Source organism: Nitrosomonas sp. Is37 (genome assembly GCF_033063275.1).
GTDB lineage: Bacteria > Pseudomonadota > Gammaproteobacteria > Burkholderiales > Nitrosomonadaceae > Nitrosomonas.
Genome location: NZ_JAWJYP010000006.1, coordinates 1 through 57,671 on the forward strand (window position 1 = coordinate 1; position 57,671 = coordinate 57,671).

Annotated in this window: 47 protein-coding genes, 2 tRNA genes, 3 rRNA genes and 1 pseudogene (1 of these 53 running past the window's edge); 30 read left to right on the forward strand and 23 right to left on the reverse strand. The window is 44.8% G+C overall.

All coding sequences use genetic code 11. The annotated features are described in order from the left end of the window. Positions 1 to 273 (forward strand): transposase (locus tag R2Q26_RS04075; protein WP_317535095.1); only part of this gene is annotated, 273 nt, incomplete at its 5' end. A 535-nt stretch (positions 274 to 808) separates the two neighbouring features. On the opposite strand, the gene rrf is transcribed toward R2Q26_RS04075, so the two are convergent. The 8 genes from rrf to glgC form a co-directional block, all read right to left on the reverse strand. Further along, a 5S ribosomal RNA gene (gene rrf, locus R2Q26_RS04080) occupies positions 809 to 921 on the reverse strand. Positions 922 to 1,025: 104 nt separating this feature from the next. Next, a 23S ribosomal RNA gene (locus R2Q26_RS04085) occupies positions 1,026 to 3,914 on the reverse strand. A gap of 285 nt (positions 3,915 to 4,199) precedes the next feature. After that, positions 4,200 to 4,275 (reverse strand) — tRNA-Ala (locus tag R2Q26_RS04090). Positions 4,276 to 4,279: 4 nt separating this feature from the next. Continuing rightward, positions 4,280 to 4,356: transfer RNA gene (locus R2Q26_RS04095), tRNA-Ile, on the reverse strand. A gap of 104 nt (positions 4,357 to 4,460) precedes the next feature. Then, positions 4,461 to 5,998 (reverse strand): 16S ribosomal RNA (locus R2Q26_RS04100). The 16S, 23S and 5S rRNA genes sit together here with 2 tRNA genes alongside, the layout of an rRNA operon. Positions 5,999 to 6,494: 496 nt before the next feature. Then, complete coding sequence (locus tag R2Q26_RS04105; protein ID WP_317535096.1) at positions 6,495 to 8,504, reverse strand: alpha-amylase/4-alpha-glucanotransferase domain-containing protein; 2,010 nt, start codon at positions 8,502 to 8,504, stop codon at positions 6,495 to 6,497. Positions 8,505 to 8,621: 117 nt separating this feature from the next. Next, complete coding sequence (locus tag R2Q26_RS04110) at positions 8,622 to 10,328, reverse strand: glycoside hydrolase family 57 protein (protein WP_317535097.1); 1,707 nt, start codon at positions 10,326 to 10,328, stop codon at positions 8,622 to 8,624. 159 nt (positions 10,329 to 10,487) lie between these two features. After that, positions 10,488 to 11,732 carry a glucose-1-phosphate adenylyltransferase gene (gene glgC / locus R2Q26_RS04115; RefSeq protein ID WP_317535098.1) on the reverse strand — a complete coding sequence of 415 codons (1,245 nt, stop codon included), beginning with the start codon at positions 11,730 to 11,732 and terminating at the stop codon, positions 10,488 to 10,490. 270 nt (positions 11,733 to 12,002) lie between these two features. Here glgC and glgB point away from each other — a divergent pair, with 270 nt between their 5' ends. After that, positions 12,003 to 14,207, forward strand: coding sequence for a 1,4-alpha-glucan branching protein GlgB (gene glgB, locus R2Q26_RS04120; protein WP_317535099.1), 2,205 nt, complete (start codon positions 12,003 to 12,005; stop codon positions 14,205 to 14,207). A 283-nt stretch (positions 14,208 to 14,490) separates the two neighbouring features. Here the strand turns inward: glgB and R2Q26_RS04125 are convergent, their stop codons facing one another. After that, positions 14,491 to 15,198, reverse strand: coding sequence for a type 1 glutamine amidotransferase (locus R2Q26_RS04125; protein ID WP_317535100.1), 708 nt, complete (start codon positions 15,196 to 15,198; stop codon positions 14,491 to 14,493). Positions 15,199 to 15,418: 220 nt separating this feature from the next. Here R2Q26_RS04125 and R2Q26_RS04130 point away from each other — a divergent pair, with 220 nt between their 5' ends. The 13 genes from R2Q26_RS04130 (at position 15,419) to R2Q26_RS04190 (ending at position 28,571) form a co-directional block, all read left to right on the forward strand. Next, complete coding sequence (locus R2Q26_RS04130; RefSeq protein WP_317535101.1) at positions 15,419 to 16,807, forward strand: DUF2868 domain-containing protein; 1,389 nt, start codon at positions 15,419 to 15,421, stop codon at positions 16,805 to 16,807. Positions 16,808 to 16,809: 2 nt separating this feature from the next. After that, positions 16,810 to 18,228, forward strand: coding sequence for a DUF3482 domain-containing protein (locus R2Q26_RS04135; RefSeq protein ID WP_317535102.1), 1,419 nt, complete (start codon positions 16,810 to 16,812; stop codon positions 18,226 to 18,228). 354 nt (positions 18,229 to 18,582) lie between these two features. Continuing rightward, positions 18,583 to 19,923 (forward strand): hypothetical protein, encoded by a 1,341-nt coding sequence (locus tag R2Q26_RS04140; protein ID WP_317535103.1) that lies wholly within the window; start codon positions 18,583 to 18,585, stop codon positions 19,921 to 19,923. Between the two features lie 24 nt (positions 19,924 to 19,947). Next, positions 19,948 to 20,490, forward strand: coding sequence for a hypothetical protein (locus R2Q26_RS04145; protein WP_317535104.1), 543 nt, complete (start codon positions 19,948 to 19,950; stop codon positions 20,488 to 20,490). 123 nt (positions 20,491 to 20,613) lie between these two features. Further along, on the forward strand, positions 20,614 to 21,120 hold the full coding sequence (locus R2Q26_RS04150) for a hypothetical protein (protein ID WP_317535105.1): 507 nt from the start codon (positions 20,614 to 20,616) through the stop codon (positions 21,118 to 21,120). Between the two features lie 205 nt (positions 21,121 to 21,325). Further along, complete coding sequence (gene msrB / locus R2Q26_RS04155; RefSeq protein ID WP_317535106.1) at positions 21,326 to 21,868, forward strand: peptide-methionine (R)-S-oxide reductase MsrB; 543 nt, start codon at positions 21,326 to 21,328, stop codon at positions 21,866 to 21,868. Positions 21,869 to 21,871: 3 nt separating this feature from the next. Beyond that, a complete protein-coding gene (msrA, locus tag R2Q26_RS04160) occupies positions 21,872 to 22,558 on the forward strand; it encodes a peptide-methionine (S)-S-oxide reductase MsrA (protein ID WP_317535107.1) in 687 nt (228 codons plus the stop codon). A gap of 143 nt (positions 22,559 to 22,701) precedes the next feature. Continuing rightward, entirely contained in the window at positions 22,702 to 23,388 is a 687-nt protein-coding gene (locus tag R2Q26_RS04165; protein WP_317535108.1) for a Crp/Fnr family transcriptional regulator, read from the forward strand. Between the two features lie 126 nt (positions 23,389 to 23,514). Further along, the gene (locus tag R2Q26_RS04170; RefSeq protein WP_317535109.1) at positions 23,515 to 23,892 is read left to right on the forward strand and encodes a hypothetical protein; all 378 of its coding nucleotides are present in this window, start codon (positions 23,515 to 23,517) and stop codon (positions 23,890 to 23,892) included. A gap of 139 nt (positions 23,893 to 24,031) precedes the next feature. After that, a complete protein-coding gene (locus R2Q26_RS04175; protein ID WP_317535110.1) occupies positions 24,032 to 24,406 on the forward strand; it encodes a hypothetical protein in 375 nt (124 codons plus the stop codon). A gap of 525 nt (positions 24,407 to 24,931) precedes the next feature. Further along, positions 24,932 to 25,882: a DmsE family decaheme c-type cytochrome gene (locus tag R2Q26_RS04180; protein WP_317535111.1), complete on the forward strand. Its 951-nt coding sequence runs from the start codon at positions 24,932 to 24,934 to the stop codon at positions 25,880 to 25,882. Positions 25,883 to 25,901: 19 nt separating this feature from the next. Further along, positions 25,902 to 26,261, forward strand: a complete 360-nt coding sequence (locus R2Q26_RS04185; RefSeq protein WP_317535112.1) for an MtrB/PioB family outer membrane beta-barrel protein — start codon at positions 25,902 to 25,904, stop codon at positions 26,259 to 26,261. A 219-nt stretch (positions 26,262 to 26,480) separates the two neighbouring features. Beyond that, a complete protein-coding gene (locus R2Q26_RS04190; RefSeq protein ID WP_317535113.1) occupies positions 26,481 to 28,571 on the forward strand; it encodes an MtrB/PioB family decaheme-associated outer membrane protein in 2,091 nt (696 codons plus the stop codon). Positions 28,572 to 28,725: 154 nt separating this feature from the next. Here the strand turns inward: R2Q26_RS04190 and R2Q26_RS04195 are convergent, their stop codons facing one another. Continuing rightward, a complete protein-coding gene (locus R2Q26_RS04195) occupies positions 28,726 to 29,601 on the reverse strand; it encodes a cytochrome c (protein ID WP_317535114.1) in 876 nt (291 codons plus the stop codon). A gap of 165 nt (positions 29,602 to 29,766) precedes the next feature. On the opposite strand from R2Q26_RS04195, the gene R2Q26_RS04200 reads away from it, so the two are divergent. Next, positions 29,767 to 30,258 carry a PEP-CTERM sorting domain-containing protein gene (locus R2Q26_RS04200; protein WP_317535115.1) on the forward strand — a complete coding sequence of 164 codons (492 nt, stop codon included), beginning with the start codon at positions 29,767 to 29,769 and terminating at the stop codon, positions 30,256 to 30,258. Between the two features lie 384 nt (positions 30,259 to 30,642). On the opposite strand, the gene R2Q26_RS04205 is transcribed toward R2Q26_RS04200, so the two are convergent. From R2Q26_RS04205 to R2Q26_RS04225, 5 genes and pseudogenes are all read right to left on the reverse strand, one after another. Further along, a complete protein-coding gene (locus R2Q26_RS04205) occupies positions 30,643 to 30,861 on the reverse strand; it encodes a hypothetical protein (RefSeq protein ID WP_317535116.1) in 219 nt (72 codons plus the stop codon). Positions 30,862 to 30,957: 96 nt separating this feature from the next. Then, positions 30,958 to 31,266 (reverse strand): annotated as a pseudogene (locus R2Q26_RS04210) (hypothetical protein); the annotation flags it as partial. Between the two features lie 18 nt (positions 31,267 to 31,284). Then, positions 31,285 to 31,479 (reverse strand): hypothetical protein, encoded by a 195-nt coding sequence (locus tag R2Q26_RS04215; protein WP_317535117.1) that lies wholly within the window; start codon positions 31,477 to 31,479, stop codon positions 31,285 to 31,287. Between the two features lie 89 nt (positions 31,480 to 31,568). Then, a complete protein-coding gene (gene ssb / locus R2Q26_RS04220; protein WP_317535118.1) occupies positions 31,569 to 32,033 on the reverse strand; it encodes a single-stranded DNA-binding protein in 465 nt (154 codons plus the stop codon). Then, the gene (locus R2Q26_RS04225) at positions 32,034 to 33,419 is read right to left on the reverse strand and encodes an MFS transporter (RefSeq protein WP_317535119.1); all 1,386 of its coding nucleotides are present in this window, start codon (positions 33,417 to 33,419) and stop codon (positions 32,034 to 32,036) included. Between the two features lie 66 nt (positions 33,420 to 33,485). Between R2Q26_RS04225 and uvrA the strand changes: the two genes are divergently transcribed. Further along, positions 33,486 to 36,338 carry an excinuclease ABC subunit UvrA gene (gene uvrA, locus R2Q26_RS04230; RefSeq protein WP_317535120.1) on the forward strand — a complete coding sequence of 951 codons (2,853 nt, stop codon included), beginning with the start codon at positions 33,486 to 33,488 and terminating at the stop codon, positions 36,336 to 36,338. Continuing rightward, positions 36,335 to 37,606 carry a glycerate kinase gene (locus R2Q26_RS04235; RefSeq protein ID WP_317535121.1) on the forward strand — a complete coding sequence of 424 codons (1,272 nt, stop codon included), beginning with the start codon at positions 36,335 to 36,337 and terminating at the stop codon, positions 37,604 to 37,606. The genes uvrA and R2Q26_RS04235 overlap by 4 nt, the downstream gene beginning before the upstream one ends. A 478-nt stretch (positions 37,607 to 38,084) precedes the next feature. Here R2Q26_RS04235 and R2Q26_RS04240 read toward each other — a convergent pair whose 3' ends face one another. The 3 genes from R2Q26_RS04240 to R2Q26_RS04250 form a co-directional block, all read right to left on the reverse strand. Next, complete coding sequence (locus tag R2Q26_RS04240) at positions 38,085 to 38,645, reverse strand: hypothetical protein (RefSeq protein WP_317535122.1); 561 nt, start codon at positions 38,643 to 38,645, stop codon at positions 38,085 to 38,087. Between the two features lie 42 nt (positions 38,646 to 38,687). Beyond that, positions 38,688 to 39,401, reverse strand: a complete 714-nt coding sequence (locus R2Q26_RS04245; RefSeq protein WP_317535123.1) for a hypothetical protein — start codon at positions 39,399 to 39,401, stop codon at positions 38,688 to 38,690. A gap of 275 nt (positions 39,402 to 39,676) precedes the next feature. Then, positions 39,677 to 39,856, reverse strand: coding sequence for a hypothetical protein (locus tag R2Q26_RS04250; RefSeq protein ID WP_317535124.1), 180 nt, complete (start codon positions 39,854 to 39,856; stop codon positions 39,677 to 39,679). Positions 39,857 to 40,225: 369 nt separating this feature from the next. Between R2Q26_RS04250 and R2Q26_RS04255 the strand changes: the two genes are divergently transcribed. The 7 genes from R2Q26_RS04255 to R2Q26_RS04285 all read left to right on the forward strand — a co-directional run bounded on the left by R2Q26_RS04255 (position 40,226) and on the right by R2Q26_RS04285 (position 47,098). After that, on the forward strand, positions 40,226 to 40,405 hold the full coding sequence (locus tag R2Q26_RS04255) for a hypothetical protein (protein ID WP_317535125.1): 180 nt from the start codon (positions 40,226 to 40,228) through the stop codon (positions 40,403 to 40,405). A gap of 523 nt (positions 40,406 to 40,928) precedes the next feature. Further along, positions 40,929 to 41,900: a M28 family peptidase gene (locus R2Q26_RS04260; protein ID WP_317535126.1), complete on the forward strand. Its 972-nt coding sequence runs from the start codon at positions 40,929 to 40,931 to the stop codon at positions 41,898 to 41,900. Between the two features lie 1,294 nt (positions 41,901 to 43,194). Further along, a complete protein-coding gene (locus tag R2Q26_RS04265) occupies positions 43,195 to 43,800 on the forward strand; it encodes a hypothetical protein (protein ID WP_317535127.1) in 606 nt (201 codons plus the stop codon). Between the two features lie 751 nt (positions 43,801 to 44,551). Then, the gene (locus R2Q26_RS04270) at positions 44,552 to 45,178 is read left to right on the forward strand and encodes a hypothetical protein (protein WP_317535128.1); all 627 of its coding nucleotides are present in this window, start codon (positions 44,552 to 44,554) and stop codon (positions 45,176 to 45,178) included. A 435-nt stretch (positions 45,179 to 45,613) separates the two neighbouring features. Further along, complete coding sequence (locus tag R2Q26_RS04275; RefSeq protein ID WP_317535129.1) at positions 45,614 to 45,802, forward strand: hypothetical protein; 189 nt, start codon at positions 45,614 to 45,616, stop codon at positions 45,800 to 45,802. Continuing rightward, the gene (locus R2Q26_RS04280) at positions 45,780 to 46,529 is read left to right on the forward strand and encodes an SDR family oxidoreductase (protein ID WP_317535130.1); all 750 of its coding nucleotides are present in this window, start codon (positions 45,780 to 45,782) and stop codon (positions 46,527 to 46,529) included. The genes R2Q26_RS04275 and R2Q26_RS04280 overlap by 23 nt, the downstream gene beginning before the upstream one ends. A 158-nt stretch (positions 46,530 to 46,687) precedes the next feature. Beyond that, positions 46,688 to 47,098 (forward strand): hypothetical protein, encoded by a 411-nt coding sequence (locus tag R2Q26_RS04285; RefSeq protein WP_317535131.1) that lies wholly within the window; start codon positions 46,688 to 46,690, stop codon positions 47,096 to 47,098. Between the two features lie 66 nt (positions 47,099 to 47,164). Here R2Q26_RS04285 and R2Q26_RS04290 read toward each other — a convergent pair whose 3' ends face one another. Both R2Q26_RS04290 and R2Q26_RS04295 read right to left on the reverse strand, forming a co-directional pair. Further along, positions 47,165 to 48,109, reverse strand: coding sequence for a hypothetical protein (locus R2Q26_RS04290; RefSeq protein WP_317535132.1), 945 nt, complete (start codon positions 48,107 to 48,109; stop codon positions 47,165 to 47,167). A 114-nt stretch (positions 48,110 to 48,223) separates the two neighbouring features. Continuing rightward, complete coding sequence (locus tag R2Q26_RS04295; protein ID WP_317535133.1) at positions 48,224 to 48,721, reverse strand: NUDIX domain-containing protein; 498 nt, start codon at positions 48,719 to 48,721, stop codon at positions 48,224 to 48,226. Positions 48,722 to 49,141: 420 nt separating this feature from the next. Between R2Q26_RS04295 and R2Q26_RS04300 the strand changes: the two genes are divergently transcribed. The 4 genes from R2Q26_RS04300 to R2Q26_RS04315 all read left to right on the forward strand — a co-directional run bounded on the left by R2Q26_RS04300 (position 49,142) and on the right by R2Q26_RS04315 (position 52,075). Beyond that, on the forward strand, positions 49,142 to 50,194 hold the full coding sequence (locus R2Q26_RS04300; protein WP_317535134.1) for a hypothetical protein: 1,053 nt from the start codon (positions 49,142 to 49,144) through the stop codon (positions 50,192 to 50,194). Beyond that, positions 50,191 to 50,637 (forward strand): GNAT family N-acetyltransferase, encoded by a 447-nt coding sequence (locus R2Q26_RS04305; RefSeq protein ID WP_317535135.1) that lies wholly within the window; start codon positions 50,191 to 50,193, stop codon positions 50,635 to 50,637. Before R2Q26_RS04300 ends, R2Q26_RS04305 begins: the two co-directional genes overlap by 4 nt. A gap of 82 nt (positions 50,638 to 50,719) precedes the next feature. Continuing rightward, positions 50,720 to 51,556 carry a diaminopimelate epimerase gene (dapF, locus tag R2Q26_RS04310; protein ID WP_317535136.1) on the forward strand — a complete coding sequence of 279 codons (837 nt, stop codon included), beginning with the start codon at positions 50,720 to 50,722 and terminating at the stop codon, positions 51,554 to 51,556. A 249-nt stretch (positions 51,557 to 51,805) separates the two neighbouring features. Continuing rightward, on the forward strand, positions 51,806 to 52,075 hold the full coding sequence (locus R2Q26_RS04315; RefSeq protein ID WP_090566805.1) for a hypothetical protein: 270 nt from the start codon (positions 51,806 to 51,808) through the stop codon (positions 52,073 to 52,075). A gap of 40 nt (positions 52,076 to 52,115) precedes the next feature. On the opposite strand, the gene R2Q26_RS04320 is transcribed toward R2Q26_RS04315, so the two are convergent. Both R2Q26_RS04320 and R2Q26_RS04325 read right to left on the reverse strand, forming a co-directional pair. Next, complete coding sequence (locus R2Q26_RS04320) at positions 52,116 to 53,117, reverse strand: isoaspartyl peptidase/L-asparaginase (protein ID WP_317535137.1); 1,002 nt, start codon at positions 53,115 to 53,117, stop codon at positions 52,116 to 52,118. Between the two features lie 162 nt (positions 53,118 to 53,279). After that, a complete protein-coding gene (locus R2Q26_RS04325) occupies positions 53,280 to 53,819 on the reverse strand; it encodes a macro domain-containing protein (RefSeq protein WP_317535138.1) in 540 nt (179 codons plus the stop codon). A 369-nt stretch (positions 53,820 to 54,188) separates the two neighbouring features. Between R2Q26_RS04325 and R2Q26_RS04330 the strand changes: the two genes are divergently transcribed. Then, a complete protein-coding gene (locus R2Q26_RS04330; protein WP_317535139.1) occupies positions 54,189 to 56,186 on the forward strand; it encodes a Clp1/GlmU family protein in 1,998 nt (665 codons plus the stop codon). A gap of 257 nt (positions 56,187 to 56,443) precedes the next feature. On the opposite strand, the gene R2Q26_RS04335 is transcribed toward R2Q26_RS04330, so the two are convergent. Next, positions 56,444 to 57,671, reverse strand: partial view of a D-alanyl-D-alanine carboxypeptidase family protein gene (locus R2Q26_RS04335; RefSeq protein WP_317535140.1) — the 3' portion only. The gene runs 131 nt beyond the window's last position; 1,228 of the gene's 1,359 nt are visible here — the last part of the coding sequence; its start codon lies beyond the right edge, outside the window; its stop codon occupies positions 56,444 to 56,446.

A 57,671-nucleotide genomic window follows, 5' to 3' on the forward strand; every position in this document is an offset into this window, starting at 1 on the left:
AAAAAGTTGAAGAAGATTTGGGTGGATGGGGGCTACAGCGGCCGCCTTGTGGAGTGGGCTGCAGAACAATTTAAATTATGTCTGGCAGTAGTGTTGCGCCCCAGGGAAGCCAGAAAATTTACATTGCTGCCCCGTCGCTGGGTAGTCGAGCGTACCTTCGGCTGGCTTAATCATTCGCGCCGACTTAGCAAAAGCTACGAGTGCCTAACGCGTACAGATGAAACTTGGATTTACATCGCTATGACCCGTATTATGTTGAGGCGATTAACCTAGAGCAGGAGTTTCCAAACAGCTTCTTAGTGGCTGTATGAAGTATAGATTGATGATTGATTTAAGGGTATTAGACGCTAGTTGCAGAACTTTTCACCTTTAGGAACAAAACGTTCAAGCCCTAATAATAATCTTTTTCAAAAGAAATAAGCACAGGATCTGAATTATACAATTCTTGATGTCAAATTTGACATCAAAAGTGTATTTTCAGTAATTTTGATAAAACTTCTTTGCTCTACTCCGTAAGAGTAATATAAACTGCTTAGTCTGATTACCCGCGTTTAGCAATAATCAGATTAATGACAGTGTTAATCTTTACTTTTATAAATTACAGCTGATTGAGAGTATCAATGTCGCTTAATTAGTAAAGTATTGATTAAGCGCTAAAAGTTTTTGATATTTTATTTTGATGGAATGTCACTTAAACGAATCAAATAATTTATACAAAGCATGTATTAAATCGATAAGGAACATTAATTATGAATGATACTTAATCATCTGATTATTTCCAGATCAGATGACTTATAAAAATGAGAGAGCTTGGCGGTGACCTACTTTCACATGTGATAACACACTATCATCGGCGCAACTTCGTTTCACGGTTCTGTTCGGAATGGGAAGAGGTGGTTCCAAAGCGCTATTGCCGCCAAGCATAACCTTTTATGTTTTAAAGTAGATTAAAACAAATAAACTTTTAATTGAATTTTTATATCAAGAAATAATAATAATAAATAATAACTTATTCTCAAAATTATAGGATCAAGCCGCACGGCCAATTAGTATCGGTTAGCTTAACATATTACTATGCTTCCACATCCGACCTATCAACGTTGTAGTCTTCAACGAGCCTTCAGGGGGATTTACTCCCCGGGAAATCTAATCTTGTGGCAAGTTTCCCGCTTAGATGCTTTCAGCGGTTATCTCTTCCGTACTTAGCTACCCGGCAATACGACTGGCGTCATAACCGGTACACCAGGGGTACGTCCACTCCGGTCCTCTCGTACTAGGAGCAGCCCCACTCAAATTTCCAACGCCCACGGCAGATAGGGACAAAACTGTCTCACGACGTTTTAAACCCAGCTCACGTACCACTTTAAATGGCGAACAGCCATACCCTTGGGACCGGCTACAGCCCCAGGATGTGATGAGCCGACATCGAGGTGCCAAACTCCCCCGTCGATATGAACTCTTGGGAGGAATCAGCCTGTTATCCCCGGCGTACCTTTTATCCGTTGAGCGATGGCCCTTCCATACAGAACCACCGGATCACTATGACCTGCTTTCGCATCTGCTCGACTTGTCAGTCTCGCAGTTAAGCACGCTTATGCCATTGCACTATCAGCACGATTTCCGACCGTACCTAGCGTACCTTCGTACTCCTCCGTTACCCTTTGGGAGGAGACCGCCCCAGTCAAACTGCCTACCATACACGGTCCCCAATCCAGATCATGGATCTAGGTTAGAACCTCAACAACACCAGGGTGGTATTTCAAGGACGGCTCCATATACTCTGGCGAGTATATCTCATAGCCTCCCACCTATCCTACACAAGCATTGTCAAAATCCAATGTAAAGCTACAGTAAAGGTGCACGGGGTCTTTCCGTCTAGCCGCGGGTAGATTGCATCTTCACAAACATTTCAACTTCGCTGAGTCCCAGGAGGAGACAGTGTGGCCATCGTTACGCCATTCGTGCAGGTCGGAACTTACCCGACAAGGAATTTCGCTACCTTAGGACCGTTATAGTTACGGCCGCCGTTTACCGGGGCTTCAATCAAGAGCTTGCACCCCATCATTTAACCTTCCGGCACCGGGCAGGCGTCACACCCTATACGTCCACTTTCGTGTTTGCAGAGTGCTGTGTTTTTATTAAACAGTCGCAGCCACCTTTTCATTGCAACCTCTTTCAGCTCCTCGTGCGAAACGATTCACTTACTTAAGGCACACCTTCTCCCGAAGTTACGGTGTCAATTTGCCGAGTTCCTTCTCCTGGGTTCTCTCAAGCGCCTTAGAATTCTCATCCTTCCCACCTGTGTCGGTTTACGGTACGGTCTTTACATAACTGAAGCTTAGCGGCTTTTCCTGGAAGCATGGTATTACTCACTTGGCACCCCGAAGAGTGTTTCGTTATCACGTCTCAACTTAGCCGCCCGGATTTGCCTAAGCAGCATGTCTACACGCTTCAACCAGGACATCCAACACCTGGCTGAGCTAACCTTCTCCGTCCCCGCATCGCATTATGTAAAGGTACTGGAATATTAACCAGTTTCCCATCGGTTACGCATTTCTGCCTCACCTTAGGGGCCGACTCACCCTGCGTCGATTAACGTTGCACAGGAAACCTTGGGTTTTCGGCGAGGAAGCTTTTCACTTCCTTTATCGCTACTCATGTCAGCATTCGCACTTCCGATACCTCCAGCAATTTTTACAAATCACCTTCACAGGCCTACGGAACGCTCTCCTACCATCCGCACTTACGTGCGAATCCCTAGCTTCGGTGTATAGTTTAGCCCCGTTACATCTTCCGCGCAGGACGACTCGATCAGTGAGCTATTACGCTTTCTTTAAAGGATGGCTGCTTCTAAGCCAACCTCCTGACTGTCTATGCCTTCCCACTTCGTTTACCACTTAACTATATCTTTGGGACCTTAGCTGAGGGTCTGGGTTGTTTCCCTCTCGACACCGAACGTTAGCACCCGATGTCTGTCTCCCATGCTCGAACTCTTTGGTATTCGGAGTTTGCAATGGTTTGGTAAGTCTCAATGACCCCCTAGCCATAACAGTGCTCTACCCCCAAAGGTTATACATGAGGCACTACCTAAATAGTTTTCGGAGAGAACCAGCTATTTCCAGATTTGTTTAGCCTTTCACCCCTACCCACAGCTCATCCCCTAATTTTTCAACATTAGTGGGTTCGGACCTCCACGAAGTGTTACCTTCCTTTCATCCTGGCCATGAGTAGATCATCTGGTTTCGGGTCTACACCCAGCAACTTAATCGCCCTATTAAGACTCGCTTTCGCTACGCCTCCCCTACTCGGTTAAGCTTGCTACTGAATGTAAGTCGCTGACCCATTATACAAAAGGTACGCAGTCACCCCATACAGGGCTCCCACTGTTTGTATGCATGCGGTTTCAGGATCTATTTCACTCCCCTCCCGGGGTTCTTTTCACCTTTCCCTCACGGTACTTGTTCACTATCGGTCGATTACGAGTATTTAGCCTTGGAGGATGGTCCCCCCATCTTCAGACAGAATTTCACGTGTTCCGCCCTACTTTTTTCAATCCTAGTTCCACATTAAAATTTTCGCCTACGAGACTATCACTCTCTATGGTTCAACTTTCCAGAAGATTTGACTAATTCTAATGCTAAAGATTGATGGCTCCTCCCATTTCGCTCGCCACTACTTTGGGAATCTCGGTTGATTTCTTTTCCTCTGGCTACTTAGATGTTTCAGTTCGCCAGGTTCGCTTCACTCACCCTATGAATTCAGGTGAGGATGACCCTTGCGGGCCGGGTTTCCCCATTCGGAGATCTCCGGATCAAAGCTTGTTTATCAGCTCCCCGAAGCTTATCGCAGATTTCCACGTCCTTCATCGCCTGTAATCGCCAAGGCATCCACCGCATGCACTTATTTGCTTGATCCTATAATTTTGAGAACTTCTTTTTCTTGATACACAACTCCAGAATTTCAAGTATTATCTAATTCTTCCGATAATATCTCATGCTTAAACAAATATTAATTTTATTAATCTAATTAATATTTAGATTTCAGCTTTTCTCAGTTCTGAATCTGTTTGATATACAATCTACTTTTAATCTACTTCTTCTATTTTTTAAAGAGCATAGTCAAAACAAACAACCAGATACGAGCTTACCTCTAATGATTTTGCGAGATTTCTCTCTTTCCATTAAAATTAAAACATAGTATGGTGGAGGTGAACGGGATCGAACCGATGACCCCCTGCTTGCAAAGCAGGTGCTCTCCCAGCTGAGCTACACCCCCTATTTGGTGGGTCTGGGTGGACTTGAACCACCGACCCCACGCTTATCAAGCGTGTGCTCTAACCAACTGAGCTACAGACCCATAAAGGATCCTATTTTAGCACAACCTTTCGCATCGTATCTGATTTGTTTTTTTAACTTTTTAAACAACCAATAAATTGTAGGCGCTTAGCAATATTTCATTAGAAAGGAGGTGATCCAGCCGCAGGTTCCCCTACGGCTACCTTGTTACGACTTCACCCCAGTCATAACTCTCACCGTGGCAAACGCCCTCCTTGCGGTTAGACTATCTGCTTCTGGTGAAAACTACTCCCATGGTGTGACGGGCGGTGTGTACAAGACCCGGGAACGTATTCACCGCGACATGCTGATCCGCGATTACTAGCGATTCCGACTTCACGGAGTCGAGTTGCAGACTCCGATCCGGACTACGACGCGCTTTCTGAGATTAGCTCCCCCTCGCGGGTTGGCAACCCTCTGTACGCGCCATTGTATTACGTGTGAAGCCCTACCCATAAGGGCCATGAGGACTTGACGTCATCCCCACCTTCCTCCGGTTTGTCACCGGCAGTCTCACTAAAGTGCCCAACTTAATGATGGCAATTAGTGACAAGGGTTGCGCTCGTTGCGGGACTTAACCCAACATCTCACGACACGAGCTGACGACAGCCATGCAGCACCTGTGCCTCGATTCCCTTTCGGGCACTTTCACATCTCTGCGAAATTTCGAGCATGTCAAGGGTAGGTAAGGTTTTTCGCGTTGCATCGAATTAATCCACATAATCCACCGCTTGTGCGGGTCCCCGTCAATTCCTTTGAGTTTTAATCTTGCGACCGTACTTCCCAGGCGGTCAACTTCACGCGTTAGCTACGTTACCTAATCTTTAAATAGATCCGACAACTAGTTGACATCGTTTAGGGCGTGGACTACCAGGGTATCTAATCCTGTTTGCTCCCCACGCTTTCGTGCATGAGCGTCAGTGTTAACCCAGGGAGCTGCCTTCGCCATCGGTGTTCTTCCACATCTCTACGCATTTCACTGCTACACATGGAATTCCACTCCCCTCTGTCACACTCTAGTCATATAGTTTCAAACGCAATTCCCAGGTTAAGCCCAGGGATTTCACATCTGACTTATACGACCGCCTGCGCACCCTTTACGCCCAATAATTCCGATTAACGCTTGCACCCTACGTATTACCGCGGCTGCTGGCACGTAGTTAGCCGGTGCTTCTTATGTCGGTACCGTCATTCGTTATGGATATTAGCCACAACTATTTCTTCCCGACCGAAAGAGCTTTACAACCCGAAGGCCTTCTTCACTCACGCGGCATGGCTGGATCAGGCTTTCGCCCATTGTCCAAAATTCCCCACTGCTGCCTCCCGTAGGAGTCTGGGCCGTGTCTCAGTCCCAGTGTGGCTGGTCGTCCTCTCAGACCAGCTACTGATCGTTGCCTTGGTAAGCCTTTACCTTACCAACTAGCTAATCAGGCATCGGCCGCTCTAAAAGCACAAGGTCTTTCGATCCCCTGCTTTCCTCCTCAGAGATTATGCGGTATTAGCACATCTTTCGATGCGTTATCCCCCACTTTAAGATACGTTCCGATGTATTACTCACCCGTTCGCCACTCGCCACCAGGGTTGCCCCCGTGCTGCCGTTCGACTTGCATGTGTAAAGCATGCCGCCAGCGTTCAATCTGAGCCAGGATCAAACTCTTCAGTTAAATTTAATTCTATTTGCTCAGCTTTTAGTATATATTTAGCATTAATATACTAATCACCTTGTATACTCTTAGTGATTAATTTGTTAACCAAATTAATTATATTTACTAAGCGCCTACATTTATTGGCTGTTTATTTTTAAAGAGCTTGTTGCTTTCGTTTTTTATTTCGTCTCAAGCAACAGAGAAATGAATTATACAGACCCTAATTTTTTCGTCAAGCTTTTGAATCATTTTTTTGCAAAAAGATTTTTCAATCAGCGAATATAACAAGCTTAAATTCATTATTTGTTTGCAAATTCAATGAATTATATGCCAATCAAAAAATTTACAGCTTATTGTTTCATCTTTACCCGTTGTTACTACTTTGCAAAGATTAATTGAGTTCGCTACCAGATAATGCGATACCCCCCCTGACACCCTGCATAAAATCAATCTATATATAGCTTTTTAGTTAGTGCTATAAATTAGATTAGATAGCCGACTTTCTCTCCGAATGCTATTCCCCCTTAACTTCCAGAGTAATAATTAATTCTCGCTCAGTAACTGGCCAGATCAATTTTAATTTGACTGCCTGCATAATCTTTTCATAACCTCCTTCCGATTGAGATACGGAAAAGTGAGGCTGCGCATATAATCTGATTGGAACAGACGTACTAATCAATAATGCACCTTGCAGAACAACATCTTCCATTGTAATGTTAGTTACATCAGCTAAATCCAGAACTCGTCCAAAACCGCCCAACACCGTCGATTCATCTTTAACATAACATCCACCTGGGCCATCGCAACTGGGCATAGCTAAATTGATCTCGGTTTCCATATGACCCACCAAATTCCCAGACAAGTCATATGAAACTAAAATACGGTTGCCAGAAAGCTCTAATTCCTTAACTACTTGACATTGATCAGTTTTGGACACAAAACGGATACGACACTCATCATGTGATTCGAGCTGATAAATCAGCGATACCCTGTTTAGGCTGTCATAAAATAAGTTTTGCGCATGGATGTCAATCTCTAAGTCAGAAAGGGTAATTTGATCCTTGAAATTGATCCGATCATGCGCAGACACAATTCCTGCACTGTTATGTTTTGGTATTTCATGCGCATCTGGTTGTATTTTGCAGTAGTAATGCTCTATTTGGCGACGCAGCGTGTCACCAAAATTATGCTCAAGCAGATAGGCATCAAATTCACATATGCTCGCACTTCCATCGAGTTTAGCTACAACCTGGAGCATTCCATTATGCAAATAAGCCTCTTCCACACCGTCCAGATCAGTGTCTTCGATAAAAAAAGCAGGGCGTGGCGCACAGGCATCCAGCAAAGCTTCCAATTCGACAATATTATTGTATATAGCTCGCCGTAGGTGAGGGAGATACAGACCACCAAATAAGCCATGCCAATAAGCATCATTGGCCTGTGCTGCATACAGTTTTTGTCGCATCGCATTAGTAGACTGTGTTACTGGCAGCGCAGCAAAACGGGCAGAAAGGGATAGCATACGCTTGTGCATCCAGTTCGATTCGGGATAGCGAGTAAAAAAGTTTTTCCAGATACCCCCTCGTAGAAACGATTTATTATGTTCATACCAGCCAGCTGCTTTTGCCTGGGATACCAGATCAGTATAAGCATTAGCTGGCCCAGCAGGGAGCGTCCACTCATTCATCTCAATGTAGGAGGTAGTCGGCAGATAAATTATTCCATGAGATTTTTCTAAAGCATGATAATCATGATAATGCCGAGGAAAAATTTTGGGAGAAGCAAGTACGCCCTGAATAAATTGCTCAAGCCAGCCATTCTCATATACCCACTGATAGGTCTCAGGCCAGATGCCAAATTTCTCGATGTCGTCAAAATAAACAGCGGCAATACCTTTGTTTGTCGTTGAGTTTTCAACCAGGGACTCGATATACGCCACTGCTTCATGCACTGGAGAAAAAGGTAGCTTATAACGAAGTGTTTCAGAAATAGGAAAAAGATCCAGCACGCGACCGTCTTCTTCAGTGGTAAAAAAACCACTGAGCTCCGCTTTGGTTTTACCTGCGCAAATAAAATGATAATCATCTACGATTGCATAGCGAATACCACAGTCTACCAGCGCGGGCACCACTGTTGATTCCCATACCCGCTCGGTCAGCCAAGCACCCTGAGGACGCTGCCCGAATCTGTTCTCTAACTTCCTGGAAAAAGTCTCGATTTGCCCGATACGATCCCGATTGGGAATAACTGCTAATATTGGTTCAGTTTCTCCCGCACCGAAAAGCTCCACTTGTCCCCGCATGACCATATCACGTAACAAAGCCATATCAGCGGGGTAATGCTCAAACAAGAAATCAAGTAACCATCCTGAAAAATGGAGAGCAAACTTAAAATCTGGATAGCGATACAAAACCTGTAAAAAAGGCCTATAGCAACGCACATGTGCATCGACCAAAACTTCAGCAAAATTACCAACCGGCTGATGCGCATGAACACCAAATAGTAAAGATATAGACTGAGACATCACTAAATTTCACTCATTTTGTGCTAGGGATAATTTGAAGCTCCTAAACTATATATTTCTTATTTTTATTAAAATAATTTATATATTTGGAGCCCATTCTTTTCAACTTAACTAGACTTACGATGAACGCCGCATCGTTTCAATCACTCCAGTATATCGTCCACCACGGCTGATAGGCTCAAGCACGATTGCGGGCACAGGCAGTTTCAGCAAACGATAGAGGTTGGCAAGATTTTTGCGAAACAGTTGATCAAAGCTAGCAACTGTCTGTGGAGAGTTATAATCACCAAACCACCAGAACCAGTCCGAACTCTCACATGATGCAAGCTGTTGTTCTGCCAATAATTTCTCTTCATCCGTCAGACGCCCGCTCTTCATTACAAGATCATAACTCTGTTTAGCCGCACACAATAGATCCCAGGCTAAATTTTTATCATGATCACCTATCCAAGTTGAAAAAGTGCCGTAAACCCAACTTCCTGCTGCTAGCGCAGGTAAAATTTTGGTTTCAGCCTGCGTATAAGTTAAATTCACAATATAGTCACGATAAGTCGTTGTTTGAATGAACGAGTGATTTTCAAGTAAATCGTAAAGATCAGTAAGAAAATAGTAACCATTATAAGGATAAGATTCCCAAGCATTTTCACCATCGAGAATGACACTTACAATTGGATACGTAACCGCTTGCACCTCCTGATGAATTTTTTCAAGCGTATGAACAAAATTCTCTGCTGCATCGCGTCCAAACCATTTTGAGTATTCGAATCCGATCATATCGGATAATTTGTCATCACGAAAAAAACAAAATATCCCTTTTTTTTCATCCGATACCCGGTAGGGACGGTAAAGATAGTTACTCCGATCTGGTAAAGATTGATCCGGATACGATTTATGCAAACTGTTAATCAATACACCCTCACCACTGGCGCTCCACTGGCAGTCCAATTCCATGAAGATATCCAGCAAAGCTTTTGACATGGCCCCCTCAGCAGGCCAGATACCCGCAGGCTGCATATGGAAGCGCTGCTTGTGACTATTGATGGCTGTTTTTACATGAAACGTAACGCGTTCACGCCCCCCTGGATAGATTGCATTCGAAGGTAAAGTAACATCAGGAAGACTATCACGAGCTGACGAGAAATCAATCAGTAAGGGGGCCAGCGGATGAAAATGAGGCGTAGTTGATAATTCGATTTGACCCTTGGCAGCAAGTTCACGGTAACGTGGAATCAATTCCTGGATAAGTTTTCCAATAAGATTGAATAATTGCAATCTATCTGCATAGCTGAAATTTTTACCTTGCGTCATGAGCTTTACCACGATCTCATGACTTCGCCGCACACTTTCCCCCATCCATGCAAGGTGGTACCACGTTAACAAATCAGCCAGGTACTGACCGGAAACATAGATTAAATCCTTATCCCCGTGCCCTTTCAACATATCGTACAAATCACGCAAATGTTGATAAGGCGGATAAGGTTTCAACATGGTGGCATGATTGCTCTGAAAGCAGCTATTCAATATAGCCAAGCGTTCATTTACCGTGATCCTATTCAGATCAGGAATAGCAAGTAAGCGCAATAATGGATCCCGTATTTTTTTCTGTGTAAACTGGTGAGCATAATCTTCAATTTGATCCAGCAATATTGGCACAAAATTGACGATCGCTTTGACACGAGGATGTTGTTCGAGATGATGCGCCATGTCAGTGTAATCTTTGATTGCATGCAGATATACCCACGGCAGCACAAATTCACCTGTTTCATGGTCCCGATAATCGGGTTGGTGCATGTGCCATAGTAAAACGAGATTCAGTGGTTTCATGACCTAAAAGCAGATTGTCTAATTACTTAAAAGAAATCTAAATACATGAGTAAGGGCAATATATTGGCACATTCCATAGTATACAATGCCTATTCTGCTACCATGATAATGAGCTCAGGCTTGCATTACCTTCTACTACCCCCCTCTTTTAGATTTTCTTTAACGAATATAGTGTATGCTTTGACCTAGCATTTCCGGCGTAATGAGTGTTATCCCCTTTTTTGTTACATAGAATCGCTTACTATCTTCTTCTGGATCGAATCCAACTTTCAATCCTTCGGGTATGACGCAGTTTTTTTCAACGACTACTCGCTTCAAATGTACGTGCCGACCTATGTCTACATTGGGAAGCACGACCGAGTCCTCGACGCCCCCATAACTGCGAACCTGAACATTGGAAAATAATAATGAGCGACGAATAGTTGCACCACTAATAATACAACCTCCTGAAACCATAGAGTCAAGTGCATGCCCTCGTCGATCCTCATCATCAAAAACAAATTTAGCAGGCGGTAATTGTTCTTGGTAGGTCCAGATCGGCCAGTCTTCATCATATAGATTCAGATCAGGCGTTACTGTCGTAAGATCAATATTGGCTTCCCAGTATGCATCCACTGTTCCCACGTCGCGCCAGTAAGGAACACCTGCAGCCATATTGACACAACTGCTCTGGAAGCTATGCGCATAAACACGATGATTGCTGACCAGGTACGGAATTAAATTTTTACCAAAATCGTGCGAGGATTGACTATCATCGTGATCGCGAATCAATTGCTCAAACAGAAATGAAGCATTAAAGAGGTAAATACCCATACTAACCAATGCACGATCCGGCTGTCCTGGCATGGGGGCGGGATTGTCTGGTTTCTCAGTAAAATTAGTAACATGCCATTTATCGTTTACAGCCATAACCCCAAAAGCAGAGGCTTCTTCCAGCGGCACTTCCAAGCAAGCAACAGTAATGTCCGCTCCTCTTTCTACATGCTCGGCAAGCATTCTACTGTAATCCATTTTATAGACATGATCGCCACCTAATATCAGAACATAATTAGGATCATGATAACGCAAGATATCAAGATTCTGAAAAACAGCATCTGCGGTACCTTGATACCAGGTTTCTTCAGTTCGCTGTTGCGCTGGAAAAAGCTCAACATATTCTTTGAACCGCCCATCAAGAAAACTCCAGCCGCGCTGGATATGGCGAATCAGACTCTGCGCTTTGTATTGAGTAAGAACTCCAATACGCCGCACACCCGAATTGACACAGTTGGACAGTGGGAAATCTATAATGCGGAATTTACCGCCAAACGGAACCGCTGGTTTAGCACGCCAGTCTGTTAGATGATGCAAACGGCTGCCACGTCCGCCTGCCAGTATTAATGCAAGCGCATTATGTGTAAGCATTCAATATCTCCCGATCTGAGAAGATCCATCTACTTGACAAGGGTAACCAATACATCAATCGCAACGCGGGCAACCCACCATAGAAAATAAAATAATCTAGTAAATGTTACATATTTACCACGATCAAGCTTCGCTACTTTAAAATATGAGCTGTAATATGTAATCTATTGTATTTATACGATCTCATCTTACTGGATCTTAATTGTCATTTCCAGACATAACGGCCTCTTGTTCTCTTTCTTGTTCTCTTGTTAGTTACGATTTAAGCCTATGAAATCTGAACTTGTACATATAAATACCGATTCATTGCGAGAAGCATTGCTGGCCGCACGATTACATAATCCATTTGATTATCTGGGCCTGCATAAGGAGCAGGATGATGAGTTGGTAGCAAGAGTATTTCAGCCTTATGCTGCCAATGCATGGATCCAGACAGCCAATGGTTTTGAGTCAATGAGGCGGATACAGGATGACGGTATCTTTGAATGGCGTGGCAAAACACTTCCGGTACGCCCCTATCTCCTGCGGATCGAAGAAAATACTCCAATGGGAGCTGTGCGTGAATTATATGATGCCTATGCTTTTCCTTTGCAAATTTCCGATCATGATTTGTATTTATTCAATGAAGGCAATCTGCACCAGGCTTATCGAACCTTGGGTGCACATCCAGTAGCCATTGATGGAATTGCTGGTATCCGCTTTGCAGTCTGGGCACCCAATGCTGAACGGGTCAGCATAGTGGGTGATTTTAATCGTTGGGATGGGCGAATACATCCGATGGCTGTTCATCCTCATAGTGGCGTATGGGAACTATTTATTCCTGGCTTACCGAGTGGCACCCTTTACAAATATGAGATTCGCAATCGTGATACTGGCGAGATCCTGATTAAGACAGATCCTTACGCAAATTACCATGAGCTGCGCCCCAGCAATGCAGCCCGTACTCCACTGGTAGAAAATTTTGTTTGGCAGGATGCAGACTGGCTGCAAAAACGTGCTGGCTGGGACTGGCTACATGCGCCGCTGAATATCTATGAAATCCATGCAGGTTCATGGAAGCGGCATCCAGATGGACGTTTCTATACCTATCGTGAGCTTGCCCAGCACTTGATCCCCTATCTACTCGAAATGGGTTATTCACATGTTGAATTATTGCCGATATCAGAGCACCCACTCGATGAATCCTGGGGTTATCAGACAACAGGTTATTTCGCAGTAACAAGTCGTTATGGTTTACCAGAAGATTTTAAATTTTTTGTCAACGCTTGTCATCAAGCAAACATCGGAATTATCCTGGACTGGGTGCCAGCCCATTTCCCACAGGATACCTTTTCCTTAGCCCGCTTCGACGGCACTGCCCTGTACGAACATGAAGATCCTCGTCTGGGATTTCATCAAGACTGGGGAACATTTATCTTCAATTACGGGCGCAATGAAGTGAAATCATTTTTACTATCGAGCGCACATTATTGGTTAAATGTATTCCATCTCGATGGGTTACGCGTTGATGCGGTAGCGTCAATGCTCTACCTCGACTACTCACGCAAAGCAGGAGAATGGTTACCCAATAAATACGGTGGCCGGGAAAATCTCGATGCGATAGATTTTCTGCGCGAGTTAAATATCATGGTACATGAAGAGTTTCCCGGTGCAATCACTTTAGCGGAAGAATCTACCGCCTGGCCAGCAGTATCACGCCCCACTTACGTAGGCGGATTAGGGTTTTCCATGAAATGGAACATGGGCTGGATGAATGACACGCTCACTTATATGAAATTTGATCCTATCCACCGTCGCTATCACCACAATGAGCTGACTTTCAATCAACTATACGCCTATACCGAAAATTTTGTATTGCCATTATCACACGATGAAGTGGTGCATGGCAAAGGCTCCTTGTTAGCCAAAATGCCGGGAGATGCCTGGCAGAAATTTGCCAACTTGCGTTTGTTGTTTACCTACCAACTGACTTGTCCTGGCAAAAAGCTTAATTTCATGGGGAACGAGTTTGCTCATGGATCTGAATGGCAAGTTAGTAAAGGGCTTGACTGGAATTTGCTAGAACATGAGTTTCATCGTGGCGTAAAGATGGCTTTGCATGACCTGAACCATCTTTATATGAATACACCCGCATTGCATCAGCTTGATTTTTTCGCGGAAGGGTTTAGCTGGATTGATTGTCATGATGCAGATCAATCTGTAATTAGCTATCTGCGCCGCGCGCAGGATGGTTCGTTTAGGCTGATCGTATTAAATTTCACGCCAGTGCCGCGCGTGAAATACCGTATTGGTGTTCCTTTTAGCGGCTCCTACCAAGAAATATTTAATAGTGACTCTATTTATTATGGCGGCAGTAATATAGGAAATGCTGGCTGGATTATCACGACTGGAGAATCCTGGTTGGACTTTGCAGATTCCCTCATGATCACTCTGCCACCATTAGCCGGGATTATCTTGGCGCCGAGTAATGCTTAAACAGCCTTGCACCTCCCAATCTTTCGATTTACTGTAGCAGCGATCTACATCCACAACAGCACCACGAACAAATAGGATTTGTTTAGGGTTAATTTGCATTATCTACAGAAACAAAAATTGCGCTTAGCAGGCTATTGAAAAACGTATTCGAGACAGTCGATGATAGGCAAAAACAGGCGAAAAAAGCGGAGTTTATACCTGATAAATCAGCATTTTGAACCTGTTTTTAACACCGCAGCGGCAACGTAGATAGTTTTTCAACAACCTGTTAGAACACTTGACTTCAGTTTTTCAATGCATTAATCCATTTGCTATACAATCGATCAGCAATAGTATTCAGTAGCGGCACACGAAACTCCAGATCCATTTGCATTGCCTCAGCTGGTTGCACTGCGGGACTTGCCAGGTTCTGTGCAATTTCTGCCGTATTGACTTTACTCCAGTTACGCACCATTTCTTCAGTCATCTCCACATGGCACTGCATCCCCAGATGAATTCCTAATGCAAATGCCTGATTTTGGCAATAAACGCTGGAAAGCAGCAACGCTGCTCCAGCAGGCAAAGAAAATGTTTCACCATGCCAGTGAAATGATTCAAATTCCTTTAAATCTCCTAACCACTCGTGGGCAACTTGATTATCTGCCACGCTGACTTTTCCCCAGCCTAGTTCTTTGATAGGATTCGCCTCAACGATACCTCCTAACGCTTTGGACATGAGTTGCCCACCTAAACAATGCCCCAATACAGGTACATCATGAATTACCGCTTGCTTGATCAAAGCAAGTAATGGCTCAATCCAGGGCAGGCTATCGTTGACGCTCATGGGGCCTCCCATCAGAACCAACCCACTGAATGGATGAATATTGACAGGAAGATGCTCTCCCTGGTCGATGCTAATTAGCTGCCAAGGAATATGATTGTTATCAAGAAATGTGGCAAAATAACCAGGTCCTTCGATAGGGGAAAATCTAAAAATTGCAACTGATTTCATGGCAATAACCTTTCTGGCGATAACAAATCTTGTACTGCTAATTGTAACTTTTTTCCATTGAATTCTTTCTTCTGATTGTACTTTTAAATGCTTTTGTGTACTGGAACAGGCATACGCACTTTTTTCAAATTCAAATTAATCGATCGCCATTCACTTTTCAATCAGGTTGACAGACCAAGAGGAATAACACTCTGTTTTTCCATTCTTTTAATCAATAGTTATGACAATAAACAATACCACGTTTTCTGATTTAGTTCGTTTAGAGCAATTGCGCCACATTGAAACGAGCAAAGCAGAAGCACTGTCATACGCAAGCATCGCTGACATGGAAAGCCATGCTGCTTCTAATTTCAATTACACTGTTTTTCTAAAACGGTTAACAAGCCGTGCTCGGCGCTTGATTCAGGACAATGCGCTAGCCACAACATTACAACATCCTCAAAAATTGTTTATTCGTGCCAGCCGAATAAGTTTGATGGTCGCGGCAATTCTGGGAGCATTGGCAGCGGGTAATGCAGTTGGCGAGTCTTCCACGCTGAACATATACTGGTTATTAGCGGTTTTGCTTGGCTTTAATTTGATTTCCATCATGCTGTGGATGGCAGGCATTTCATTTAATTTACAAGGATTGAGCGCAGGGGTTGTCGCTCAGCTGACTTGCTGGTTACCTTATCGACATAAGGAAAAGGAAAGTGATTCGATTGCTTCACTTGCCGCACGCGGCTGGTGGGAAACTAATTTAACTGGTACAGTCGGCAAATGGCGTATCAGTGTCCTCACTCATCAATTTTGGCTGACTTATCTAGCGACTGGCCTAGTCTTACTAGTGCTGCTCATGATGGCGAAGCAATACGACTTTATTTGGGGAACCACATTACTGCCGGAAAGTAGCTTTCCTGAACTGACTCAATGGCTGAGTAAGCCTATGGAATTTTTGGGGTTGATTCCTCCCGACAGCTACCAGATTGCAGCAAGCCGGGTTGGCGCAGTTTTCCAAGATGCAGAGACAAGAGGTGCTTGGGCCAAATTTTTGCTGGGAGCCTTATTGCTCTACGGCATTCTACCTCGCCTCATATTGCTGCTAGTTTCTGTGATGATGCAAAAACTGGCTGAACATCGTTTCAAGCTGGATCTTTATTTGCCTTACTATATAACGTTACGACAACGCTTAATGGCGCACGAATTTGAGTCTATCGTCATCGATGCAGACCCTAATATAGTAATAGAAAAAAAGATTACTCCCCGACAAGCTGGCCAGGGAATACCGCAGAATGCACTCGCAATTGGGATTGAGCTTGATGATCATATCGTTTGGCCAAATGGTATGAACTGTAGCAAAAATGTCATTGATCAGACGTCGTTTTCGGAAGCAACTAACATCATCAAAAAATCTGATAGTGCGTTGCTGATTGGTGTGGCCGCTCATCGCCTGCCAGATAGAGGCGTGCAGCGGACCATCAGGGAGTTGATTACCTATACCTCAGGGGAGGTCTGGCTGATTTTATTGCGCAGCCGCGCAGCCATTCCCGTTGCAGACACACGCAAAATCGCATGGTTCCGAACGGCTGAGGCATGCGCTATTTCCGCTGAATGCGTCATCACTCAATAATCATGAAAGCAGCAAACGAGACATCACACCAGGATATTCACTCATTGCTAAATGTTGCAGTTGTAGGTCACACTAATACCGGTAAGACCTCGCTGATTCGCACCATGCTGCGAAGCACTCAATTCGGTGAAATTGAAGATGGTGCAGGAACTACTCGCCATGTAGAACGGGCAACTATTTTTGCTGATAATGAAGCCATATTGAATTTACATGACACCCCGGGCATTGAGGATTCTCATGCGTTGTTAAGGCAACTTAAATCGATCAGCGCGCAGCATAAATCGCTTTCACCAGTTGAAATATTGGAAAAGTTTATTGCAGCTACGACTATCGATGATCCGTTAGAGCAAGAAGCTAAGGTCATCAGGCAAATATTGCGCAGTGATGTCTTATTGTACATTATTGATGTGCGCGAGCCTGTATTGGAAAAATATCTGATTGAAATCGAGATACTCAGCAAGGCCATGAAACCCATCATCCCGATTTTCAATTTTATTGCTGACCATACAGCAGAGCTCGCCATCTGGCGAAAAAAACTGGCCGCTTTTAATATTCACGCTTCACTAGAATTCGATACAGTTGCTTTTTCTTTTGAAGCAGAGAAACGGTTGTATCAGAAAATACAAAGCCTGGTGGAATTACACTATGATCGATTGCAGAAACTCATCAATTACCGCGCCAAGGTATGGGATCAACTCTGCCTATCTGCAGCTAAACGCATCGTTGAGCTAATTGTGTCCGTTGCCTGCTATCGGGAAAGTAAACGGAGCCAGAACGATAGTAGTACAAATTCAATCGCCGTCCAAAAATTAAAGGATTTTGTAAGAAAATCCGAGCAAAGCTGTTTAAGGGATTTGTTAACCATTTTTAATTTCTCAGAAAAAGACATTGCTCTCCAAAAAATTCCTGTAAGCAATGGCCAATGGCAGCTTGATATATTCGCCCCCGGCGTACTCAAAGCTTATGGTCTTGATGTTGGCAGCGCTGCACTCAAAGGTGCAGCAACAGGAGCAGGAATTGATCTGATGGTGGGTGGATTAAGTTTAGGAGCAGCCACTGCCCTGGGCGCGATTGCTGGCACTGGTTGGTCAACATTCAAACGCTACGGCAAGGAAATCAAAGCCAAAATTCAAGGTACACAATGGTTGTGTGTTGATGAAAATACGCTGCAGATACTCTATCTCCGTCAACAGCAATTGTTGTCAAAACTGATGCATCGCGGTCATGCTGCTTACCATGTAGACCAGATCGATACTGCTACTGTATCTACTTCAGAAAAATTACCCAGTAACTGGCTCGACATTATTAGTACCCTGCAACAAAATCCGGCATGGTACAAATCTTCTACCTCTCGAAATCAAGATCCACAATATCAAAATATTGAAGCCAAGCTGATCAATACCTTGCTAGCTAACGGCTAAGCCCACCCTGAACTCGTTAAGAAACATGCAGCGGCAAGCCTTCAAGAGCATGGCACATGGAACGCACTGACACCGCCAAGATAACTCACAGTCATCTTATATTTGAAGAAATCCGGTAGATTCAGCTTTCATTCAGGATCTGCTCGATAAGATGACAATCAGTATCGTGCATAACGAATCCATCTCGATTGCTAGCAGTTGAACCCAGCATAATGAGAATCACTAAATAATGTTTAATTTGATCATTAATTTTGTTTAACCCGGATATTTCGCTAGGCCGGCCTGGCGGAATATCCAGGTTAACTCCATTAAACTCAAATAAAGATTGCTATGAAAAGATTCAGACTGATTTGTATGACTATCGCCTTGGTTGGATTAGTATCGGCAGCTCCGGCATGGACCGCTGACAGAGAAAATGCCGACTTTGACGGTGGTGATTTCGGAGGTGATTTTGATGGCGTTGGTGATTCTGTGAGTGACTACGGGGGCAGCGATTTTGATGCCGGTGGTGATTTTGGGAGTGATTTCGGTGGGAATGATTTCAGAGGTGACTTTGACCAGAATGAAGACTTTGCAGATAATTTTGAGCAACCAAACGATTTTGCGGTAGACGATGACGCTCGCTATGATCTTGGGTCTGCTCAAAGCGAAGGGTTTTCCCAGGAAAAAACCTTAATTCAAGACAATCAATCTACCGAGTTCGATCAACCCCCTAAGGAAGGTGAGCTTGTTCAGGGTAATTTTCAGGATGATTTATATGCTGGAGCGGCTAAGACTGACGAATCTACCCAGGTTGATCAAGCATCTCAGGATGGTAAATTTACCCAACCAGCTCAATCTCCTCAAAGTGACGAATCAACTCAAACTAGTCAACCTGGTCAGGAAACTGGAGCCACACAGGATAATCAATTAACACAAAATGATGAATCTGCTCCAGTCAATCAAGCTGCTAATGGAGATGGTTCCACCCAGAATGATCAGCCTACACAGACAGGGGAATCGACTCAGTCAGATCTATTAATGCAAAAAGGTGACACCACACAAATAGTCCAGCCTACCCAGGAAGGTGGATCAGTTCAGATAGATCAGTCCATCCAAACCAATGTTGCTGCTCAGGGTGATTCCTTGACCCAGAACATTAATATCCAGAACGTTCAATCGATTCAGAATAATGGACATGATTATAACGGTGGACTTAGCCACGGTATTTGGCATGGCCATCATCACGGATATCACCATGATTTTGATATTGGTTTTGGACTAGGTGTCGGCCTAGGATTGGGACTTGATCCTTTTTATTCTTTTACTCCTTTCAGCGGCTTTGGTTATTATGGATATGGTGGCTTTGCACCTTATAGTGGTTTTGGTTTCTACCGTAGTTTCGATTCTTTTGGAGGAATTGGTTTTTATAGTAGTTATGTTCCTTTTGGTTATGTTGGCTCTGGTCCCTATAGCCATTTTGGCTACTATCCGTTAGGTGGTTTCCCTGCAGTAGTTGCCGCGCCGGTATTGCCAATAACCATGATCAGTGCACTGCCCAGCAAATCGACTTATATGCAGCAACAAAATGTCCCACAATCTGCTCCTGAGCCAAAAACCAATTACTGGCACTATTGTCGAAATCCAGAAGGGTATTACCCTTATGTCAGAAAGTGCCCTGATGGCTGGGTAAAAATTCCTCCACAGCCTTCTTAATCAAATCATAAAGGAAATCTAGTTATGTCTAGAATTGCCAAATTCTCCATGCTGCTGCTACTTACGCTGCTAGCAGCATGTGTTCACATACCGACGGGACCAAGTGTAATGGTCTTACCCGCTGCAAATAAAACCTTTGATCAATTTAGAGCTGATGACTCTTCCTGTAGACAATTTGCCAGCGAACAAGTCAGTGGTCAAACACCACGCCGCGCATCCATATTGAGTGGCGTAGAAACCGCCGCTGTTACAACTGCATTAGGCGCCATCGCAGGGGCTGCTTTTGGAGGTGGGCGAGGTGCTGCAATTGGTGCAGGGGGGGGCTTATTAGCGGGAGGATTGGCTGGAAGCAGTGCTGCCCAATCTTCAAGAGATATCAATCAACAGCGCTACGATACAGCTTATATGCAGTGCATGTATGCCAATGGTCATCACATTCCCTCCCCGGGACGCTTTGTCAATGAAGGATACTCAAGCAGTAGTGGCAGACCGACACCTCAGCGCGCTCCTTCAGGCAGCTATCCACCTCCGCCTCCAGGTAGTCCACCACCGCCCCCTCCTAACTAAATTTAGTTAATGATACTACTTCAAACGTAAATAAGGAGAACCATGAAATAAATTCATAGCGTAAATAGCGTAGTTAGTTGGATTCAGAATCTTTTAACTTTTTAGGAGAAATTAGGAGAAAGTATGAAAAATATGTTTTTATCATCAAGTCTTGTCGTTATAGGTTCAGTTTTATCCATGTCGAGTCACGCTGATCCTATGGCAGTATTTAAAGGACAAGCTATTTTTTTGGCAGCTAACAATAGTCTCACTGTTATGCCGGATTCACCCGCTCAGCTATCCTGCCGCTATGACGAAGTTAATAACGTTTTTATTTCAGCTTCTACCACTACTCCCTCTAGCGTACGAATTCCAGGCGCATTTGATATAAAAGTAGTAGGGAATGATGCCTATGTAGCGACTTCAACTTTAGTAAATGATGTTCCAACTACAAATTATGTTAAACACAATGTAAGTGCTTGCTTACCCGAGGGATCGTTTACTCCTGCCATAGTTCGCGCTGATCTCTCTGCGGGTAAAATGACCATACCTTGCGTTCTAGCCGATGGTCATGAATATACAGTTGAAATGGATCAACGCGGTAATTCCATGAACTGGGAAGTTACTTTTGCAGAACCAGGCTGTCAATAATCGCACTTCACTGTTAGTGACTACCCGCTCGGTGGGCGGAATTGTTTACAACCCCGCCCACCTCCATAAATAGGTACATTAACCATCATTCTTGTGCTATCTCTTCTTCTGAAAAAGCTATTCTGAAAAGCCAGTCATGCTGAACCATACCCTATATTATTAATCAAATTTTTGCTGAGTTTATTTCAAAAAATGAGGATCTCCCATGAAAAGACGTACTTTACTGGAAGGGTTGGTTGCATTGACAACATTGCCTTTTCTATCATCCTATTCACGAGAGTTAGTTGCTGAGCAACACAGGAGCACGAAAATTAAAATCGATCCGATAACCGTTACTCCCCTCAATAAACCGCACGAAGAATGGCGCCCCTTATTGTCACCAGAGACTTACCGAGTATTGTTTGAAGAAGACACGGAGCGCCCTGGAAGCAGTCCTCTTAACAAAGAATACCGTGAGGGTACCTATATTTGTGCCGCCTGCTATTTACCATTATTCGAGAGCAAACATAAATATGATAGTGGTACCGGATGGCCTAGTTTTACCCAGCCCATTTCTGGCCATATGGGTACCAAACGTGATTTCATGCTGATCTGGCCTCGCACTGAGTATCACTGTGCACGCTGCGGAGGACATCAGGGCCATGTTTTCGATGATGGTCCACCGCCACGGGGAGAACGCTGGTGTAATAATGGATTAGCACTACGGTTCATCCCTAAAGAAGAAGCGCTCCCTGAACTCAGGGGGTAAAACATGAAAATCATAAAAGATTTAACGAAATTATATGGAAACAATTACCAATGGGCGGGCATGTGGCTATTTTTAATATTGGCTGCCCTTGCTGGCTGCCAACAGTCGAATCGTATTGATCTGACCGATACTGACAATCAGCTCCCAAACCAAGCTGAAGAAAGGGGGCTAGAGATCGCCATCTTTGCGGGAGGGTGTTTTTGGTGTACAGAAGCAGATTTTGATAAAGTTCCTGGTGTGGTCAAGACCATTTCGGGATATGTCGGTGGCACAGTAACAAATCCTACTTACGAGCAGGTCAGCAAAGGAAAAACCGGCCACGTCGAAGCTGTGCAGATATATTTTGATCCAACCAAAACCAGTTATGCAAAATTGCTTGCTGCTTACTGGCCGACGATTGATCCGCTAACAGCGGGTGGTCAGTTCTGCGATGTCGGCTCACAATATCGCAGTGCAATTTTTTATCGTGACGCTCATCAACACATGCAGGCTGAAGCATCCAAGTCTGCACTCATTGCTTCCGGTCGCTTTGATCAACCTATAGTAACCGAAATATTACCTGCCACAACATTCTATCTTGCGGAAGAATATCATCAAGATTTCTACCTCAAGAACCCTATCCGTTATTCATACTACCGCAGCAGATGTGGTCGCGATGCGCGTCTTGCTCAATTATGGGGAAGCAAATGATAAGACGATAAAATTGGCCATTTAGCAGCAATAACTAGAGAATTCTTGTATAAAACATCACTTCTGGGCGATATATAATTCCTATTTGAATATCTAATGTACCTGATCTCCAGAACTAACCTGTTTATTAAGCAGCATTGTCCATGTCTTCCTCAAAACACGATCATACAACAGCTGGTTCCCTCAATTCGCTTCTAGAATGGAATCTGGAGCAATGGCAGCAAGCATGTCCTTCCATTCAGGAAATCGAAATTCCTGATAAACATTTCCTCTATCGCCAAGGGGAAAGTTGCGCTGGTTTTTTCTGGATAAAAGCAGGAATCGTTAAGCTTACTTACCTCACAGCCCAGGGCAATGAGCTAACGCTTACTTTATTACAGTCAGGGGATGTCATCGGACAACTGCAGCACGGTTGTGTCAATCCAGCCATGGAAGAAAGCGCGCAGGCTCTGGGAAAAGTGTTGTTCTATCGGATCGAATACGAAGATTTCAAAAAATTGATTTATCGCTGGCCTGAGTGGTCATGGTCTGTTTTCAAGGCGATGTCTAACCGTCAGCAACAAATTGAACGAAAACTCCGCACTATTCTTACCCAGCCAGTTGACAAGCGTGTTATTGCAACACTCCTGGAACTTGCTCAATTATTTGGAACACGATGTAGCCATGGATATTCACTGGAAATTTTCCTCACTCAGCAGGAACTGGCAGATTTAGTGGGCGCCAGCCGTTCCGTAGTCAGTACAATCATGAATGAATTCAGAAATCGAGGAATACTGAACTACACACGCGAGCAAATTTGTATCAACGATGCAGCATTGATCAATGAGTAATCGTTTGATTAAACTCAGCTATTGCGATATTTACAATAAGCGAATGTTGTCTAGCTAACAGACATTGGCAATAACGCTGTATTAAAGTGCTGACTGTTACTCACCTTCAATGAAAGGAACAGTCAAATGAAAATAATTTCACCACGTAACCATGGCTATTTAGATTTCCTGACAGTCGTTATATTTTTACTGGCGCCCACCTTATTAGGTTTAAGCGAAATACCCGCAATGCTTGCATATGGATTGGCTGCGGTTCATCTTGCTGTTACCTTGGTTTCCGGTTTTCCCTATGGGGCCATCAAGATAATTCCCTTTACTCTGCAAGGCTGGATCGAGCGCATAGTTGGGCCAGTGTTAGTCGCTATCCCCTTCATCCTAAGTTTCGCTGACGAGTTTATCGCTCGGAATTTTTATATTGTCATGGGACTTATTATTATTGTGGTAGGATTACTGACAGACTATCGAGGAGAAAATCGCTCATACTTTGCGAGTAAAGAAGAGTAATCTTCTAAAGAAAGCTATTAGCAGGATAAGAAATAAGCATAGGCACCACAGCCAGACAGAAATGCCTACGTAAAACGCAGAGAGCACCAGGATTCAAACCTCGAATGCTCTTTTTAAGCACATTTCTGGAGAAAGTGTTATGCCTATGCAAGCCGTTACTTTGATACGGTTCTTACTGATTATTTGCGCAATGCTGTTTATTATTCCAATCAAACCAGCTGAAAGCGCCTCGCCATCTCTCTTTTACTCTGTTCTGCCCTTGAACCATAGTAAAAAAGACTGCTTGAATCAAGCATACACAGCGGTTACTGCTGCAGTAACAGGACAAATCCTCGAGCGTGCGGATGATGTTGCGCTTGTCAACAATGACTATAACCTGGTCGTGCATTGCCGGCGAACTGCTGACAAAACGAGTTTTGTTACGATTATTGTTAGCCACCAATCAAGTTTCCAGGAAGCTAAAGGACTGGCCTTGAATATCCAGCATGGAATGGAAACCGGATCAATCAAATGAATCCGCTAACTGAAGAATTCTTGCCTAGCAGGCCATAGTGCTGCGCCTTGTACAAGATTTACCCTACTCATCGCTTTTGGATGAACTATAAAGTCTAAGTACTTCTTGCTCTTTCCAATCCTGTTTCAGCTGCCTCTTTGTTATTCCCTAATATCGTCACACGAAAGTCAAGAAGACTCCATGTGAAATTTGCAGGGAATAATTTTAATTTTACCTTAACCCTTTTCAATTCAAAAAGTTTCCTGCTCTTGTTTTTTTAGGCATTTTCCTGAGATCAAATTAAAGATTTTGCTTATATCAATTTCCTTCAAGGAAAAATAAAGTATGGGCCAGTTAAATGCAGTTTCGCCGGCTCAATAAGTTCAAAAAACACTCTGTTTTTTTAACATTCAGATTAATGCCCCGTTAAGTGGGAAACCTCACAGCGATTGATTGCACTTAACACGAAAAATTTTTCCATAGTTGGGGTGCTTTGTGCACACAAAGGGAATATCAATCTTATCTGATTTTAAGAAAGGCAGGGTTATGTTAAATAATTTAGAGAAATTAATCTCCATGATGTTGCGGCTGCTGATATTGGTGTTCTTGCTAGGCTTTATGCAAAATGTAATGGCACAAGAAGATGATTCTGATGAAGAATGGCCAGACATCGTTCTCAGAGACGATGGAAAATGCACAAAATGCCATGATGAGAGCAGCGGCAATCCTGTGTTATTTATTGGCAAAACTAAACATGGGACTGTAGCTGATGGTCGTACCCCAACTTGTACTAGTTGTCATGGAGAAAGTGATGAGCATATGGATGGTGATCAAGCAATTCCACCGAAACCATCACGTACCTTTGGGAAGAATCCGAGAACTTCTATTCTGGATAGAAATCAGGTGTGTTTGAACTGCCATCAAGGAGGCAAGCGCATGCATTGGATCGGGAGCGCTCATGCGAATCGGGATACGGTGTGTACTGCTTGTCATGAGATCCATACCGTATTAGATAAAGTCCGCGACAAAAACACTCAATCCAATGTATGTTTTACCTGTCATAAGGAGCAACGGGCCCAGATCAACCGTCCTTCACGCCACCCTATTCGCGAAGGGAAAGTGGTGTGCTCAGATTGTCATAATCCGCACGGCTCAGCTGGTCCAAGCATGACAGTGCGCGATAGTGTAAATGAAACCTGTTTCACCTGTCACATGGAAAAGCGCGGGCCATTTATCTATAACCATCCACCCGTCCAGGAAAATTGCGCCATCTGCCATAACCCACACGGCACCACAGCGCCAAATTTGCTCAAAGTGCGTGCTCCTTTCCTTTGCCAGGAATGCCATGAACCCAATGCCCATCAGGGTTCCCTTGGAACTATCACCGGAGCTTACGCTAGAAATACGATAGCGAGAGGTTGCATGAATTGTCATACCAACATTCATGGCAGCAATAACCCAGAGAATGTTCGTAATGACACACTCTTTCAACGTTAAGCAAACGGAGGGCAAGGCAATGAAAACACACATTTTCTCTCAAGCTAAAATTGGCGCTGTCTTACTGATCATGGCAAACTCAGTTTGGGCAGAGCATCATAGTATCCAACAGTTTACCAAGCCTCAAAGTACGGTTAATTTTGGCGCAGGCTATTTATTCAATGAAAATGCCCACTTTGGTCAATATAGCGGCCTACGTGACCAAGGGGCTTACGGTATTTTCAATGTCGATATATCGAGAAGAAATGACGATACCGGTACCTGGTTTAAGGTAATAGGCCGTAACCTGGGCTACCAAAATCGTGATATTCGGCTTGAGCATAGTCGGCAAGGTAATCGGCGTTACTTTTTTGAATTCAACCAAACACCGCAGTATTAAGCCATTCACTGCCATAAGTGCGTTCTCCTTTCCTTTACCAGGAATGCCATGAACCCAATGCCCATCAGGGTTCCCTTGGAACTACCACCGGAGCTTACGCTAGAAATACATTAGCGAGGGGTTGCATGAATTGTCATACCAACATTCATGGCAGCAATAATCCAGAGAATGTTCGTAATGACGGCCTCTTTCAACGTTAAGCAAGCGGAGGGCAAGGCAATGAAAACGCATATTCTTTCTCAAGCTAAAATTGGTGCTGTCTTACTGATCATGGCAAACTCAGTTTGGGCAGAGCAAGATTATAGTATCCGGGAGTTAACCAAGCCTCAAAGTACGGTTAATTTTGGCGCAGGCTTTTTATTCAATGATAATGCCCGCTTTGGTCAATATAGCGGCCTACGTGACGAAGGTTTTTACGGAATTTTCAATGTCGATGTATTGAGAAGAAATGACGATACCGGCACCTGGCTTAGGATAATAGGCCGTAACCTGGGCTACCAGAATCGTGATATCCGGCTTGAGCATAGTCGGCAAGGTAATTGGGGTTACTTTTTTGAATTCAACCAAACACCGCGATTTGAGCCATTCACTGCCATTACTGCAGTTAAAGGAATCGGTAGTTCTCACCTTCAAGTTCCCACTACTCCTACTACCGGAGACCCCTTGCGGCTCAAAACTGAACGAGAGATTATCAGCTTGGGTGCTCATAAATTTCTTCCGGGTAATTTTGAATTGCAGGTTCATTTCAGGAATGAAGAAAAAGATGGTGCACGCATATTCGGACGGGGCAATCGGCTAGGTCCACCTGGACCTACTGCAGTGGGTGGCTATGAATTCATTCCTGAGCCTATTAATTTCACTACGCGTATATTTGGAGCAACACTCAATTATAACGGTAAAGATCTTCAGCTATCCGGAGGATACTATGGAACACTTTTTGAAAATAAAAATACAGCCTTGACCACTACTGGCGGCAGCAGTGTGGGCGGAATTTTTGCTCCTAGCTTGTTTACTCCTATCGCACTACCACCCGATAATCAAGCACACCAGGCGTTCTTGTCTGGAGGATACAGCTTCAACCCATACACCCGAGGTACATTCAAAGCTGCCTATACTATAGCAAGTCAAACAGATGGTTTCTTTCCGACCCAGCTTACAGCTCCTGGCGCTCCCAGTAATCTGCATGGGAAGGTTGACACATCATTAGTGCAAGCAGCCGTCACTTCTCGACCGTTATCCAAGCTTACTCTACTTGCGAATTTCCGCTATGAAGATCGTGATGATAAAACTCCTGTTTTTCTTTACAACCCGAATGCATTTAATGTTGATTTAAATGGAAATCGTTGGAATGGATTTAATACCCCACGTTCTTTCACGACTTTTACCAATAAATTTGAGGCGAGCTACGCATTGCCTATGAATTTGCGCCTGATTGGTGGTATTGATTATGAGCACTGGGATCGGACTGGGACGCCTCAAACAACGAGCCATCGAAATCATACCGACGAATTATCTGGTCGCGTTGAATTGAGACGCTCATTGGCAGAAGCTTTGACAGGAACCATCTCATATATACACAGCGATCGCTCTGGTTCACATTTTTTAACTAATGTCAAAGCAACGGGTGATCCATTCTTTAACCTGATCGCTCCGATTAATCTCGCTGATCGCAATCGGGACAAAGTGCGGTTATTGCTTAATTGGGAACCTCTTGAGCCTCTGTCCGTGCAAGTCGCAGTAGACCAGTCATGGGACAACTTTGATGGAGACCGCAGCAACTCAGGCTTAGGTATTCATAAAGGTATTGCACGAAACTACTCACTAGATGCTGTTTACACATTTTCTGAAGATTTGCAAGCAAATGCATGGTTCTCAAGAAACGAAACACAAATCGATCAAGCATCCAGAACACCAGAACCGCGCGTGCCCTGGTCTGTTAAGCTGGAAAATTTAGGTACTTCATTTGGCGTTGGAATGAATGGCAGACCTCATGAGAAACTCGAAATAGGCACCAACCTTACTTACTCTGATATTACTGACAAGTTTAAACAATCAATCACTGAGGTTGCTTGCTGCCCTGGTAATACGCCTGTACCCAATATTAATTTCAAACAAGGTAGATGGAATTTATTTGCAAGATATGCATTACAAAAAAATCTTGGCCTTCGTTTGGATTATATTCTTGATTATTTTAAAACCAACGAGTGGACCTGGAACAGATGGACTTATACCGATGGAACACAATTAACACAAGACACAAACCAGTTGGTCAATTTCCTGGGTCTTTCTGCTTATTACAGCTGGCAATAACTGAGTGCAGCAGTGATTTTATTGGAATGGACGCATATGATCTCGAAAGGCATTCAAGTAAAATGCCTTTCCATAATCCCGTATCTTGCTAGCATGCGAAGAAAATCGGTCTAGTTAATGATCTTGCTGATTAAAAAATTCTCAAGATAACGAGTTAGGGTCCAACACTTTGTTCAGGTTTTACCGTCTTCATCGCTGTTAGATAAGCAATAATTTTTTCTATCACCTTCTCCCGTGCTGGAATCTCAGCTGTCAGCGCCGGCATGGTCGTGTTATAGCGAATACTGGATGGATCATCAATCCAGCGTTTCAGATATTCTGGCTTGATATACTCGGTCACACTAAGCGGATAATTCAATTCTGGCGCCTTGCCGCCACCTTGACCATTAATAGTATGACATGCAATACAGTGCTTGCGAAAATGCAGGAACCCCTGCTGCACTTCCTGAGATGCATTGACCGGTGGAAAAAGAGCCGGGAAACGAGCTGCAAAAGAGGTCAGCTCAATCCCTTTTATCTGGTAAGGCATGTCCGCTGCACCTTCTTCGAGTAATTCAGATGTATTCAGATTATCCCATACCAGGTAGAGCGGTTCTAATCTGACCATTTCGTTATTCTGCAGGACGTTATTCAACATGAACGGAGTATCGTCTGCACTAGCAAAAGCAAAATAGGCATCGTAAGCAAGGAACTTTGCTACGGGAATGCTTGGCTGGTAACCATCTACGCAGAGAAAAACGATCTCTTCTGCCCTCCTCCAGTTTTTGCCAAAGACCTGATCCAACAGCAATCGTGCAGGGTAAACCTGATAAATGCGCATTTTTTTCTCATGCACCTCAAAAATCTTGAGGAAACTAGCTGGTGCAAGCTTATCAAATTCGTGCAGATTCAGCGTTTGCACGATCTCGCCCTTGTTTTTAAATTCAATAACCGTATTTACCCCACTGTCTTGAGCAAATACCAGCTTGGTTAAACTAGCAAGCATGCAGAGAGCAGCAATCACGAATCCGCCATACCAAAGATTTTTCATTCTTGTTCAACCCTTATAGCTCCACTAAGCCAATCATCATTTCATTCTTCTTCCAGATGAGACCAAAGTACGGTGTACCTCGGTACGATAGGCATAGAACGAATAATTAGCCACAATGCCTCCCATTGTCACATTGTATAACCGCAACAAAGGAGTATTTCACTTATGGCACCTCTAGAAACACTGCTTAAATCCTTTTCACTAACCCTGGTTTTAGCATTTACCAGTACTAGTGCGCAGGCAATTCCGCTCACCCCAAGTGTAACAGTTGGCAACACACTACAGAACGATGTCAATTCGAGAGAAGGTATCGAATTGGATCTTATCACTGGGAATGGCGATATTTTGATCCCAACAGCTAATCCGACTGAATTTGCCAATTTGGAAGCAGGAAGTAATAATGATTTGTTTACTTTCCTCAATAGTTCCAGCTCGAAGGAATTGAGCGCAATTTATTATCCAAACCTGTCAAATGCGAATATTAGCACTTCCTCTTGTCACTCCTCCATTAAGGATCACCTCACACTAAACCCGAATGGTGCAGTAGTCGAAGAGCCGACCCCAGCAGCGGCTAGTCCTGAACCTGGCATGCTCGCTTTTGTTGGGATCGGCTTGCTCAGTTTCCTTGGAATGAGACGACGGCAGGATTATTATTGATCCAGCAAATGAAATCTTTAAGCGCTCAATGCATTGCGAGTCAGTGATTTTTTGTACATGCTCATATGCTCGCCGGCGGTTGCTATTGAAATTATGTTGGCTGAAAAAAACCATGAACAATCGCCGCTTTTCCATATTCTCCATGGGATTACAATTTATTTCGACAAACATATCGAAATAGGTATCTGTAAACGCTCAAAAAAGGTAGTCATGTGATAAAACTGCTAGCTGGACAAAATTTGATATAAACCGAACGAGGATGCCGTCGATTGGCTTCATTCAAATGAGTCAAGCGCGATGAATGAAAACGCGCTACCCTCACCTGCTAAAAAGGAAAGCTATTTCTTCTCTCTTAGCAAATTTTGTTCATCAGCCTACCTAATGCTATAAACTTAAATCAAATTCCTCAATATCCGCTTTTATCTTGCGCGCTAACGCTTCCAGCTGATCAGCTACCTCTTCCCTATCACGCGAAAGCGCATCTTTAATCAGCACGGTAAGTCTGTCGAAATCAGAAGGCGACAAACTACTCAACGCCTCGGCAGAAAGCCCCTGCTTAAAATGAGCTATCACTTGGTTTGCAGTTCTTTGAATACCATTCATATGCATTCACCTCCAACAAGATATGTTATGGAGATCTACCTCTATTTAACTCCTCAACTATCTTATAGAGTGAACCGCTACCTGACAATTAATATCCTATCCTCTGGGTAACTCAATACCTCGAAGTCGACGGTATAGAGTAACTGCAAATGAATCTGTCATACCCGAAACAAAATCAGTGGCACTTAGAAGTCGTTCGTAAGGTGTTTTTCCTCTTTTGAACTGTTCTGGAATGATTTCCAGAATTTTCTTTTCTGCCGAAGTTTTTAAACCTTTACCGCCAACTAAGGCCGGCACGACCTTATCCAACAGGCTACCAAGCACTTCAAAACCGGCTGCTTCAATATGAAGAACGTTTGGCGCAACATACACTTTTTCTTGGGAGAGCTTTTTGATAGCTCTAAGTTCCTTGCTAAATTTAGACTATGCCATTAAGTCTTGCTCAAGTGTACCTTCCATAAGCTTATCGTAATTCATCTCAAATACCGATACCGTATCAAGAATCAAAGAATTAATCGCTCTCAGCCAGTAGAAAGATTTGCGTCTTATCTTGGAAACGTCGAAAAGCGCTTGAAAAAACAATGCGATCATTGTCACGCTGGTACCCTGATCGGGCATCAGTTTTCTTTTCGCGACCGCGACCTAGACGCCCAGCCGATATTAACCCGACAATGTTATAAACAGGCAAAAAGAGCAAATTGAATTAATTAAAACGGAATATCGTCTTCCAGATCGTCAAACCCGCTACCTGTCTTATTGTGGTTAGCAGGCTTGTCAGCATAGCTCGCACTGTTGTTGTATTCACTCTCCCTGCCTGAGGATTCGAAATTAGCTCCAGCCGCGCGACTACCCAACATTTGCATGCGATCGGCGATGATTTCGGTGGTATAGCGCTCAATGTTAGATTTATCCATCCATTTACGCGTCTGCAAACGACCTTCGATATAAACCTGCGAGCCCTTTTTGAGGTATTCACCCGCAATCTCAGCCTGCTTGCCAAACATCACCACACGATGCCATTCGGTTCGCTCCTGTTTTTCACCGCCTTTATCTTTCCAAGTATCAGTTGTAGCAATATTCAAATTAGCCATGGCGTCACCGCTTGGCATATAACGTACTTCCGGATCCCGTCCCAGGTTTCCAATCAGGATAACTTTATTAACTGATGCCATTTATGCGTCCCCCTTTAATAATCGGACAACCTTTTCCTCATCAAACCCTTTGAGGTCGACTTTTAGATAAGCCACCTGCTCATTGGCCAATACCAGCGCTTCATAAACGCCGGGCAATGCTGCCAGTTCACGCGACAGTCCACTGGCTTGAGCCGCATCCATCTCTTCAACATGATACATTTTGGAGCGCACTGCTGCAGGTGCCTTCATGGTAGCTGCCAGATACAACCAAATAATCAGCAACAGCGCGCAGAAAGCAGCAATCGTGTACACCCCGTAATGCTGATAAAAATAACCGCCTGCACTTGCGCCAACAAATGCACCCAGAAACTGGGTGCTGCTGTAGACTCCAATGGCAGTCCCTTTGGCGCCAACCGGTGCGATCTTGGAAATGAGCGAAGGCAGACTGGCTTCCAGCAGGTTGAAGGCAGTAAAAAATACCAGTAGCGCCGCCGCGGTTCCCCATAAAGATTGATGCATGAGCGCCAGCAAAATCTGCCCCACCAATAGCAGGACGACTGCGGCAACGAAGACGGGTTTGAGTTTGGCTTTCTTTTCTCCATAGATGATGGCAGGCACCATCAGCACAACCGATAAAACCAGCACTGGCAGATATATCTGCCAGTGCTGCTCTGCCGCCAGCCCCGCATTACGCAGCGACAGTGGCACGACCAGCCAGAGCGCCATCAACACTGCATGCAACGCGAAAATACCGTAGTTCAGGCGCAGTAATTGCGGATCACTCAGGACGCTGGTAAAGCGTCCGGTGGATACTTCCGTATCGGAATGAAAGCGGCTGATGGCGGGATCTGGAATCACTTTGTTAACCACAACAATCGCCGCTATCGCCAAGATACCTGTCATGATGAAAATACCCGGTACGCCGATCCATTGGTTCAGTAAAGGCGCAAGCATCAGTGAAATTGCAAAGGTAGCACCGATGGTCATCCCGATCATGGCCATGGCTTTAGTGCGATGCTCTTCGCGAGTCAGATCAGCGGCAAGCGCCATGACTGCCGCGGAAATCGCACCTGCACCCTGAACGATGCGACCGGCGATCACCCAATAAATATCAATGGCAGTAGCTGCCATGAAACTGCCAATGGCGAATAGCACTAGCCCCATATAAATGACAGGTTTACGTCCGATGCGATCAGACATCCAGCCAAACGGGATTTGCAGAATCGCCTGGGTCAATCCGTAAGCACCCAGTGCGATCCCCACCAGCGTGTAATTATCACCACCGGGAAGATGTTCCGCAAATAGAGCAAAAACGGGCAAAATAATGAATAATCCAAACATGCGTAATCCATAAACACCGGCCAGGCCGATGGAGGAGCGCATTTCTATCGGAGACATTTTTTCGGAAGTTGATAATGCAGACATGAATCAGATTGTGAGAAAACTGGAAAGTTAGGTATATTAGCAGGTTGACCCATACTTAGGTAGCTGATGGAACTGATTAAAATTCGCGGAGCACGCACCCATAATCTCAAAAATATCAACCTCGATATTCCACGCAACAAGCTCGTGGTGATTACCGGCTTATCCGGTTCAGGTAAGTCTTCGCTCGCATTTGACACGCTGTACGCAGAAGGACAGCGCCGCTATGTCGAGTCGCTGTCCGCTTATGCCCGGCAGTTTCTGCAATTGATGGAAAAACCCGATGTCGATCTGATCGAGGGGCTTTCGCCTGCCATCGCCATCGAACAGAAAGCCACTTCGCATAATCCACGCTCAACGGTCGGAACCGTCACCGAGATCCATGATTACTTGCGTTTGCTGTTTGCCCGTGTGGGTGAGCCGCGGTGCCCAGAGCACGGCATTATCCTGTCCGCCCAGAGTGTCTCGCAAATGGTGGACCAGGTACTACAATTACCGGAAGGTACCAAGCTCATGATACTGGCACCGAGTGTGGTCGGTCGCAAAGGTGAGCAACTAGATCTGTTCGACGAACTGCGTGCGCAAGGATTTGTGCGCGTGCGGCTCGACGGGGAAACGTATGAAATCGACAATCTGCCAAAATTGGAGAAAAACAAGAAGCATACCATCGAAGTAGTCATCGACCGGCTGAAAATCTTGCCTGACGCCAAGCAGCGATTGGCAGAATCGTTTGAGACTGCCTTGCGCCATGCTGATGGCCGCGCCTTGGCAGTAGAAATGGAAAGCGGCACGGAGCATCTGTTTTCTGCCAAATTCAGTTGCCCAGTGTGCAACTATGCCTTATCGGAGCTGGAACCGCGCTTGTTCTCCTTCAATAACCCGGTCGGCGCCTGCCCCAAATGCGATGGGCTGGGACAGATTACCTTCTTTGATCCTGAGCGGATCGTTGCCTTTCCACATTTGTCGCTTGCTTCCGGTGCGATCAAACATTGGGACCGGCGTAATCAGTTTTACTTTCAGATGCTGATGGCGCTAGCCAGGCATTATGATTTTGATCTAGAAACTCCCTTCCAGCAATTGGATGAAAAAATCCAGCACATCATTCTGCACGGTTCTGGCAAGGAAAAAATCAAGTTCTCCTACCTGAATGAAAGTGGCCGATCCTCCCAGCAAACGCATGCTTTTGAGGGTGTTATTCCCAATCTGACGCGCCGCTATCATGAAACCGACTCACAAACCGTGCGCGAAGAATTAGCGAAATTCATCAACTCGTGCACGTGCCCCGATTGCGAAGGCACGCGCTTATGCCGTGAAGCGCGGCATGTGCACGTCAATGGAAAAACTATCTATGAAATCAGCGCATGGCCACTCAAGCAGGCCAAGCTGTTTTTCGATCAGCTAACGCTAGCGGGGCATAAACAGGCGATCGCGGAACGGATCATACGGGAAATCGCCAACCGCCTGCAATTTCTCAACAATGTTGGGCTTGATTATCTGTCGCTTGATCGCTCGGCGGACACCCTATCGGGCGGAGAATCCCAGCGTATCCGCCTGGCGAGTCAAATTGGCTCTGGCCTGACAGGCGTTATGTATGTGCTGGATGAACCTTCGATCGGGCTGCATCAGCGCGACAATGGTCGTCTGCTAGAAACGCTGCAGCACCTGCGCAATCTTGGCAATAGCGTGATCGTGGTGGAACATGATCAGGATGCCATTCAGCTGGCCGATCATGTAGTCGATATGGGACCTGGCGCTGGTGAACATGGTGGTTGCGTAATTGCTCAGGGTACCCCAGCAGACATTCAGCAGAACGCATCCTCGCTGACCGGTCGCTATCTTTCTGGCACATTAACCATCCAGGTTCCGCCAACCCGCACTCCCCCCAATCCTGAACGTATGCTGAGAATCACTGGCGCATCTGGCAACAATCTAAAGAATGTCGATCTCGATCTGCCTGTTGGGTTGCTGGTCTGTATCACCGGTGTGTCGGGTTCAGGCAAATCCACGCTGATCAACGACACGCTGTATTGCGCTGTGGCGCGTCATCTCTATGGCAGCAGCACGGAACCCGCACCTTATCAGGAGCTTGATGGCATGGCTTTTTTCGATAAGGTGATCAATATGGATCAAACACCGATCGGCCGCACACCGCGCTCCAATCCAGCCACCTACACTGGCCTGTTTACGCCGATCCGTGAACTGTTTGCCGGTGTCCCGCAAGCGCGGGAGCGTGGCTATAATCCCGGGCGTTTTTCGTTCAACGTCAAAGGCGGACGTTGCGAATCCTGTCAAGGAGATGGCGTCATCAAGGTAGAAATGCATTTCTTGCCAGATATTTATGTCGCCTGCGATGTATGTCATGGCAAGCGTTATAACCGTGAAACACTGGAGATTCAGTACAAAGGCAAAAACATCAACGAGATCCTGAAAATGAATGTGGAAAACGCCTTTGCATTCTTTGATTCCGTGCCGGTGGTCGCGCGCAAACTGCAAACCTTACTCGATGTGGGACTGGGCTATATCACCTTGGGGCAATCGGCTACCACGCTCTCAGGCGGGGAAGCGCAGCGTGTGAAACTGTCACTGGAGCTGTCCAAGCGTGATACCGGCCGCACGCTTTATATCCTCGATGAGCCTACTACCGGCCTTCATTTCCAGGATATTGATCTCTTGCTGAAGGTGCTGCACCGGCTGCGTGAGCATGGCAATACCGTTGTCGTTATTGAGCATAACCTCGATGTGATTAAGACAGCCGATTGGATCATTGATCTTGGGCCAGAAGGTGGCGATGGCGGCGGCCAGATCATTGCCGAAGGCACGCCGGAAAGCATCGCGCAAAACCCGATGAGCGTCACCGGTGAATATCTAAAACCCATGCTTGCTGCAGCGAGTAAAAAGGAAAGCACTGAGGTAAGCGCTTGAACCCGCGCGAACTGTTGCTCAACAGTTTCCAGGTGGCGCTAGACGCAGCCGACCCGCTAAAAATAGTCCCAGCTCATTTACCGAGTCCGCCAAAAGGAAAAACCTTGGTGGTGGGCGCAGGCAAGGCTGCCGCAGCCATGGCGCAGGCGGTAGAGGCGCATTGGCCAGCAGAGGCCAATCTGGAGGGCATCGTCATCACGCGTTATGGCCACGGCCTGCCCACCCGAAAAATTGAAGTCATCGAAGCTGGTCATCCGTTACCCGATCAGCACGGCGAACTCGCCACACGAGCGATTCTGGCAAGAGTGCAAGCACTCACCGCCAATGATCTGCTGCTGGGTTTGTTCAGTGGTGGTGGATCGAGCTTGCTGTCGCTGCCGATTGCGGGTATCTCGATGGAGGAACTCAAGGATATCACTCAGCAACTGCTGCTTTGTGGTGCTTCTATTCAGGAAATCAATATGGTGCGCAAGCATCTATCCGCCGTGCTCGGTGGCAGACTGGCAGCCGCCTGTCGTGCGCCGATCCATTGCCTGATCATTTCCGATGTCACCGGAGACGATCCGACCCATATTGCCTCAGGCCCTTGTGTGCCTGATCCGAGCACTTATGTCGACACGCTCGCCGTGATCAAGCAATATGCGATCAATGTCCCTCCCCATGTCATGAATATTCTACAGGAAAGAAGTCAGCATGCCGGAGATGAAACACCCAAGCCGGATGATCCCATTTTCAGAAATGTGCAAAATCGCGTCATTGCTACCGCCCACCAATCGCTCAAGGCTGCTGAGCATTTTTTTCGAACGCACAACATCTCTTCGCTGACACTGGGCGATACCGTCACCGGGGAAACACGGGAAGTAGCCAAAGTGTATGCGGCCCTGGCAAGAGAAATTCGCCATTACGGCAATCCGTTTAAACCACCTGTAGCGCTGATTTCTGGTGGAGAAACCACCGTGACGGTAAAAGGCCGTGGCCGAGGAGGACGCAATGCCGAATTTTTACTTTCGCTTGCCATTGCACTGAATAGACTGGAACAAGTCTACGCACTCGCCTGTGACACCGATGGTATCGACGGCACAGAAAATAACGCAGGCGCTATCCTCACCCCCGACTCACTTAGCCGCGCCCGTCAGCTTGGCCTCGATCCTGTCGCTCTGCTGAATGACAACGATGCCTATACTTTCTTTGAACAACTCGATGATCTGATCATCACCGGCCCCACCCGCACCAATGTGAACGACTATCGAATCATTTTGGTTTGGTAGCGAGCTTCTTCTGCTTTTCCTTGAGTAGTCGGTAAAACATCTACTTCGATGAACTTAGTCGACAGATTTAGGCCGAACAGCATGCGGATGGTGGTCTTCAACCTAAAAACCGCAGTTGGAATCACCTAAACTGCTTGGAACCCCCGTAGATTAAGGGTTACTGCGACATCAATAGTATCTTCAATTAGGTGAAACTATAACAAATAGCCAAAATTTATTAAAAGTGCTGTCACGCCTTGCTCAAATGAAGCCGCAGAACGGCTACAAAAGTGATGAGGCAACCAGAAAATGTAACTAGATTAAACAAATGGAGTAGCCGAAACAAAGTGCAATCCCTACCCACTTGTTGGCTGTGCATGGATAGGGGATTACCAAGAATATGTTTTACCGGAGGTAAAATTCATCTTGCCATTACCGAGAAGTTCTTATAGCGGTTTTTAGGATAAAACAATCAAGTTTTACCTAATTATAGAAATCTTTATATCTGCAACTGAAAGGAAATTTTGAAAATATCAATCGCGTTACCTGCTACACCAGGTGCATAATTTGCTCCTTTAACAGCTAGATCACCATTTTGATAATAAGCTGAGAGGCGAGCGTTAAAGCCATCGATGACATAATTTACCCCACCTTTAATTTCTTCTCGATTGCTACTATTATCAGGCTGAATACTGGTAAATCTACCGTAAGGCTGGAATTTCCCAATGCGAACCTTAGTTGGTATCAAATAAAGACCTGTCACTGTCCATGATTTACCGTCAAAAATGCAGAAACAATCTCTATCAGCAAATGCAGCGATTGAGTAATCAGCGTCGAATTGCTTATATTCACCGTTTGCAGTGATTACCCCCATATTATTGGGAAATATTTTCTCGAACAGTGCATCACCGACAAAGCCGAGAAAATCACTACGATGTGCAAATGATCCTGCACCATTCTTTTGGTATGCCATGCCGAATGCCAACGCCAAAATGTCTCCTGCCATACCATAATAGGTACCAGCAGTATAATAGCCGCCGCGATAATTTTCTGGATTCAAAAAATTATATGTGAAGCGCGCGGCTGTCAGTACGCTGCCGCCTTAATTAGGCCCCTCGTTAGGGGATGATTGTAGGCCACGATAAATCCCCATGGCATAGCCAAGCGTGCCCGGAACAAAACCTGGTTCCACATTACCCCCCAAGGTTGCGCCATCGTCCAATCCGTAACGACCTGCACCACCATTTCCAAACTTTACACTGAAATCCGAGGGAAAAAACGGTGTTTTAAAGCCGTCATAAGTGGCATGAAAAAAAGGACCGCTTAATTCACCACGTTCTGTAGGCACTACCATACGTCCTCCCCAGAGCTTGAGATAACGATTAAACTCGAATTTTGCAATCGCGGCGAGAATGTTGTATGTCCTCTTGAGATCATTACGAAAACCCTGATGGTCACAGAAAAAGCATTCTGTAGCGACTTCGAATTTAAGATATTGATGGAATTGTCCATTCAAATACATACGTGCATTATCGATCCTGAAATCACCGTTTAAATTTCCCGAACTTTGATTTTCGATCCACGCTCCTGTACCACGTAAACCTGCTCCTAAACTAATCCATTTAGTTTCATCAGCTTGCACCTTGAGTCTATCGGAAATTGGCTTAAGTGAAACATCCATTGAGTAAGCTTCAAGTGAAGGCAAAAGAAAAATGCTCATTAGCAGCATTATCTCGAAAAATCCTGCATGTGCCCGGGTATCTTCTTTCTTGTGATGGAGAACTAAACCTAGATGGTTGAAGATTAATGACATCATTTTACCCTTCCTTCCTTTAATAAATGTTTATCAAATTGGATGGTTGATGAATAATCCTAAAAAAGCCGCAATAGATTATTAAAATATGCAAATTTAAAAAATACGTACTAATACGTAGAACAAAAGTATTCTTTTACTAAATGAACTAATACATACGTACTAATACGTAAAACAAAAACGTTCTTTCGCTAGATGAAATATGTAATTCGATTTGTAAGCGTACTCAAGTTATCCAGTACGACCTGGACCAAATGCTCCAGCCCTTGCGACCGAGTTCATGAGGGGATTCCTTTGAAGTGTCGATAGCGACGTATCAGATGATTGGTGGAGCTATCATGTCCGAGCGCGGGCTCTGTCTTGTTTTCCAGTTCAGGGATGATGCGTTGAGCCAGCACCTTGCCCAGATCCACGCCCCATTGGTCGAAGGGATTGATTCCCAAATGGCACCTTTCCAAATCGCACCTTGGGTGAAGACCGAGTTTTTATGCAGTGGAAGACGAACTCAGGCTAAAAGAGGAATTTAGGTTTATTTTTCCTATACGCACACGATGTGCCAGTCAAGATCACATGACTATTCTGTTCGATGTTTCTGGCATAAGAAATAAAAATTGTATGCAAATGCATTATTGCTTGCCTATTCGCTATCCCTTAGCATCCACATGCAGCGAAACTAAATTGGTTTAACCCGTTGCTTCTGTTCTGCTTCAGGAATCAATCTTTAGGAGTCGATCAGAAAATTAAGGATTAAATAATATTAAGGATCAAATAATTAAACCACTCTGAGTCCAATTATTTGTATTTTTTCTATATAGGAGACTGCAAAAATGAAATTTTCACTCATATTAGCTGCACTCTTACTAGCATCCTTACTAACTGCCTGCATGGATCCAAAACCCGGTCAGTATCCGCCAAGCGCAATGATGGACCGTGATTCTATGCCCAGCGACAATTTTTTACCCAGCAACGATTCTTCATCCTCGAACGTGACGGGTATCCGCCAATAATGGAACGCGTTCTATGCTGGATAAGCAGGATACAAAAAAACTGTCCTTTTAGGGCAGTTTTTTTGTAATCAGGATCACCGAGCAAATTTATTAGTTGGCTTTGGCATTATTCTTCTTTTTACCAAAATTAACCCTGAATTCCTCTTTTAGTCTGAGCTGGAAGTCCAGTGCGCCTGCCCGCGCTGCTAAGAGATTGCAGCGTTGTAGGTCATGGGTGATATAACCACCCCAGCCCCATTTAATTAGAATCTAAGCATTGCAGAATGCTACTGCTGAATTTTGCAAGCAGATAAGTGATAGTTGTGTTGGTTAGCATATTAACTGGATGGGTATGGAACTCTTGGGGTCTGCAGCAAAGATTTTGGTTTGCTAGACTGAAATACTGCCTCTTATTGATTATCCGCTGTACCGTTCGGGATGGTATCTATCTTTAGATTGTCGTTCTTTCTGTACGTAATATTAACAGGAGCAGGTTAATGAGCGATCCTGATTATTCATCGTGATGATAGTATGGAACATGTGAATGAGTTTACCTGGCTTTATTCTCATTTGCCTTATACTGACATGGAGCAAAGTGGTTTTTCCAGAAAATATGCTAGCCATGAAAGAAACAATTAAATCTTCTACGCCTACTCTCTCCGACCGCTTGCATAACCATGTTCTTCATCTCGCGTCGAAAATTGGACAACGTAACATCTTTCATTTGCATGCACTCAATGCTGCAGCAGCATATATCAGCAATGAATGGGCTGCGCAGGGTTATCAGGTGAAAGTACAGTATTACCAAGCCAATGGTGTACAAAGTAAAAATCTGGAAGTCAGCCGGATAGGCACGACAAAGCCTCATGAAATTATCCTTGTTGGGGCGCATTATGACACAGTGGAGGGTTCACCCGGCGCGAATGACAACGCTAGTGGCATTGCTGCGCTTCTTGAACTGAGTCGGTTTTTTGCCACAGTCGAAACAGAACGCACCCTACGTTTCGTAGCTTTTACCAACGAAGAACGGCCTTTCTTTTTCTGGGGTCAGATGGGTAGCACCATTTATGCCCAGCAGGCAAAGGCGCGTAATGAGAATATACGCCTTATGATCTCACTGGAAATGCTGGGCTCATACAGCGAAAAGCCAGGCAGTCAAAGTTACCCCTTATTTCTTAAATATTTCTACCCAGATCGTGCAAACTTCATCGCGATGGTCTCCAACTTGGCATCACGCAATGAATTGAATCAGCTGGTTTTAGCCTTCAAATCCCACTCGGATTTCCCACTAGAATCTCTGGCTACCTTTGAATTCATCCCGGGAGTAGCATGGAGCGATCATCTATCCTTCTGGCGAGAAGGTTACCCCGCGGTGATGGTCACCGATACAGCTTTTTATCGCTACGAAGCCTATCATACGGAGAAAGATACACCCGAAAAGCTGAACTATTCAGCGATGGCACAAGTAGCAGAAGGATTGTTTCATGCTTTGCGAACATTAAAGTTGCCCAAATAAATTAACTAACCTGGGCTCCTTGTTGCGGACAACTCATTTTATTATTGAATGGATCAGGAACAGAGCATGGTCTTTTCTTTACCTTCTTCTGATCAATGCACCAATTAATACGCTGAGCTCTATTTAGGTACAAATAAACAATAAACCGAGTTTCAGACAGTTGCGGTTTATGCCTTTTTTCTTCTCTTTTGTATTTGACTCTATTGCTGACTGGCAATTGGCGGCTCCGAGATAACCGCATGCTGCTACGAAATCAGGTCTAAAAAACTCAGAAGTCATTTTTTAATAAGCGTTACTCCCTCCCCAAAAAACAGAATCACGTTGGTTGAAAGACTTTGGTTAGCCCTAGATCAACTCGATCCAATCATTGAATGGGATCAGGAAATTGAAAATCGAATCACTGTTTACGAAACTGATTCCAGAAATAAGTAACTCCAATTTCCAATTAACTCAGATACTCCATACAGCATATACTCAATTAGCGACAATATAATTCTTTTATAAACATAGCCTTATGTATTATAAATAAAAATGCGTCTCTAATTAAAGACAGAATAAATCTTTTAAAAAACATGGGATTATACATTTTGCATATTTTTTGTATAAAACTAATGTATTGTCGGCGACTTTTCCTCCATATCTTTCTTATAAGATATCACATAACTATTTGTTATTAATATATAAATTATATTGGCACAGATAGTGCTGTATATAAAGCAAAGTTATTTTTATTACGGGATTAAAAGAAGATTGGGACTTATGATGAAGATGTCGTCATATCAAGAATAATGAATATGTCATTTTCTTCCCAGCAACCCTGGCTTTACTGCCAGGATTAATTTTGTTTATACCGATCATCCCGGAAATGGCTTGATAAAGGTTAGAGATAACGAATAGCCGATCAATTGCAAAATAATTGGATTTGTCTGCAAAATCATTTAAGTCTTTGCATCCTGCCAATATATAAGCTTTTGTTTAACTGTAAGAATTATATTTAAATTTTTGCACCGACTGTCGATATCTAAACCAGGTTTAATTGTAAAAGTTAGATGAATCAGCAAGTTATCGTCTGTTTTATGCAATTAAATTCTAAAAAGCGCTGAATGATTTAATGCAATTAAGTACGAGTGAGCAGTTTCAGCAAAATTACTTCTGTTCGAAGCAAGTTTGCTGAATCAAATCGAGTTAACGATGATTTCCAAGAGACTCTAAGCGGACGTCATATAACACTTGCATCGCTCTAATTAACATCATTCATGCGAATTTATTCATTCATTTTAAGGAGTTATTAAATATGGCACATGATTCAATGTGTGGTGGGCATGGAAATGGACATGGAAATGGAAATGGAAATGGAAACGGGCATGGAAATGGACATGATCAGCATGGAAACGGACATGGGTATGGACATGAGCAACATGGAAATGGACATGGGTATGGACATGTGGAAAATTTTCTAAATGATCATATGCCGGATCATGTAGCAGATGCACATTTAGAACATTTTAATCTTTCGGAACCTTCTGAATATTTAGTATATTCAAGAGATGAAAATTCAGAACATTCAGAGCACTCAGAAAATTCTGAAAATTTAAATCTCAATGTGGCGCATGAAAATAGCAACGGTGGTAGCGATTCCCTAGTTGGTGGCCATGGCAATGACATCTTCGATTTCAATGCCCTTGGTGATGACATCGCTCAGATTGACAATGGCGATATGCTGCCCATCTCACCGGATGATATCCCTACGGGTGCTGATCTGCAGCTTTTCATGACTGATACTTCTGAAACCCATAGCAACGCCCCCCCTGAATCCACGGATGGCGAATCATCGATTACGCTGGTTGGTGTGCCCGCTAGTGAAATTACTACCCATATGGAGACATTTGATTTGTCGTAATTCAACAAACGAATACTTCAAAAAGCCCGCAGATGTTTTGCGGGTTTTTTTATATATGGATATTTCACATATCTGGACCAAAAGATATGTAATGGTGCGAGCATATTGGAGCCGGCACTATACCACTATACGTTATTTCAAGTGAGCGAGCATTTTGGTGTGAGCTACGTGGCTGTAAGCCGGACATGAAAGCGGGGGAAAATGGCAACTTATAGTGAAGATGCCGTCATATCAAAAGATAATAAATATGGTCATTTTCTTCATAGCAACTCTGACTGTACTGCCAGGATCAATTTTGTTTATACCGATCATCCCGGAAATGGCTTGATAAAGGTTAGAGATAACGAATAGTCGATCAATTGAAAAATAATTAGATTTGTCTGCAAAATCATTTAAGTCTTTGCATCCTGCCAATATATAAGCTTTTGTTTAGCTGTAAAAATTATATTCAAGTTTTTACACCGACTGCCGATATCTAAACCAGGTTTAATTGCAAAAGTTAGATGAATAAGCAAGTTATCGTCTGTTTTATGCAATTAAATTCTAAAGAGCACTGAATGATTTAATGCAATTAAGTACGAGGGAGCCATTTCAGCAAAATCACTTCTGTTCGAAGCAAGTTTGCTGAATTGCCAAGTCAAGTGAATGATGATTTCCGCGAGACTCTAAGCGAACGTCATATAACACTTGTATCACTCTAATTAACATCATTCATGCGAATTTATTTATTCATTTTAAGGAGCTATTAGATATGGGACATGATTCAATGGGTGGTGGGCATGGACATGGAAATGGGCATGGGCATGGGCATGGAAATGGACATGGGTATGGGCATGGGCATGAAAATGAACATGGACAAAACGCCCTAGATCTTAGAGAGATATTGAATGACCTTTTAAAGGATAATACTCCGGATCATGGTCATACAGTAGATGCGCATATAGAACATTTTCAACACTCTGAAAATTTAAATTATTTAGAATATTCAGGAAATTCAGAACATTTAATATATTCAGATCACTCAGAACATTCTCAATATTTAAATCTCAATGTGGAAAATTATCAAGTTCCCACTTCGCATCAGCACGGAAATACCAGTGGCGGTGGTAACGATTCTCTAGTTGGTGGCCATGGCGATGACATCATAAGTTTCAGTGGACTTGGTGATCACTCTATTCAGCATGACATTGGCAATATATTACCTTTCCAACTCGGTGATATTCATTTTGGTCCAGATACGCATCTTTCCGTTACTCATCATTTTGAAACCAGTAGCAACGTCACCTTTGAATTCACGGATGGCGAATCTTCGATTACGCTGGTAGGTATGTCTGCTAGCGAAATTACTACCCATTTGGAGATATTGGGTTTGTCGTAATTTAACAAACAAATACTTCAAAAAGCCCGCAGATGTTTTGCGGGCTTTTTTATGACTAAATAAAAGAAACAATCTAATATGGATATTTCACATATCAGATCGAAAGATATGTAATAGGGCGAGCATATTGGAGCCGGCACTATACGTTATTTCAAGTGAGCGGGCATTTTAGTGTGAGCTATGCGACTGTGAGTCGGACATGAAAGCGGAGAAAAACAGGGAATGAGAATGCCAAATGTGAGGCATGACCCTGTGATCTACTGTAATTCTACAGCTCTAGCGGTTAGGAACCTTCGCTTCCTCCGAATATCCAATTAATACTAGGTATTTCCCGATACCGGAAAACACAGGTGACGTGCAACGCAAATCACCCATGTCGGTCTCGATGGAACATGTTATCGTGGAATAGGATTGTCATTGTTTCGGAGGTGTGAGATGGTAAATCATGACACAATGCGCCAAGCTGATGTTGAAGGAAACTATGCCATGTTAGAAAATTTCAATGTCCTCGATATCGTCGAATCTGACAATCTCAAAGAGATCGAAAAAATTACTATGATCGACGGGCTTACAGGTATGCCGGGATGGAAACGCTGTTGGCATGCTCTGGAAGGAATTGCTTGATGCACTTTGGTCGCAGAAAGTCATCACCATTATGCCAAACGTTCTAATTACCGGTAGTAACCGCGGTCTCGGTTTGGAGTGGTGTCGTCAATATGCGGAAGCTGGTTGGCGTGTTTTCGCCACTTGCCGATTTCCTGCGCAAGCGGAAGAACTGCAGCGGCTGGAAATCGAGCACAACACCTTAACCACACATCGTCTAGACGTGACTGATCCCGATCAAATTGACGCCTTGGCAAAGGAACTTGCGGATAATCCCATCGATCTCTTGATCAATAATGCAGGGGTTTATTTCGAGAAATACATTCGGCCGGAGCAAGCCACTGATTATGAAGCCTGGGCCCACACTTTCCGCGTTAATACTATGGGTGCTTTACGCGTAAGCCGCGCGTTCCTTGATCATATACGGCGTGGTCAAAAGCGTTTAATCGTCGCTATCAGCAGCCACATGGCTTCCATTGCCGAGATCGAAAGCCCCGGTAGTTATTACTACCGCTCCAGTAAAGCGGCATTGAATGCCGCCATGAAAGGATTCTCATTAGAACTAAGGCCGCAGCAGATCGGGGTGTTATTGCTGCATCCCGGTTGGGTGCAAACACGGATGGGTGGCCCGGATGCGCCGTTGTCTACCCAAGAAAGTGTCGAGGGTATGCGCTCCATAGTCGACGCTTTTACCCTGGCGGACAATGGTCGTTTCTTACGCTATGATAGCAGCGAAATTCCCTGGTAATAAGACAAAACCATATCATGAGCATAGCAAGTCGCTTGAGCGATTTGAGCTAAGGCAGAGCTGTCTCGCCTGCGGAGCAGGGGTTTGCTGTATGCTTTATAAATTCGTTATAGAAAAAAAGAAGTTTAATTTTTTATGCACAAAATTGTGTGACAGTTATGGGCAGAGTCTTGGAGCTTTTTGATTCACGCGTAAGTAACCTTCGCTTCCAGGATGAAAAAGCGGAGCTACATTTTTCCTATACCTGCATTTATTTGGAGCACAAGCCGGATGTCGTCTGGAGTCAGGAAGTGATCATACTTATGGAGCATGCCCAGCTTGAGGTGCCCTTACCTGCACTGCCAAATACTGTGGTCGGAGGTTATTTGGAATTAGATGGAAAATATTATGACTTGATTCCCCTTCCACTGCCACAGAAGCAAAATGGCCGATTATATTTGCAGTTTGCCGACGAAAGTGTACTCGTATTACATGGTGAGTATCCGGAAATCAGATTGGTGGGAGAAAAGATATTTTTGAGCGACCGATCATGGGATCGAAGAACAAAAATAACTCCCACGAAAAAATAAATTCTGAAAAAAGACTCAAAATTGCTGAGTCATTTCTGGCTTAGTTTAATTGATTCTTAACAACGATCAATGTTTTCTGTCTCCAGCGGAATGGTCAGAAGTGAATTTTTTATTGTATCGTGGCCGCGCTAATAAATGATCTTGCAAGAACCGAACGATCTCGTTTTGGATTTTCATATCGTTCAGCAGGCTAGTATGGTATTGAGGTAGAACTGAGTGTCGTGGAATAAGAAACTGCTTGTCACCTTGATAGGCGCTGAAAAGATCAAACGCTCGTTCGAAGGGAGTAACCGCATCGTCAGGGTGGTGTATAAAAATAATTGGAATATCACTATATGTGGTCACACATTTCGCCACATCAAGTTCGTCAGGTACGGTAGCGCTCACAGCTACGGCAGTGGGTAAAAGAATCGGATACAACGGAAACAGATACCAAAGTTGTTTTAGTTTGCTATACGCGATAGATCTTGGATCGAACACACCTTCTACAATAATTGCGGATAGCCCAGTCACCCTGAGTGGTAGGCACAATGCCACAGCGCTACTGATAGAATGACCCATGTAGGCAACTTCTTCACCAGGATATTCAGACTTTAAAAAAGTATGGTAGGCTGCAGCATCACCAATAAGTGAATTAAGATCAGAGCGACCTTCATTTTCGTCATATCCCTGGAAACTGAATACCAACACTCGGAAACCATGACCAAGCAGGAATTTGTAATATTCCAAGGCATGGCTTCTTGCCATCGCATTACCACCCGACACCATAACTGTGGCAGAATCACCCTCAGCTTCGAACAAAAGCCCATGCAGCTCATATCCTGAATCGTTTTTAACCATTACCTTTTTCGCCCGGTGCTGGTTTGATATTGGAGATGGCAAATAGCGAGCTTCCATTCTTCGTGCCAGCTCAGGATAAAGCATCAATCTCGTAGCACAACCACCGAGAAACGATGCAAGAGTGACTACTACTAATATGACAATACTGAACTGATTTGATGGCGGCTTCACCCTCAATTCCTTTAACGATCTTCTTCGCTCCTGACCAGTTAATCATAAAACTTTGATAGCTACCGGCTAAGAAAATTTGGGAAGTATTTTGTTTTACTTGATCGCAACACTTTATTACTCAAAATAATGCGACGCTCCTGCACTCTCCGGTGTGTAATCAAGTTGCTCTATCAATCTTTCAAGAAATGCTCGCTGCCCTTTCAAGATTTTCTCCCTGGCTTCCTGTACTTCAAACCATTGCGCTCTATCGACTTCAGGAAACTGTTGAATTTTGCCACTATGGGGTGGCCATTCAAGGCTAAACAGGTTACTTACGATCTTTGAAGTGTCAAAATCATGCTTTAAGGCCCACGCATGCACTATTTTCCGACTAGGCTGCTTTACCTCCCCGAGATCAATAAACATTCCGTCTACTTCGTGTCCTGTTTCTTCTCGAAACTCTCGTTTGGCCGCAGCGAGCGGATCTTCATCTTTTTCGTATATTCCTTTTGGGATTGACCATGCCCCATCGTCCTTTTTTGCCCAGAAAGGCCCACCAGGATGAACAAGCATGACTTGAAGCTCACTTTCAATAAAGCGATACAAAATGATGCCTGCACTATGAACGCTCATGAGTCACCTATACAAAAGTGGGGATTCCCCAATCTCTGGCCCCAATTCTCCTCTCTCAAACTATTTCTATCAATCAGTAGACACTCCATTCATATAGTTTAATTAAAGAAAACACCCGAAACTTTATCTGCATGTCAACAGAAAACTCTCTTGCTGCGTTATTAAATAAAAATAAATGTGAGCAAGCTGTTAATGGCTTGTTGAGAAGGGAAGTATAAAAACATTGCCTTCAGACCCATATCTCTTACACCAATACCGATGGGTAGAGTGGCTAAAACTTGGGAGGAAAGTTGCCAAACTGCTGAACTGTACCTTGAATGATATTAACTTTTAATAAAAAAGAGCGTTTTTTACTAAACGTTTCTCCTCAATATGAATAAACTCAATATTGCTTATACTTGTAACGTAAGAAAGCCGGACATGGATGACGAACGTTATGGCGAATTTGAAAGCCCGGCTACCATCGAAGCTGTGATAGCAGCGCTAGAACGTCTCGGCGCGAATGTAGAATTGATTGATGTTGGTTCTGATATATATCATCAACTTGAAAAGTGCAAAAATCATATCGATTTAGTCTTCAATAACGCAGAAGGTCTCGATGAGAAGGAATTGCGTGAAGCTATTGTCCCATTTTTCTGTGAATACCTAAGCATTCCTTATACAGGCAGCAGCCCAAAAACATTCATCAACAAGATGGATAAAGCAACGGCAAAAAGGATCGTCGCGTATGACGGCGTGCCGACTGCACGATTTCAGCTCATGGTGCCAGGAGAGCAGCTCAAAGATTTGTCTTTCCCTTTGATGGTAAAACCCTATAGCGAAGGAACCAGTATTGGTATCAGCCAAAAAAGCAAAGTGCACGATTTGTTAGAACTCAATGATGCCATCGAAGCGATCTACACACAGTTCAATCAACCCGCGCTCGTCGAAGAATTCCTGCCCGAAAACGAGTATACGATAGGCCTTATCGGAAACTATGTGCTCCCGATCTTGGAAATCGACTTTGCAAAGATTCCAGGACAGCCTCAGGTACGTGATCCCCACGTAAAAGACATCGAGAATTCCTATATTTCACATCTCTCCTGGACTGAAAAAGCACAAAGTTTCGCGAAGCTCGCTATTGCAGCGCACGAAGCACTTGAGGTGCGTGATTATAACCGTATGGACTTTCGCGAGCGCGATGGCCAGCTCTATTTCCTAGAAGCCAATGTAATTCCTGGTATTCACCCCACAGAAGCTGATCTTACCAATATGTGCCGTCACGCAAACATCGCACACAATGATATGGTTGCACTGATCGTCGATACAGCCGTACAACGACTCTCTCCACTATACCCGGAACGATTCAAAGGAAAGACCCAGCTGCTTGAGGAATTAGCAGATTCCGCCATGGAACAAGCAACCATAGCTGGCACGATTATCCATCGGGACCGGCAGTATATCCTTCTAGGTAAACAAATAAGTGAATCATGATCATACCTATTACGAAAGAATTCTATCCCAATCTTGAGAAGATTGCCCTGCAGGATATTGGTCCTATGTACCAATCTGCAATTCATGATGAACTGGAAGACATCTCCCCTGGCAAATGCTTTGGACACTGCGTAATAGAGAATGGCAATCCTGTCGGCTATGTGATTGTTAAAAAAACGGTTGATACCTATCACCTACTGACCATTGCAGTCGACGAGCATCATCGTGGCAAAGGATATGGCTCTCTGATGTTAGATAGCATTTTTGCTGAGATTGAGAAGCAAGGAGGAAGAATTCTCAATGTCATTACTGATGCCGATGCAAATAAAAGCCTGCGATTCTATCTTAAAAATGGTTTTGTCCTGGCTGGCATTGTTCAAGATGAATTTATCTCAGGCGTTGCTCAAGTACATCTTACAAGACGGACGGGATTTAAACCGTAGAACCGTAGTTAAACGCAGGGGTCTTTAATCCCCTGCTATTCCACACAACACTTATTAATCAGTTCATAAAGGAAATAAGACGATGAGAATCAAAGCAACTAAAATGGATGGGTGTGGCAATTCTTTCTTGATAGTTGATGAGATGAGAACTCCTCTGGCTGGATTTGATCGCTCGCAGATTTCAAACGCATTAGCAATGCAGCACGAGACCGATGGTGTTATTTATCTGGATCGACAACAAGGGTTCCCGACAATGAGGATTTTTGATTGTGATGGAACCGAAGAAACCATGTGCGGCAATGGCTTGCGATGTGCGACACGTTATTTGCGTGACACCTATATTTCCAGCGACATGTTTTCCATCATCACCGGCGACGGAAAGAAGGAAGTGCTCGTCCATGATGATCTTGTCGAAGCGAATCTAGGAGAAGCACGAAACTACCGGCAGATTAATCATCAGCTTCATTTCGTCTTTACCGGTGTCCCACACGTGGTGGTGATTGGTTCTGAGGTTGATATAGAAACCGCAAGAGTATTGGGTAAATCCTTACGGGAAGAACAGTCTTTATGTGAGTTCGTCGGTCATCCGGAAGGCGTCAACGTTGATTTCATCTGGCGCGACCAGGAAGGCATTTCGGTACGCACGTATGAGATGGGTGTGGAAGATGTCACCAAAAGTTGCGGAACAGGAAGCGCAGCGAGTGCTTACGTGGCGGCTAAGGTCTTTGGGATAACGCTGCCGATAATCACGAACTCGATCGGAGGAAGCCTGCAAATCAGAGAAAACAATGGACACTTGTCAATTTGTGGTCCGACACGTTATCAAGGAAAGGTCATCGGGTTTGCGAATACTACTCATCCAAAATCAGCAATGCCAATCGATCACTTGCAGCGAGGGTATGCTTGGCTAAGTATGTAGGAAGGTTTATTCATCTTAATTGGATAGTGCCGCATGAGATATTAGCCCTGAGGGTGAAACATCGAATTTGAATAGTAGCAAGGAAGAATGCTGAAGTTTTGACATAGCGTGTAGCCATGCTGCACGATAGTATTGTCATCATAGGGGCGTTCTGCATGCAAATATTCTGTTACTATCGCAATTCTCAAAACGACGCACAACCACTTATAAACTGTTCGATTCAGTGTAGGTTTTTTTAAGGGTGATCGTATGGAATTTTCAATTGTGACTTTTTTATTAATTATGGCCGCAATGGCACTTGCAGATGTGTGCTGGACACTCTATTTCATTGATGTAGAAGAAAGAAGAGCACACCCTGCTGCATTCTGGTCAGCCATGATTATTCTAGTCACAGCATTTACGGTCACTAATTATGTCGAGAACAAAATCTATATATCTGCTGCCTTCCTGGGTGCATATTTAGGAACCTATGTAACCATTAAGTGGAAGGTGAAAAAAGAAAGCAATCAAAAATTTTAAGCCTGATAAGTCAGAATCAAAGAAATTAAAATCTGCATAGCTACTTTTCTGAAGCAGAGGTTTCAGCTTCCGAGAAAATGCTCACCCGCGCAATGCCATCGTTACCGATGACACCGCGGTACATTCCTGTGGTATTGAAGCACATGGCATAATTGCCTTTTCCATCCAACACAATCAAACCACCATCACCACCAATGGCGGCAATTTCCGCTAGAACATTATTGGCCGCTTCGGCAATCGGTTTGTGCTGTAATCGCACCTGTGCCGCCGTGTTAAATGCGGCTGCAGCACGGATGAACATTTCTCCGGTACCGGTTGCAGATACCGCAACCGAGTGATTGTCCGCATAGGTACCAGCGCCAATGATCGACGAATCCCCCACGCGCCCGAAGCGCTTGTTCGTGAGTCCGCCAGTTGATGTGCCAGCAGCGAGATTGCCATAACAATCCAGCGCCACAGCACCAACCGTGCCGCGCTTTTCATTCTCGCCTGGCAATGGTGTAACCGGAGCAGCGTCATGATCGCGCAACACGCGTTCCTTGGCAATCGCTTTTTGTAACTGATCCCAGCGGTATTGCGTATAAAAATAAGATGGATCCACGATCTCAAGACCCTGTTCGGCAGCGAAAGTTTCAGCACCCTCGCCCATCAGCATCACATGCGTGCTTTTTGTCATTACGGCGTGAGCGGCACGGATCGGATTGCGAATCGTTGTGACCGCAGCAACAGCACCAGCCATGAGTGTGGAACCATCCATAATCGATGCCTCCAGTTCATTATGGCCAGCATGGCTGAACACCGAGCCCTTGCCAGCATTAAACAAGGGTGAATCTTCCATCACCACGATTGCTGCAATCACAGCATCAATGCTGCTGCCGCCAGCTGTAAGTATCGCATAACCAGCGATCAGAGATTGAGCAAGTGCCTCTGTATAAGCCTGCTTACGTTCCGTTGTCAGCTTACTGCGAATGATAGTACCAGCGCCACCGTGGATCACCAGCCGAATCGGTGAAGCATCTGCCATTAGTAAGCTGGTCACCATTTCTTCCAAGGACAAGAGCACCGATCTGTTTTTTCGGTATTCATAAACGTTTTGTTCATTATTGGACTCAGAGTATATTTACATCTGCGCCACCCTTTATGCTGATCAATCTTTGTTCGAATTTGCATGGCGCAATTGAATACTTGTGCTCTTTATTCTAAATCACGCTTCTGCAAACTGACCAAGAATTTGCTCGTATAGCTGTCGATCAGCCTTGCTAAACAAAACAAAGCGAATATGTTTAACAGTCAAAAGTCTGGGAAGCATATCGAAAATTGTCTGGAAAGCGATCCTTGTAGCCGATTCTAATGGGTAGCCAAAAAAGCCTGTCGAGATTGCCGAAAAAGCAATGGATCTGATGCTATTATCCTCGGCCAGTTGCAATGCGTTACGATAACAGGAGGATAACAACTGATCAGAAGGCTCATCTTTGCCGTAGACCGGCCCAAGGCAATGAATAACATAGCGGTTTGGCAGATTATGCGCTCCGGTTATGACCGCCTGACCAGGCTGAATAGGCGCGAGCTTGCGGCATTCCTCTTCGAGGCCAGGACCTGCTCCCCGATGGATCGCGCCCGCCACTCCTCCTCCCATCCGCAACATGGCGTTAGCCGCGTTAACAATGGCATCCATATCAGATTGAGCCGCAATGTTTCCCTGAACACACTCAATGGTTACGCCGAAGAATTCACGCTTAGTCATAAATTACATCTCCCATTATTGTATTAGAGTAAATTTATATCCCTTAACCGCTTTACTCTTTTACCACCTCAATGGCCTAGCTGCTGCAGCTTGCTCTTTGTCGACCTACCGTGACTGCGACCAACCGCTGGGCAAAGGCCAGGACTGAGATCTTTGATAGCACATAACCACTCACTCAGCAGATTAGGCAATATTACTCATGATGCTGCGCATCATCAACCTTGAAGCTATACAAATCTGCTTTTAACAAAACCTAGTTTAGCTTTTTCATCTTTGAAAATGATTGGAAACTACTTCAGTTAAAAAACTTTTGTGATCAAAATAAGATCAAAAATTATCAAGCTTTTTGCACGTAAGGAATAAGAATGCATGTATAGCGATATTAGACACAACTTGCCTGTTTTAGCTTATCGTGCGGCTGATATCGCCACCATTGTGTTAATGCACAATCGGCGAATATTGTTGTATGGTCCACCTGGAGTCGGCAAATCGACCTTGGCAGCACAATTGGCGCATGAACTCAACAAGGCTGGTCGAAGCTGTTACTGTATCTGTGCCGATCCCGGTTCGCCCGCCTTTGGTTTTCCAGGTGCTGTTTCTCTCGCCAGATGGCAATCGGATGACTGGCAGATTCGCAGTTATGAAGCTATCTGCAGTCTCAATGCAGGCCGTTTCCGCCTGCCGCTGGTTTTAGCGATACGACACCTCGTCCAATCCCTTGCCCAATCGCTTGATTACGACGTATTGTTAATTGATGCCCCTGGCGTAGTCCGTGGCGTTGCCGGCAGTGAATTGTTACAGGGTTTGTTCGAGGTGGTAGCTGCCGATGCTGTGCTCGCGCTTACTGCGGCTGATCGCCATCCAGCGCTGCTGGATGAATTGCGTAACTTGACAGACCAGATCTTCGTGGTCCAAGCCAGCGTGGAGGCCAAGCGACCAGGGAAACGCAGTCGCGCTCGCCAGCGGACAATGCTGTGGAATAACTACCTTAAGCACGGTATTGAACACACAGTTGATCTTGCGCAAGTAAATATTATCGGCACACCGCCCCCCTTAGGCGAAGCCAGTGCCTGGCCAGGAAGGCAGATCGCACTATTGAATCGCAATCAGACCCAGGTCATGGCCGAAGTGAAGCACTTGCACGGAAAGCAATTAACTGTCAGATTGCCATACTTACCACACGCTTTCGATAGTTTATTGATCCGGGATGCGCAGCGTTCGCTCAACGGTCTGGTAGAAACGGCTATACCGTTTGCGGCAGAGCCACTCGAATACCTGCCGCCATCTACTGTGAATCGCCCACCCCAGCAAAATGGAGGGATGCGGATCATAGGTCGAGTCGGCCAAATCGATTTCTGCCTGGTTAATGGTATTTTTGGCGATCCGCTATTGCACGTGCGCTTGCGGCAGCAAAGGCGAAGCCTGCTGTTCGATTTGGGAGAGGGCGTGCGTCTGCCTGCACGCATTGCTCATCAGGTAACGGATATTTTTATCAGTCACGCCCATATCGACCATATTGGTGGCTTCATGATGTTATTGCGGTCACGCATTGGTAAATTTCCACCATGCCGCCTGTATGGACCGCCAGGATTGGCTCAGCACATCAAAGGATTCCTGCAAGGGATACTGTGGGATCGGATCGGTGAGCGCGCGCCCTGCTTTGAGGTAACGGAAATGCATACAGACCGATTGCTACGTTTTCGACTGCAGGCAGGCCAGGAAGCATGTGTGCAGCTCGACGAGGTCAAGTTGGAAGCAGGGGTTATCCTGCAAGATACGGGTTTCCGTATTCGAGCACAAATGCTAGATCACCATACGCCGGTGCTGGCCTACGCCTTCGAGCCGACAAAGGAGATCAATATCCGCAAAGATTACTTGCAAGCACATAACCTGAAGCCAGGACCTTGGTTGGCTCAGTTGAAAAAACACCTGCTGGCCGAAAATGACAGAGCAATAATTACTCTGCCTGATGGAATGGTGACCAATGTGGCTGCTATCGCAACTGATCTGACTCTGATCAAGCCAGGCAAGAAATTAGTTTATGCAACCGATCTTGCTGATACCGTGGATAATCGCAGGCGTCTCCAGGCTTTAGCCCGATACGCCCATACCTTTTTCTGCGAAGCTTGCTTTATGGAAACGGATGTCAGCCAAGCTGCGCGGACTGGTCATTTAACCACACGCGCTTGCGGCGAAATTGCAACGGCTGCTGAAGTTGCCAGACTGGTGCCCTTCCACTTTTCCCAGCGCTATGCTGACAAACCACAGCAGGTTTATGATGAGATACATACCGTCTGCTCACGTGTTGTCATGCCACCTCTCTTGCAGCCCATTGGGATTACCAACGAACAGGATGAACTAACCTAGTAAAACTAACATAGCTTAGCAGCGTCAGTAGAAATCAAGTAATCATTAGAGTTTGCGTGACTAAGTGTTTAATTTTTTTATGCCCCTGATTTCCTTGCACCTCGATCCCGGTTTTTTCCGTATGAAGACTCAATAGCTGTTATTTAGTAATTACCCTGCTTGATGGTACCAGTAGCCAAAACAGAGCCCTGTGATGTCAAAGTAAACAAAAATATTAAACTGGGCTTTTTGTTAGCCGACAAAATCAGGCAGGTAAATTAGCTATGGGATCGTACCACTAGGCATTCTATTCCCTGTCGGGCCAGACTCTGGCAGGCGGTGTGCGCTTCGTTTTTCTGCAAACCCACCAATTGGGCTCGATAGAACTTACGATTGCTAATCTCAATCTCGGTTACCACTATTTCACCTGGTACCCAGCGGGTGGCAGCTTGCGCCTGGGCCTGGGCTCGATCGTACGCCTGATAGGAACCTATTTGAATTGCCCAGCTGTTGCTATCCACCACGGCAACCCTCTGGGGCGCAACATTGACCTCTGACGAAGTAGGCCGTTTCATCATGGCCAGTTCGGGAATCTTTGGTTGCAAGGGAACCGGTTTAGAGACAGGAGCAGACATACTAGCCTTCATAGCTACGGCTGACGCCGTATCGATATTGCTGACATTACGGGCTGACTTGGTTGCCAGTTCGGGGGTCTTTGGCTGCAAGGGAGCCAGTTTAGAGACAGGAGCAGACGTACTAGCCTTCATAGCTACGGCTGGTGCCGCATCGATATTGCTGACATTACGGGCTGACTTGGTCGCGACTGATTGCGTAAAGCTGCGATCCAGCAGCTGGGCCATTTGCCGATCGCGCGAGGCGGCGCTTTGTCCACCCATCACCACCGCAACTATCCGTCGATTACCCCGCTTGGCGGAAGTGGCCACATTGAACCCTGAGGCCCGGATAAAACCGGTTTTCAGGCCGTCAACACCCGGCGTGTTTCGTACCATGCGGTTGTGACTGTTATAGGTGATACCTTTGTAACGAAACGACTGGGTCGAAAAATAATGGTAGTACTGAGGAAAATCCTTCATTAACCGCGTGGACAAGGTTGCCATGTCCCGAGCCGTAGTTCTCTGCTCACTGTGCGGTAGACCGGAGGCATTGCGGAAGGTGGTGGAATACATGCCAAGCTTGCGGGCTTTCTCCGTCATCATGCGACCAAAGTTAGCCTCAGTGCCACCCAACGCCTCGGCTACCACCGCTGCTACGTCGTTGGCGGAGCGCACGATCAGTGCTGGAATCGCATCACGCACGTTAAGGGTATCACCCGATCGCAATCTGATATTGGTCTGCGGCATGGACGCTGCATGAGTCGATATCTGCATGGGAGTATCAAGATTCATCTTACCTCGCTCCATCGCCTCGAATAACATGTAGAGCGTCATCATCTTGGTCAGAGAGGCAGGATAACGGCTGGCATCAGCATTTGACTCGTGAAGCACT

Coding starts and splice junctions, on each gene's coding strand:
- R2Q26_RS04225 (WP_317535119.1), bottom strand. CDS start 33,419: ATGTCTGCATTATCAACTTCCGAAAAAATGTCTCCGATAGAAATGCGC.
- ssb (WP_317535118.1), bottom strand. CDS start 32,033: ATGGCATCAGTTAATAAAGTTATCCTGATTGGAAACCTGGGACGGGAT.
- R2Q26_RS04275 (WP_317535129.1), top strand. CDS start 45,614: ATGGTAAATCATGACACAATGCGCCAAGCTGATGTTGAAGGAAACTAT.
- R2Q26_RS04185 (WP_317535112.1), top strand. CDS start 25,902: ATGAAAACACACATTTTCTCTCAAGCTAAAATTGGCGCTGTCTTACTG.
- R2Q26_RS04170 (WP_317535109.1), top strand. CDS start 23,515: ATGAAAATAATTTCACCACGTAACCATGGCTATTTAGATTTCCTGACA.
- R2Q26_RS04295 (WP_317535133.1), bottom strand. CDS start 48,721: ATGAGCGTTCATAGTGCAGGCATCATTTTGTATCGCTTTATTGAAAGT.
- R2Q26_RS04305 (WP_317535135.1), top strand. CDS start 50,191: ATGATCATACCTATTACGAAAGAATTCTATCCCAATCTTGAGAAGATT.
- glgC (WP_317535098.1), bottom strand. CDS start 11,732: ATGCTTACACATAATGCGCTTGCATTAATACTGGCAGGCGGACGTGGC.
- R2Q26_RS04140 (WP_317535103.1), top strand. CDS start 18,583: ATGACTATCGCCTTGGTTGGATTAGTATCGGCAGCTCCGGCATGGACC.
- R2Q26_RS04315 (WP_090566805.1), top strand. CDS start 51,806: ATGGAATTTTCAATTGTGACTTTTTTATTAATTATGGCCGCAATGGCA.
- R2Q26_RS04300 (WP_317535134.1), top strand. CDS start 49,142: ATGGATGACGAACGTTATGGCGAATTTGAAAGCCCGGCTACCATCGAA.
- R2Q26_RS04285 (WP_317535131.1), top strand. CDS start 46,688: ATGGGCAGAGTCTTGGAGCTTTTTGATTCACGCGTAAGTAACCTTCGC.
- R2Q26_RS04175 (WP_317535110.1), top strand. CDS start 24,032: ATGCCTATGCAAGCCGTTACTTTGATACGGTTCTTACTGATTATTTGC.
- R2Q26_RS04195 (WP_317535114.1), bottom strand. CDS start 29,601: ATGAAAAATCTTTGGTATGGCGGATTCGTGATTGCTGCTCTCTGCATG.
- R2Q26_RS04145 (WP_317535104.1), top strand. CDS start 19,948: ATGTCTAGAATTGCCAAATTCTCCATGCTGCTGCTACTTACGCTGCTA.
- R2Q26_RS04135 (WP_317535102.1), top strand. CDS start 16,810: ATGAAAGCAGCAAACGAGACATCACACCAGGATATTCACTCATTGCTA.
- R2Q26_RS04130 (WP_317535101.1), top strand. CDS start 15,419: ATGACAATAAACAATACCACGTTTTCTGATTTAGTTCGTTTAGAGCAA.
- R2Q26_RS04245 (WP_317535123.1), bottom strand. CDS start 39,401: ATGATGTCATTAATCTTCAACCATCTAGGTTTAGTTCTCCATCACAAG.
- R2Q26_RS04165 (WP_317535108.1), top strand. CDS start 22,702: ATGTCTTCCTCAAAACACGATCATACAACAGCTGGTTCCCTCAATTCG.
- R2Q26_RS04200 (WP_317535115.1), top strand. CDS start 29,767: ATGGCACCTCTAGAAACACTGCTTAAATCCTTTTCACTAACCCTGGTT.
- R2Q26_RS04255 (WP_317535125.1), top strand. CDS start 40,226: ATGAAATTTTCACTCATATTAGCTGCACTCTTACTAGCATCCTTACTA.
- glgB (WP_317535099.1), top strand. CDS start 12,003: ATGAAATCTGAACTTGTACATATAAATACCGATTCATTGCGAGAAGCA.
- R2Q26_RS04215 (WP_317535117.1), bottom strand. CDS start 31,479: ATGCCCGATCAGGGTACCAGCGTGACAATGATCGCATTGTTTTTTCAA.
- R2Q26_RS04270 (WP_317535128.1), top strand. CDS start 44,552: ATGGGACATGATTCAATGGGTGGTGGGCATGGACATGGAAATGGGCAT.
- msrB (WP_317535106.1), top strand. CDS start 21,326: ATGAAAAGACGTACTTTACTGGAAGGGTTGGTTGCATTGACAACATTG.
- R2Q26_RS04105 (WP_317535096.1), bottom strand. CDS start 8,504: ATGTCTCAGTCTATATCTTTACTATTTGGTGTTCATGCGCATCAGCCG.
- R2Q26_RS04125 (WP_317535100.1), bottom strand. CDS start 15,198: ATGAAATCAGTTGCAATTTTTAGATTTTCCCCTATCGAAGGACCTGGT.
- R2Q26_RS04320 (WP_317535137.1), bottom strand. CDS start 53,117: ATGGTGACCAGCTTACTAATGGCAGATGCTTCACCGATTCGGCTGGTG.
- R2Q26_RS04190 (WP_317535113.1), top strand. CDS start 26,481: ATGAAAACGCATATTCTTTCTCAAGCTAAAATTGGTGCTGTCTTACTG.
- msrA (WP_317535107.1), top strand. CDS start 21,872: ATGAAAATCATAAAAGATTTAACGAAATTATATGGAAACAATTACCAA.
- R2Q26_RS04150 (WP_317535105.1), top strand. CDS start 20,614: ATGAAAAATATGTTTTTATCATCAAGTCTTGTCGTTATAGGTTCAGTT.
- R2Q26_RS04325 (WP_317535138.1), bottom strand. CDS start 53,819: ATGACTAAGCGTGAATTCTTCGGCGTAACCATTGAGTGTGTTCAGGGA.
- R2Q26_RS04330 (WP_317535139.1), top strand. CDS start 54,189: ATGTATAGCGATATTAGACACAACTTGCCTGTTTTAGCTTATCGTGCG.
- R2Q26_RS04260 (WP_317535126.1), top strand. CDS start 40,929: ATGAGTTTACCTGGCTTTATTCTCATTTGCCTTATACTGACATGGAGC.
- R2Q26_RS04280 (WP_317535130.1), top strand. CDS start 45,780: ATGCTCTGGAAGGAATTGCTTGATGCACTTTGGTCGCAGAAAGTCATC.
- R2Q26_RS04180 (WP_317535111.1), top strand. CDS start 24,932: ATGTTAAATAATTTAGAGAAATTAATCTCCATGATGTTGCGGCTGCTG.
- uvrA (WP_317535120.1), top strand. CDS start 33,486: ATGGAACTGATTAAAATTCGCGGAGCACGCACCCATAATCTCAAAAAT.
- R2Q26_RS04110 (WP_317535097.1), bottom strand. CDS start 10,328: ATGAAACCACTGAATCTCGTTTTACTATGGCACATGCACCAACCCGAT.
- R2Q26_RS04205 (WP_317535116.1), bottom strand. CDS start 30,861: ATGAATGGTATTCAAAGAACTGCAAACCAAGTGATAGCTCATTTTAAG.
- dapF (WP_317535136.1), top strand. CDS start 50,720: ATGAGAATCAAAGCAACTAAAATGGATGGGTGTGGCAATTCTTTCTTG.
- R2Q26_RS04265 (WP_317535127.1), top strand. CDS start 43,195: ATGGCACATGATTCAATGTGTGGTGGGCATGGAAATGGACATGGAAAT.